Raw genomic sequence first — 55999 nt, forward strand, 5'->3', positions numbered from 1 at the left:
GGGGTCGCCCCCCGCCCACCGGTTCCCGGTCCGGCCCGGGGGGGGGGGGGGGGTGGGGGGGGGGGGGGGGGCCGGGGGGCTCCCCCCCCCGGCCCCGCCCCCGTACGTCCCCGCTCTACCGCCGCTCGTACGAGTGGTGGTCGTCGTGCCCGGTCCCGACGCCCATGCCCCAGTTGTTGTCGGTGCTCAGCGTGGTCCGGAGGTCGCCGACGTCGATCCGCTGGACGGGTCGGCGGCCGGGCTCGTCCTCGCCCATGATCAGCAGCGGGTCGAGCATGACGACGGCCGCGGCGACCACGAGGAAGGCGAGCGGCCCGACGAGCAGGGGCAGCACGTCGAGGACCGAGGAACCGGTGCCCGCGTGGGCCGCGTGCCCGACCTTTACGTCGACGGCGGCCATGCCCGTGTAGTGCATCCCGGTCACCGCGACGCCCATGATCACGCTCGCGCCGAGGCTGGCGAGGAAGCCGCGGACGGAGACGGCGGCCCAGAGCGCGGCGGTCGCGGCGACGACCGCGATGAGGACGGAGAGGGCGACGACGGCGGGCGCGTAGGACACCGAGCCGTTCATGCGCATGGCGGCCATGCCGAGGTAGTGCATGGCCGCGACGCCGAGGCCGGTGAAGACGCCGGCGGTGAGCAGCGGGACGGGCCGGACGCCGAGGTAGCCCACGACGAAGATGCCGACGCCGACGACGAGGACCGCCACGAGGAGGCTGAGGAAGGTCAGCGGGGCGTCGTACGAGATCGTCGTCTCGCGCACCCGGAAGCCGAGCATGGCGATGAAGTGCATGGTCCAGATGCCGCAGCCGATGGACGCGGCCCCCAGCGCGAGCCACCCTGGCTTCCGCCCCTGGTCGGTGGTGAGTGACCGCACGGCGCAGCGCAGCCCGAGCGCACTGCCCAGACAGGCCATCACGTAGCCCACGAGAGGCGTGACCACGCCGTAGTTGAAACCGTCGATCGTGCCTTGCACCGCGCTGGAGTCCTTCGCGTCATGGAGGGGTGGAGGAAATGGTGGGTTCGATCCCTTACCGCCGAGTAACTTTAAACGGTGTTTTAAACGATCTTCGGGCGGATCGGTCCTATGCCCCCCAACCCTCGCGAACCATCCCGTACCGCCTCCCGCACTCCTGCCGCCGCCGACCCGTCCGCCGCCGCCCACCCCCTCCAGCCGGTACGCTGTAGCCGCTCCGGCCAAGCGGTCCGGAGCGGAGGTGGGTTGCCCGAGCGGCCTAAGGGAACGGTCTTGAAAACCGTCGTGGCGCGAGTCACCGTGGGTTCAAATCCCACACCCACCGCAGCAGGTCAGGCAACACGCTGATCAGAAGGGGCGCCCCCGGTCGGGGGCGCCCCTTCGTCATGGAACCCCGTCCCACCCCGATCTGCCCGTGTGCCTCTTTGAATCATGGTGTGTGGACCAGGCGTGGGCCACGATCAGTCCCCCTTGCCCCTGCTGGGCCAGCGGTGACGTGCTGTCTGTTTTCGCAGCTGCTGTCGGTCGCCGCCCTTGTCGTGAAGGGTGCTGATCGATGACGGAGGGGGATGGCGATGGCCAGGGTACTGCCCACGGAGAAGACTGAGCGTGCGGGAGTGAATGAATTTCGCGCGCTTATGGAATCTGCTGGCTATATCGTCCAAGAGATTGTTGGTGGAAACGACTGCGGGGGGATTGTTGTCTGAAGCTTTACATGCGAAGGAGAGAGGACTGGTGACATCGTCGCGGTTCGGATGAAGAGCGGCACGACGCATCTCCGGTCAAGTGGCTACGGAATTTCATGTAGAGAGCACGTGCAGGACTGGATTAGGAGTCGTACCCCCGTAATTGGTGTTGTGTACGACCCGGAACTGAAGGAGCTATATTCTGAGTCAACTTTACCGAGTCCTGCAAAGTGCCAGTCACAAAATGCATCGACTGAAGAATCGCAACTTGAACGATATTGATCGAACGCCTGTCAGTGGCATTCCGTACGAGATGGCTACCGACTCGGTCGATTTTCGCGAGCGGCATCCTGGTTCCCACCCTGCCCTGGCTGAGTAGCTGTCCGTAGGTGCAATCGTGGGTCTCTTGACCATGGTGGCGCCCGGTCTGTTCGAGGTCGTAGAAAGTTACAGTATTTGAATGGATCTTCGCACATCGGATTCCCGTGGTTGCGAAAGTTGTACTGCTGTATTTGACCGGCTTCTATGTGAGGCTGGAGATGGATAGAAGGTGGAGACTTAAGCTGGCTTATCCTCAAGGCGTTCCTGGGGGAGAGTGACGTGCTGCTGCTTGGTGTTAAAGGAGGTGCCTAGCAGCTTCACTGTGCGAGATACGCCGGATTGGTTCTTTCAGGAAAACATCTTCAAGGTGGCCCGCTGGCGCGGTCCGAGTGGCACGGTGGCCCCTTCCCACTCGCGCCGCAGAATCCCGAAGAGCGGGCAGTCGGTCCGTGGAAAACCCCGATTGTCGCCCCACGGTGGGCTCGGCCAGCAAAAGCGGGGCGCGTGCCAAGTCCGCGCCAGTCACTGTGGATTGTTGTTCAACCATCTGTGACCGGGGCGGTTCTCCTCCACGGCTTTACCCACTTGTTCAGGACGGGCCCGCATACGGCCCCCTGAACAGGACGTCGGACCAAGCCGCTCCTGCCAGCCGTGTGGAAGCCCGCGCCTTCATGAGCGAACGGCCAGAGTGTGGGCGGCGGTTGGCACGTGAAGGCCAGGGTGGGCACCGGGGGGAGAGAGCCCGGAACTATCCGTGGGAACCGGCGGAGCCATGCTGCCTTCCGGACGCTTCCGCAACCCATGTTCGCCAGACGTGGCGCGTGTTCGGTACCTCGGGGCGATCGAGAAGCCAGAGGACGTAGCTGGCGTGAAGGCGTGCCCATGGGTTGTCCGAGGCAGCGGCCGTACCGAGCCTGTGGCGGAGATCCTCACCGTCGACCGCTCGTGCGACGCGAACGTACTCGCGGTCCTTGCAGCGGTAGGCCCGCTGGACGACGATCTCGACGAGGTCGATGAGCTTCGACCTGGTCAGCTGATTGTGGTCGGTGACGGCCATCCGGCGGATGAGCGACTGTTTCGCGCCCCATGCCTTTGCATACTCTGTCCACTCGTGAGGGAACCGCGCTTCCCACTCCAGGAAGAGAAGCGCATAAGGCAAACGCGGCCCGTCGCCGCCCTCGCCCACCCACAGCCCTTCGGGCAGGGTACGGCTGCACATGTCTGCGTATACCTCGTACGCCCGCTTGAAGGCCGGCTCCTGATACTGCTCCTCCGCCCCCAGCGGCCTCGTGAGATGCCACAGCTCGTTCCACCGGTCGAGAGCCGCCCAGGCATTCCTCCGGGCCCCATCCAGGTGAGCGAGTGCCGCTTCTCGCTCAGTGGGATCGTCGGCTATGAGGCTGAAGGCCCAGCCCAATCGTGCGCGCCAGGCGTCGGCCTCGTCGCCACCCGACTTTGCATCCGCCGCCCCGTTCGTCATGCCTGAGATCATCTCTCAGGCCGTGACGACGGACATCATGCCCGTTTGCAACACACGCATCGATGGTGACGAGGCGCGGTGATGCGATGGATCTCACCTGAGAGGCACTGGGCAGGTTGTGACCTCGCGACGTCCCAGATCCGGCGGTTACGCCGCTGTGGTGTGGGTGAGACCAAGGGAGGTAAGTCCTTCGTCTGGCGCAGACGGTCAGAGGGGCCGTCGACCTCGGTCTGGAGGAGTTGACAGGTGGCGTCGTGGGACTGGCCAAATGCATAGAGGACCGCCACAGGAAGCGTCCGAGGCTCTGTCCTCAGGTCTCGGGTGGAACAGCGAAGCACGGGGGCATGAGTTGGGGCCCGATCACATCGTGGAGCACCTCCATGGGACCTGTCGCGCCCACGAGGTGGTCTTCGACGGCGGTGGCGGACGGGACCACCCGGGTCGGTGCAGGGGCCGACGGTGAAGTTCTTCGTCATGATGTCGGCCTCATCCCGGGCCGCTTGTGTACCGCTTTGGAGCATGGTGTGGACCAGGCGTCCGACTTCCCGCTCGTGGAGCAGGTCCCGTCCCCGTCCTCGGCTCTTGGACCGGGTTCTGTCAGTGGCCGCTGTTAGCGTCCGGTCGTTCTGGAAGAGCTGTGGGGGAGGGGCCGGCTTATGGGTGCGTCGGGGTGGGACTACTCGGTGCCGTATCAGGAGGATCTCGTCGGGGCGTTCGACGCGCTGCGGCGGAAGGTCTTCGAGGAGCGGGACTACTACTGGGGGCCGGGTGGTGACTGGCGGCCCGAGGAAGAGCGGCTGCCGTGGCCCGGGACCGAGGAGGAGCTGTGGGAGCACGAGCTCGTGCAGCAGGACGGGACGCACTCGATCCTCGACATCTTCCGGATCATCGGGCCGGACGAGGAGCCGGAGTACTCCACGATGAAGCAGGTGACCGAGGAGGAGGCGCTGCGCGTCCTGGGCACGCGGAAGCCCACCCGGGCGGATGTGCCGAGGTTCGAGGAGTTCGACCACTGGCGTTGGTACGGGCGGTGTGCCGTGCTCCACGACGACCGGGGGGAGCCGCGGGAGATCTACTTCTGGGGTTTCTCCGGCGACTGAGCCGGCCCGGTGGACCAGGTGTGGGCCGACCGGGGGCCGTCGCGCACACCTGGAGTCGGGGGCGGGGCGTGGTCAGGAGTGGTTGCGGGCCGGGGGGTTGTTGAGGCAGAGCGCGATGTTGCGTACGGCCGCCGTGAGTTCCTCGATGACGCGGGCCGCCTGCTCCGCGTTGTGGAAGGCCGGGCGGTCGGTCAGGGTCCGGCTCAGCTCCTCCGCGGCCCGGACCGCGTGCCCGGCGGGACCCGGGTCCGCGGCGGGGACCGGGTAGGGGTCGGACACCGGGTACGGGTCGGGTGCCGCGTAATGGTCGGGCGTCGGGTACGGGTCGGAGTAGGGCTCCGGGTCCGGGCGGTAGCCCTCGAAGGAGGGCGAGAAGGTGCCGGAGCCCGTCGTCCCCGCCGTGAGGGCGCCGTGCGCCTCCTCCCCGGTGCGGGGGGCCGTGGCCAGCAGGAGGGCGTGCGAGGCCGGCAGCGGGGCCTGGGGGGCCTGCGGAACCTGACCCTGGGGCGTCTGCGGGGCCTGCGCGTGCGGGACTTGGGCTTGCGCCGCCTGTGCCGCCTGTACGGAATGCGGGGGCTGCGGGGCCTCCGGGGGCTGCGGCGGGGACTGGCGGGCCCGGGGGAGGACGAAGTGGTCGAAGCCCGGGAAGGCCGTCGTGCCCGGGCGTACGGTCGGCGGCTCGTACTCCTGCTGCCACTGCGCGCGGTAGCACTCCACCTGGTCCTCGCAGGAGGAACGCGCGTGGAAGACCGCCGTGTCCTCGCCCAGGTCCGGGTACCAGAGGTTGGGGCCGGGGAAACGGACCGTCCTCATACGGGGCTTGATCTGCTCGGCGCACCCCATGCAGCAGCCCTTCGGCACCAGGAACGGGATGCCGCCGCTCTGCTCCGGCCTGCGCGGGCCCTCCTCGCGCGGGTACTCCCCGTGGTGGCAGGGCGGCAGTTCGCCGCAGGCGCGGCAGACCGCGTAGTGCTCGGGGAGCACCTGCCAGTCCTGGCTGGCGGGGGCGCACCAGTGCTTCGGCGCGGACCGGGGCAGGTTGTCGTTGCGCAGCACGAGGACCACCGGGCGCTTGTAGAACTCCGCGCGCTCCGGGGCCGGTTTGACCGCCTGGTTGTTGGCCCGCCGCAGTTCGTTGGCGTGCCACCACAGCTCCACGTGGTCGCGCCAGGCCTTCTCGTACGCCTCCGGCCAGTGGTCGCCGGGGTACCCGGTGATCTCCAGGACGCGCCAGGCCTGCCGGTCGAGTACGACGATGGAGCCGGCCCGCAGTCGCAGATGAGTTCCCTCGCCGCCCTCGTCCGGCCAGTCATGGCGGCCGATGCTGGTGGGCTGGTCAGGGAGCCACCTGCGAACCTGCATGACACGCTCCTCGGCAACGAAACTTCGTAGTTTCAACTGGGGCAGTAAGTGACATTCTGAACAATTTAGGCGTCTGCTTGGGGTTAGACACGCGCACGCCGTGGATACGTGAGGGCCGGAAACACCTTTCCCACCGGCTATTTCACCCGCCGTGACCGACCTCGCCCGGATTCGCGGCCTTCGTCGTCACGGCCGCCCCGTACCCGCTCCGAGGGGTCCCGACGCCCACCCGTACGTGTGACGTCGCTTCGGCCCGTGTCATCCCGTACGTATGCATCGCTCCGCATATCGGGCCGTTCGCCTACTTTCGGAGGCGGGCCGGGCGCGGAGGGGTGGTAATGGCGGTGCCGTTCCGTGAGGGGCGGCGTAGGGTCCGGAGGTCTTCGGGGCCCCTTCGGAGGTCTCCTGGAGACCTCCTGGAGTCCTCCGGGAGACGAGAGACAGGAGCGTGGGATGCGGATCGTGCTCGTCCGGGGCGACATCACCGCCGAGGCGGTGGACGCGGTGGTCAACGCCGCGAACTCCTCGCTGCTCGGGGGCGGCGGCGTCGACGGGGCGATCCACCGGAAGGGCGGACCGGAGATCCTCGCCGCCTGCCGGGAACTGCGCCGCTCGCGCTACGGCAAGGGGCTGGCGACCGGGCGGGCCGTGGCGACCACGGCGGGGCGGCTGCCCGCCCGGCACGTGATCCACACGGTGGGGCCGGTCTGGTCGCGGGACGAGGACCGCTCGGAACTGCTGGCCTCCTGCTACCGGGAATCCCTGCGGGTGGCCGACGAGTTGGGGGCCCGCACGGTCGCCTTCCCGGCCGTCTCCACCGGGGTCTACGGCTGGCCGATGGCGGACGGCGCCCGGATCGCCGTCGCGACGGTGCGGGCGACCCGCACCGAGGTCGAGGAGGTGCGCTTCGTGCTCTTCGACGAGACGGCGTACCAGGCCTTCGCGGAGGCCGTGGGGGACGTTTCCTAGTTCCCGGGGGCGCCGGAACCGTGCGCCCGGGGCGAAAGGCGAATTCCGCCGTCCCCGCGAGCCGCCTCTTTTCTCGTGCTGACCGGGTTTATCCGGCTGTCCTCACGCTTGAGGGGGAACGTCCGCTCCGAGACGGTTCGCCGGGGATTCCGTGGGCAACTCTGCATTCGCGACGTCGAGCACAACGACCGGGGCGGAAGGCCAACTGCCCCGGAAACACACACATTTCGGTCCCGCCCCGCGCTTCACGTATTCGGCGGAGCTCACAGGAGCTCCCGGTTCCCGGTTCCCGACTCTCGGTTCTCGGCTCTCGTTCCCGACTCTCGTTCTCGGAGGAAACAGTCATGGCAAGCAGTCCCCCCGCCCGCGTCGCCCGCACCACCGCCGTCCCCCGACCGAACGGCACGGTCGGTGCGAGCGGTACCGGCTTCGCCCGCATCGCCCCGTCCGGCCCGGTGCTGGCCTTCCCGCCGTGGGAGTGACCGGGGACAGCGGAGACCGGCCCGAGGGGGGCGACACGGTCGTGCGAACGACGGGCCGCACGGCGGTACTTCGATGCCGGCGTGCGGGCCGTCCCGGCGGAGGGAGCAGCGTCGGAGGTGTCACTGGAGGCGTCACGGGAGGTGTCACCGGACGCGGGGCCGGGCGTAGGGCGGGCCCGGGGGCGCGGTTCCCACGTACGGGTCGTTCCCCGGTGCGTACGGCCGAGGAGGCGGCCCCAGCGGTGGCCGGGCACGGCGGGCGGCCCTTCACTCGCGTCATGAGCACAAGCACTCCGCCCCGGTCCCGGACCACCACGACTTCCGCACCGGCACGTTCGCGGACCGCGTCCCCCTTCACCGGGGTGCGGGCCGTGGCCGCCGCCCTGATGGCCGCGGTGGCCGGGACGGCCCTCCTCGACGCCCCGGCGCCGACCGCCGTCCCGCCCCCGCCCCGGGCCGCCACGAGAGCGGCGGCGGCAGCGGAGGCCGTGAGGACCGTCGCCGCCCCCGGAGCCCCCGCCTCGGCCGCCTCCACCTCCGCCGTCTCCACCTCCGCCGCCTCCACTCCCGTCCACTTCACCGGCAAGGCCTTCGACACCTGCGAGGCGCCCTCCGTCGAGACGATGAGGGCCTGGCGCGGTTCGCCGTACGGGGCCGTCGGGATCTACTTCGCCGGGCGGGGCCGGGGCTGCCCCGGTCAGCGGGAGCTCGGTCCCGGCTGGGTCGCCTCGGTGCAGGCCATGGGCTGGCGGCTGCTCCCGGTCTTCGTCGGCTCCCAGGCGCCGTGCGTCGAGGCCCCCGCCAAGAAGCCCTTCGCCATCGGCTCCGACCCCTGGGGGCAGGGCACCCGGGAGGCGGGCGACGCGGTGCGGGCGGCGCGGGCCCTGGGCCTGGACACGAGCAGTCCGCTCTACCTCGACATCGAGTCCTACCGGCGCGGTGACGCGCCGTGCGCCGCGACCACCCTCTCCTTCGTCCGCGCCTGGAACCGCGAGGTGCGCCGCCTCGGCTACCTCCCCGGCTTCTACAGCAGCGCGGACACGGGCGTACGGGACATCGAGGCGCAGCGGAAGGCGGGCACGGCGGACCTGCCGGCCGTGATGTGGTTCGCGCGCTGGCTGGGGAAGCCCGCCCTGGCCACCGAGCCCGCGCTGGCCCCGGCGGCCTGGACGCCGCGCGCCCGGATCCACCAGTACGCGGGCAACGTCGCGGAGTCGTACGGCGGCCACCGCCTCGTGATCGACCGCAACGCCGTGGACGCCCCGGTCGCCCGCCTCACCACGGCACGCGCGGGCTCCGCCCCCGCCTCCCGCACCTCCGCCCCCGCCTCCTCCAACGATTCCCGCGCCTCCGTCCCCGCCTCCTCTCCCGTGGTGGCACGGGACCCGGCCCGACCCTGAGCCGGGTCTCGGGGGCCTCCACCCAGAGGAGGTCGGGCCGTCCCCACCCCTACAACCTGAGGCGGACGGCGGTTCGGGACCTGGGGCCGATCCGCCGGACCGCCGCCGCTCCTAGCGTGGAGTCATGACTCCGCCACCCTCTGGCCCCGTCTGCGCCGGTGCCTCGCAGTACGCGTCGTACACGACCTTCTCCTCGTACGTACGGGCGCGTGGGCCCGTACTCCTGCGCACCGCCCGCTCCCTGACCGCCAACCCCTCGGACGCGGAGGACCTCCTCCAGACCGCGCTCGCCAAGACGTTCGTGGCCTGGGAGCGCATCGAGGACCACCGCGCCCTGGACGGCTACGTCCGGCGGGCGCTGCTGAACACCCGTACGTCGCAGTGGCGCAAGCGCAAGGTCGACGAGTTCGTGTGCGAGGAGCTGCCCGAGCCGGTCGGCCTCCCGTCGCCCGACCCGGCCGAGCGGCAGGCGCTGCACGACGCCATGTGGCGCGCGGTGCTCAAGCTGCCCGAGCGGCAGCGCCAGATGGTGGTCCTGCGGTACTACGAGGACCTCAGCGAGGCCCAGACCGCCGAGGTGCTCGGGGTGTCGATCGGCACGGTCAAGAGCGCGGTGTCCAGGGCGCTCGGCAAGCTCCGCGAGGACCCGGAGCTGACCCCGGTGAGGTGAGAAACCCCCTCGTACCCGGCCCGCCCTCCTCCCGTCGCCAGTAATCACTGGCAATTTCCGTACTCCCAGGTAGTGACATACCGCGCGGTACGTGCGCAGAATCTCCACACCCTTACTGCCACGTAGCGCCCACCGGGAGGACGCCCCGTGTACAGCACCATGCAGGACGTACAGCTGACCGTGAGCCGCATCCTCGAACACGGGATGAGGATCCACGGGAAGTCCACCATCACCACCTGGACGGGTGAGCCCGAGCCGCAGCGCCGCACGTTCGCCGAGACCGGGGCCCGCGCGCACCAGCTGGCCGGCGCCCTGCGCGACGAACTCGGCGTCACCGGCGACCAGCGGGTCGCCACCCTGATGTGGAACAACGCGGAGCACGTCGAGGCGTACTTCGCGATCCCCTCCATGGGCGCCGTCCTCCACACCCTCAACCTCCGCCTTCCCCCCGAGCAGCTGGCGTGGATCGTCAACCACGCCGCCGACCGGGTCGTGATCGTCAACGGCTCGCTGCTCCCCCTCCTCGCCCCGCTGCTCCCGCACCTGCCGACGATCGAGCACGTCGTCGTCTCGGGCCCCGGCGACCGCTCGGTCCTGGCCGGCGCGGCCCCGCGCGTGCACGACTACGAGGAGCTGATCGCCGGCCGCCCGACCACGTACGACTGGCCGGAACTGGACGAGCGCTCGGCCGCGGCCATGTGCTACACCTCCGGCACCACCGGCGACCCGAAGGGCGTCGTCTACTCCCACCGGTCGATCTACCTGCACTCGATGCAGGTGAACATGGCCGAGTCGATGGGCCTCACCGCCAAGGACACGACCCTGGTCGTGGTCCCGCAATTTCATGTGAACGCGTGGGGGCTGCCGCACGCCACCTTCATGACCGGCATCAACATGCTCATGCCGGACCGCTTCCTCCAGCCGGCCCCGCTCGCCGACATGATCGAGCGCGAGAAGCCGACCCACGCGGCCGCCGTCCCCACCATCTGGCAGGGCCTGCTCGCCGAGGTCACCGCCAACCCGCGCGACCTCTCCTCCATGGCCCAGGTCACCATCGGCGGCGCGGCCTGTCCGCCCTCCCTCATGGAGGCGTACGACAAGCTCGGCGTCCGCCTCTGCCACGCCTGGGGCATGACCGAGACCTCCCCGCTCGGCACGATGGCCCACCCGCCGGCCGGCCTCACCGCCGACGAGGAGTGGCCCTACCGCGTCACGCAGGGACGTTTCCCCGCCGGCGTCGAGGCGCGGCTCGTCGGCCCCGGCGGCGAGCACCTGCCGTGGGATGGCGAGTCGGCCGGCGAGCTGGAGGTGCGCGGCACCTGGATCGCGGGCGCGTACTACAACGGCGTCGACGGCGAACCGCTCCGCCCCGAGGACAAGTTCAGCGAGGACGGCTGGCTCAAGACCGGCGACGTCGGCGTGATCAGCGCCGACGGCTTCCTCACCCTCACCGACCGCGCCAAGGACGTCATCAAGTCCGGCGGCGAGTGGATCTCCAGCGTCGAGCTGGAGAACGCCCTCATGGCGCACCCGGAGGTCGCCGAGGCCGCCGTCGTCGCCGTGCCCGACGAGAAGTGGGGCGAGCGCCCGCTGGCGACCGTCGTCCTCAAGGAGGGCTCGACGGCGGACTACGAGACGCTGAAGGCCTTCCTCGCCACGGAGGGCGGCATCGCCAAGTGGCAGCTGCCGGAGCGCTGGGCGGTCGTGCCGACGGTGCCGAAGACGAGCGTCGGCAAGTTCGACAAGAAGGTCATCCGCAAGCAGTACGCGGAGGGCGAGCTGGACGTGACCCAGCTGTAGGCACCGGGACGTGAGGAAGGGGGAGGGCCGCCGGCCCTCCCCCTTTCCCGTGACCCGTTTCCCGTGTCCTGGTTTCGGTTTCCCGTGCCCTAGTTGGTGCCGATCTTCGCGAGCAGGTCGACGATCCGGGCCTGGACCTCGGCGCTGTTCGCCCGCTCGGCGAGGAAGAGGACCGTCTCGCCGGAGGACAGCTTCGGCAGCTCCTCCTCGACCAGGTCGGCCGAGGTGTAGACGACGAGCGGGGTGCGGTTGAGCTGCCCGTTCGCGCGCAGCCAGTCGATGATCCCGGCCCGGCGGCGGCGCACCTGCATCAGGTCCATCACCACCAGGTTCGGCTGCGTCTGCGTGGCGAGCGTGACCGCCTCGGAGTCCGTGGCCGCCCGCGCCACCTGCATCCCGCGCCGCTCCAGGGTGGCCGCGAGCGCCTCCGCGATGTCCTCGTTCTCCTCGATCAGCAGGACCCGGGACGGGTGCTGCTCGCTGTCGCGCGGCGCGAGCGCCTTGAGCAGCACGGCGGGATCGGCGCCGTACGCCGCCTCGCGGGTCGCCTGCCCGAGCCCGGCCGCGAGCAGCACCGGCACCTCGGCGGCGACGGCCGCCTGGCGCAGCGACTGGAGCGCGGTCCGGGTGATGGGGCCGGTCAGCGGGTCGACGAAGAGCGCGGCCGGGAAGGCGGCGATCTGCGCGTCGACCTCCTCGCGGGAGTGCACGATCACCGGCCGGTAGCCGCGGTCGCTCAGCGCCTGCTGCGTGGAGACGTCGGGCGCGGGCCAGACGAGCAGCCGGCGCGGGTTGTCCAGGGGCTCCGGGGGCAGCTCGTCGTCGACGGGGCGCGGGGCGGGCCGGTTGGCGACCTCGACCGCGCCGCCGGGACCGTCGAGCGGCTCGGGACCCTCGGCGGAGCCCTCGGCGGGCGCTCCTATGGCGTACGCCCGGCCCTCGGACGCGGGGGAGGCGGGGACGACGGGGGGAGCGAGCGGGGCGGGCCCCGGCACGGCCTCCGGCTGGGCCGGGGCCTGCGGCTGCGGATGCGGCCTGGCCTCGGTCCCGGCCGCCGTGGGGAGCGCCGCCGGGGCCGGCGGGTCGACCTCGGGCGGGGTGGCGAGCTTGCGCCGCCGCCCGGAGCCGTTGGAGGGGGCGGTGGGCGCGGTGGCCGCACCGGGCGCGGCCGGGGCCTGAGTCGGTACCGGAGCCGGGGCCTGGATCGGAGCCGGGCCCGGGGGAACGAAGGGGACGCCCTGCCCGAGGGTCCGGACGCTGAACGCCCGCCCCTGGGTCGACTCCCTCGACATGGGCAGCTCGGGCGGCAGCGGTACGGATCCGGTGCCGGTCCCGGGCCCCGTGCCGTTGCCGGACGGCGACGGGGGCTGCGGCTGCGGGTGAGTCTGGGTCTGCGTCTGCGTCTGCGGCTGCTCCGGACGCGGAGGCGCGACGGCCCGCCGCCGCCCGGTCGGCTCGACGGACGGGGGTACGGACACGGGCCCGGAGGCGTCGGGCGCCCGGTCCGGCAGCGGTGTCTGCGCGGAGACGTGCGGATGGGGCTGCGGCGGCGTGTGGTCCGCGCCCGGGACACCCCGTACGGCCTCGTGCTGTCCCTCGTCGGAGACCGGCAGCGGACCGGCCACGGGAGCGGCGGGCAGCGGCACTTCGCGGTCCGCGTCGGCGGGCGGCAGCGCGAACGGGGTCCGGGGACCGGCCTCGGCCGCGGCCGCCCGCTCCTGCGCGGCGGCCAGCGCGCGCCGACGGCGTCCGCTGGGCCGCGCCGGAGCCTCCTCGGAGGCGACGGCCGGCAGGGCCAGGGCGGAGGCGGGGGAGGCAACGGGTCCGGACCCGGGTCCGATTCCGTTTCCGGGTCCGGGGATGCCCGAGGGGTCGACGGCGACGCCCTGCGGCGGCACGGCCGCGCCGAGCGCGGCACGCCCCTGCGCCCCTTCGGCGGCGGTCACGACGGAACCCTCGGCGGGCCGCCCCCGACGGCGCCCGGTGGGCTCGACGGGCGAGGCGTCCGGAGCGTCCGGAGCGATCGGGGAGACGGTCGCGTTCTGCTGAGCCGGGATCAGGTCGGCCGCGGCGGACCCCTCCGTACGGGCACGGCGTCGTCCGCCGGGGCCGGTGCCGGCCGGGGTGTCGCCCGCGTCCGCGACCGCGCTGTCCAGGAAGGCGTCCGTCGAGCCGCGCCGGGCCCGCCGCCGCCCCCCGCCGGGAGCCTCCGCGTCCGGCCCCGCCTCCGCGGCGACCGGGGACCCGGCGCTCGGGGACGCGGCGACCGGCGTCTCGGTGAGCGGCGCCGAGGCCTGCGCGGGCAGGGCGAGGGCTTCCCGGCCGTCCGCCCGGTCGGCGGTCCGGGGCGCCGGGGCGGGAACCGTGCCCCGGCCCGCGCCGACCGGCACTTCGAGGACGTACGCGCCGCCGCTCGTGCCCGGCACCTCGTGGGTCTGCACGACGCCGCCGTGCGCCGCCACGATCCCGCGCACGACGGGCCCGTGGACCGGGTCGCCGCCCGCGTACGGGCCGCGGACCTCGATCCGTACGACGTCGCCGCGCTGGGCGGCCGCCACGACGATCGTGGAGTCCGCGGGCCCGGCGCCCGGGACGGCGGCCCGGTTCCGGCCGGTCGCGTCGACGCCCGCGACGTCCGCGACGAGGTGCGCGAGGGCGGTCGCGAGCCGGACCGGGTCCACCTCGGCCTCGATGGGCGGGGTGTGCACGGCGAACTGCGCGCGGCCGGGCCCGATCAGCTCGACGGCCCCGTCGATGCCGGCCGACACGACCCCGTCGAGGAGCGTGACGTGCTTGTCGAGCTCCTCCGCGCCCGCGTCGAGGCGCTGGTAGCCCAGGACGTTGTCCACGAGCGCCGTCATCCGGGCGTACCCGGCGGCGAGGTGGTGGAGGACCTGGTTGGCCTCGGGCCACAGCTGCCCGGCGTCGTCGGCGGCGAGCGCGCCCAGCTGGGTGCGCAGCTCCTCCAGGGGGCCGCGCAGCGACTCGGCGAGGACGGCCGTGAGCTGCTCGTGGCGGGCGGCGAGCGAGGCGTACCGCTCCTGCTGCTCCTCGCGCTCCGCCGCCGCCCGCTCGGCGCGGTCGGCGAGCTCGGCGGCGTGCTGCTCGGCGAGCTGCTCGTACGGCCTGCGGTCGGTGAAGGTCATCACCGCGCCGACGAGCTGGTCCCCGTCCCGCACCGGAGCGGTCGTCAGGTCGACCGGGACGCGGTCGCCCTTCTTCGTCCACAGGACCTGACCGCGGACGCGGTGCTTCCGCCCGGACTTGAGGGTGTCCGCGAGCGGCGACTCCTCGTACGGGAAGGGCTCGCCGTCGGCCCGCTTGGCGAGGATCAGGGGGTGCAGCTCCCGGCCGCCGAGCTCGCCGGCGCGGTGGCCGAGGATCTGCGCGGCGGCGGGGTTCACGAGGACGACCCGGCCGTCGGTGTCCGTGCCGACGACGCCCTCGGAGGCGGCGCGCAGGATCATCTCGGTCTGCCGCTGCGAGCGGGCGAGTTCGGCCTCGGTGTCGAGGGTGCCGGTGAGGTCCCGCACGACCAGCATGAGCAGCTCGTCGCCGGTGTAGCCGCCGTACGAGTCGTAGGCCTCGCGGCCGTCCTCCAGGCTGGCGCTGGTCACCTCGACGGGGAACTCGCCGCCGTCGGTGCGGCGGGCGATCATCCGGGTCGGCTTGGTGCGGCCCTGCTCGTCGGTGTTGTCCGGGCGCCGCATGGAGCCGGGGATGAGCCGCGAGTCGAAGTCGGGCAGCAGGTCGAGGAGGCCGCGCCCGACGAGGGCGGTGCCGGGCGTCTCGAACATGCCGAGGGCGATGGTGTTGGCGTTGACGACCGTGCCGTTGCAGTTGACGAGCACGAGGCCGTCGGGAAGGGCGTCGAGTATGGCTGCGAGGCGAGCAGCGCCTCGGGATGGCCTGCTGCTCACGACGACGCTTCCTCCCTGACGCACTGCACGCGCTTGGCCTGTCGACCGGCCGGCTCCATCTTGCCCCTCGGACCGTGGCCTGTCACTGAAGGGAGTCTAAGGGAGCCTCCGGCCGGCCCTCCCGGACGTCGCCCCCGCTCGCCGTCCCCACACGGCATCTCCGCACGTCATCCCCGGACGGCGGTCCCGAAGGTCACCCGGAGGTCACCTCCGGACAAGGGGAAGGACGGGCTCCAGATTCTCCCAGCGGTCGATCTCGCAGCCGTTCGCCCGGGAGAAGCGGGCGTCGACCTCGCGGCCCCGCCAGGTGCCGGTCACCCGGGCGAGGACGGGCCCGCCGTACACCTGCGCGCACGACCGGCTCTCGGGGACCGGCAGGAACGGGTCCTCGTCCGCCGCCGCGAGCCGCTCCAGGCGCTCGCAGGCGCGCGCGGCGGCCGGGTGGTCGCCGCCGGGCCGGTCGCCGCACGTCAGCTCGAAGGTGCCGTCGGCCTCGGGATGACCGCTCCGGGAGATCGCCACGGTCAGGGCGTCGGGCGCGGGCGCCGGCGCGGGGAACAGCGACAGCGGCGGCAGGGGGCCGAGACCGGCGGTCCCGGCGGCGGTGGCGAGGGTCGCGAGGGCGATACGGCGCAGCATGTGGATCTCCAGGAGCGCGGGTGCGCGGCGGACGCGGTGGACGCGCCGGGCACGGGCGCACGACGCGCCCGCCCGGTCTAACGCTCCGGACCCGGCGGCGTTGCGCGGCGGGGCGCGGCGGGGGGAGTGCGCCGGGCGGGCGCGCGGGCCCGTACGCGCGCCGGTGGGCTTTGCCCTGACCCCCGGAGGGCTAGTACGGTGAGAATCGATTGGTGACACCCGGTTCGTCTGTGTCATCATCTGCACGCACCACCCGCGTATGCGCGAGGTGCATGGAGGCGTCGCCTAGTCCGGTCTATGGCGCCGCACTGCTAATGCGGTTTGGGTCTTAAAGCCCATCGAGGGTTCAAATCCCTCCGCCTCCGCCCCACACCGAAGCCCCGGCCCCAAGGCCGGGGCTTCGGCCGTTCCCGGGGTCTGCCCCGCACTCCCCCGACATGGCGTTTCCGCAGGTCACAAGGGGTGGGGCAATCGGATTTCACATGACGGCGGCAGTCATGTAATGTTCTTCCTGTCGCCGCGAGCGGGTCGAAAGACCGGGGAGCGAAGGCAAGAACTGAAAACAAGCACTCGTAGCTTAACGGATAGAGCATCTGACTACGGATCAGAAGGTTGCAGGTTCGAATCCTGCCGAGTGCACACAGATGAGAGGCCCGGACGAGAGTCCGGGCCTCTTGCGTTGGGTCGGGTGTTCGCCCGTGCTGCCCGGCTGAGGGGAGCGGTTGAGCCCTTTTCCGGTGGCGGTGGGGGGTTAGGGTCGAGTGGTCGTTCTTTCGTCGTACAGGGGGTGGGGCCATGGCGCTCTTCGGGAACGCGCACGCGATCGATCCGGCGCAGGCGCAGCAGGACTTCGCGCGGCTGCTCGGGCCGGGGGAGCAGGTGCACGCGGCGTACCTGCTGATACGGGACACGATCTTCTTCACCGACCGGCGGCTCGTGCTGGTCGACAAGCAGGGGATCACCGGCAAGAAGGTCGAGTACCACTCGATCCCGTACCGGAGCATCACCCACTTCGCCGTCGAGACCGCCGGCACCTTCGACCTCGACGCCGAGCTGAAGATCTGGATCTCGGGCAGCCAGCTGCCCGTGCAGAAGACCTTCACCAAGGGGGTCGACATCTACGAGGTGCAGGCGATCCTCACGCAGTTCGTCGCCAAGTAGGCGGTGGGGAAGGGGAGGGTTCTCGGGGAAATCCCCGAGAACCCTCCCCTTTCGGGTGAACCCGTCTTATTTGCATGTCAGTTGAATATGCCTTCGGACTAGCTTGCGAGACGGAGGTGATGATCGATGGACGCGATCGACATCGATGACGTGGTGTACGCCGCCACCGGGGAGCGCCTGCGGAGGCTGACCGCGTCGGACGGGGCCCACTGGTTCCCCGTGGTGGACGTGGCGAAGCGGCTGGGGTACGCGGGGACGAGGGAGGCCCTGCGGACGGTGGCGCTGCCGGAGGAGTGCCTGGCGTCCGCGCGGGAGATCGCCGGCGACGAGGAGTTCCTCCGCCGGTGCGGGATCCGCGCGTCGACGCGGATGGTGAGCCTCCAGGGGCTCGTCCGGCTCGTCGGGGCGTGCCGGAGGCCGGAGGCCGGGCCGTTCCTGGCGTGGGTGTCCGAGGTCGTGGCCTCGGTCCAGCGGTACGGCGGGTACGGGCTCGAACCCTCGCCGGTGCACGGCGGGTTCCTCCTGCCGCCGGAGCTCGTCGATGTCCTGGTGCGCCTGGAGGGACGGTTCGACGAGGGGGCCCTCGCGTCGGCCGGGCAGGTCGAGTACGCGGAGCTGCTCCGCGAGACCCGCAAGAGCCTCTCAAGGGTCGCCGAATCCCTTGAGCGGCTCGCCGTGCCCCGCCAGCGCACCGGCTCCGCCGTCGCGCTCAGCCCGCAGGAGCTCGTCGAGTCCTGGGCCATCACCGGGGACGTGCGGACGGTCGCCAGCTGCCTCGCCCCCGGGCTCGTCCGGGGCGGGGTGCGCTACCGGCCCCAGGACGTCACCCGCCGCACCGGCCTCTCCGGCGAGCGCGTCCGCGACTGCGTACGGCTCCTCCTCGAACGCGGCTGCATGAGGCAGGTCGGAGAGCCCGACCCGGACGGGACCCGGATCTACGTGCTGCCCTGAGCGGGGTGCGGGCCGGGTTTCCGGTGCGGGCGTGGCGGAGACTGGAAGTCCGAGGAGTACGGGGAGGCGTGGGCGTGGAGTGGCGGTGCCGGGGGATCACCTGGAACGGCGGAGTGCCGGGGCTGCGGTGGCAGGGCGGGAAGGTCAGCGCGCTCGCGTACGGGCAGCCGCTCGCCTTCCGCGCCGCCGGGGTACGGCGCTGTCCCGGGGCCCGGGGCAACCCCTGCCCCCTGGCGGCCGCCGTCCCCGGCCGGGCCACCGGAGGGCGGTGCGCGGAGTGCGCCCGGCTCGACCGGGCCCACTCGGTCGCGGCCGACACCGTCGCGGACGACCCCCAGCCGTACCGCGTCTACCTGGCCTGGTTCGGGCCCGGCATGACCAAGGTGGGCATCACCGCCGAGGCCCGGGGCGAGGCCCGGCTCCTGGAGCAGGGGGCCGTCGCGTTCAGCTGGCTCGGCCGGGGGCCGCTGATGGCCGCCCGGCGCACCGAGGAGGTCCTGCGCCAGGCCCTCGGCGTGCCCGACCGGGTGCCGTACGAGCGCAAGCGGGCCGCCCGGCACGCCCTGCCGCCCGCCGCCGACCGGGCCCGGGAGGTCGAGGAGCTGTACCGGCGGGCCCGGGAGGTCGGCGGCTGGACCGAGACCCTGGAGCCGCTGGAGTTCGCCCCGCGCGACCACGCCGGGGCCTTCCGCCTCGACGGACTGCCGCCGCTCGCCGGCACGGTCACCGAGCTGACCGACGGCGGCACCGTCACCGGGCGGCTGCTCGCCGCCGCCGGGCCCGACCTGCACCTCCTCGCCCCCGACGGGCGCTGTCTCGCCCTCGACACCCGGCTCATGGGCGGGTGGGCCCTGCACAAGGCGGAAGCGGAGGAGGGGTTCTCCGTGCCGGTGACGGCGGCGGCTCCCGCGAGCGACCCGAACGAGCAGGGGGAACTCTTCTGAAACGGCTTTCGCGGCGGGCTTCTCTGGCGGGGCCTTCTGGAAGGACTCCTCAGTAGGCCGCCCTCGAAAGGCCTCCCCGGCAGGCCTCCGGGAGGCGACCCGGGTGGCCCTCGCGGCCGTCCGGCCCGCTTCGTAAAGTCTTGGATCCCTTTGGCCGGGGGCCGTGGACATCCCCGCCCGGCCCCCGCGAGGGTGATCGCATGACCCCGAAACTGGTGGCGGGCATCGAACCGCCCTACTACACCGCTGTCTTCACCTCGGTCCGGCCCGACGAACCCGAGGGATACGCCGAGACCGCCGCCCGGATGCGCGAGATCGTCGAGGGGATTCCCGGCTACCTCGGATACGAGTTCGCCCGCACCCCCGGCGGCATCGGCATCACCGTCGCCTACTTCCGCGACCTGGAGTCCCTCGACGCCTGGCGCGACCACGCCGCGCACCAGGAGGCCAAGGCGCACGGGCGGGAGCACTGGTACGACAGGTACAGCGTCCACATCGGCAGGGTCGAGCGGAGTTACGACTATGAGCGCGCATGACCGGGCGAACGGGGAGGCCGGCGTCGTCGACGTTCCCGCGCTCCTCGCACGGCTCGGGATCCCCGGACTCGTCGACGTGCACACGCACTTCATGCCGCAGAACGTCCTCGACAAGGTCTGGGCCTACTTCGACGCCGTCGGCCCTCTGACCGGTCTGGAGTGGCCCATCACCTACCGCGAGGAGGAGGACCGCCGGATCGCCCTCCTGCGCGGATTCGGGGCGGTCGCCTTCACCGCGATGCTCTACCCGCACAAGCCCGGCATGGCCCCCTGGCTGAACTCCTGGGCCGCCGACTTCGCCGCCCGCACCCCCGACTGTCTGCACACCGCGACCTTCTTCCCCGAGCCGGGCGTCGACGGTCACGTCCGCGAGGCGCTCGCCGCCGGGGCCCGCGTCTTCAAGGTGCACCTCCAGGTCGGAGGGTTCGACCCGAACGACGAGCGGATCGACGGCGCGTGGGGAAGCCTCGCGGACAGCGGCACCCCCGTCGTCGTCCACTGCGGCTCCGGGCCCACCCCGGGGAACTTCACCGGTCCCGGCCCCATGGGACGGCTGCTCGCCCGCCACCCCCGGCTGCAGGTGATCGTCGCGCACATGGGGATGCCCGAGTATGGGGACTTCCTCTCCCTGGCCGAGCGGTACGAGGGCGTCCACCTCGACACCACCATGGCGTTCACCGACTTCAGCGAGCGGCTCGCGCCCTTCCCCGTGCGGGAGCACAAGCGGCTGCTCGACCTCGGCGACCGGATCCTCCTCGGCTCGGACTTCCCCAACATCCCGTATCCGTACGCCCATCAGCTCCACGCCCTCGAACGCCTCGGGCTCGGGGACGACTGGCTCCGGAAGGTGCTGTACGAGAACGGTGCCGCGATGTTTCACGTGAAACCGGCCCGTTGACCCCCAGAGCGCTCTGTTTCACGTGAAACCGCCCCTTGCGGGCATCCCCACGGCGACGGCCGTTTCTCAGCGAATTCACAGGAAAGGAAAAGGGGCCTTTCAGCGGCGACGGTCAGCGTGGGACCCATGACCGTCACCCCACACCGCACGAGCAACCGCCCCGGCACCCGCGCCGACATGCTCCGCGCCGACGGAACCGCCGTCCGGGTCCTCGTCGTGGACGACGAGGCCTCGCTCACCGAACTGCTCTCCATGGCCCTGCGCTACGAGGGCTGGCAGGTCATGAGCGCCGGGGACGGGGCCGCCGCCCTGCGTTCCGCGCGCGAGTTCCGGCCCGATGCCGTGATCCTCGACATGATGCTGCCCGACGTCGACGGACTGAGCCTGCTCGGCTCGATCCGGCGCGAGCTGCCGGACGTGCCGGTGCTCTTCCTGACGGCGAAGGACGCCGTGGAGGACCGGATCGCCGGGCTCACGGCGGGCGGCGACGACTACGTGACCAAGCCCTTCAGCCTGGAGGAGGTGGTGGCCCGGCTGCGCGGCCTCATCCGCAGGTCCGGGGCCGCGCAGGCGCGCAGCGAGTCGCTGCTCACCGTCGGGGACCTGACCCTGGACGAGGACAGCCACGAGGTCACCCGGGGCGGCGACTCGATCCACCTCACGGCGACCGAGTTCGAGCTGCTGCGCTACCTCATGCGCAATCCGCGCCGGGTGCTCAGCAAAGCGCAGATCCTCGACCGGGTCTGGTCGTACGACTTCGGTGGCCAGGCCAATGTGGTCGAGCTCTACATCTCCTATCTGCGCCGGAAGATCGACGCGGGGCGCTCCCCGATGATCCACACCCGGCGCGGGGCCGGCTATCTGATCAAGCCCGGGGAGTAACGACCCGTGTCCCTGGCTCCACGGTCGCCCCAAGGCCCAAGGTCGTCCCGAGACGCACGGTTGCCCCGAGACGTGCGGTCGTCCCGGGGCACGCGGCCGTTTCGAGGCGTACGGCTCTTCCCGGGCGCGAGGCTGTTCCGGCGTGCGCGGCGGCCCTGGTCGCTGCGGACCCGGCTCGTCGTGGCGGCGGTCGCGCTGATCGCGGTCGTCGCGGCCGTCATCGGCACGGTCACGACGATCGCGTTCCGCTCGTACCTGTACGACCAGGCCGACGAACAGGTCCGGGGGCTCTCCCAGCGGGCCGCCGGGCCGCCGGTCGTCCTGCCCGCGCCCGATCCCGGCCGGGGCCGCGAGCCGTTCGCCTTCCTCGGCGGCCCGGGCGCCCCGATAGGGACCCTCGGCGCGGTCCTGACCGACGGCGAGGTCACCTCCGCCGGGTACTCGACGGAGGTGCCCGGCAACAGCGGTACGGACGGGCCGAGGTTCCCGGTCGAGGAGCTGGACGCGGAGCAGCGGGCCGCCCTCGCCGCCGTCCCGCGCGACGGCGAGCCGCACACCGTCGAGCTGCCCGGCGGCCTCGGCTCCTACCGGGTCGCGTACGCGGAGGGCAGCCGGGGCGCCTTCCTCACCGGCATCCCGCTCACCGAGGTCGACGACGCCCTCTCCACCCTCGTCCTGGTCGAGCTGAGCGTCACCGGCGCCGGACTCGTCGCGGCCTCGCTCGCCGGGACCGTCCTCGTCGGGGTGGCCCTGCGCCCGCTGCGCCGGGTCGCCGCCACCGCCCGCCAGGTCGCCCGGCTCCCGCTGCACAGCGGCGAGGTCGCGCTCCACCAGCGGGTCCCGGAGCCGGAGGCCGATCCGCGCACGGAGGTCGGCCAGGTCGGCGCGGCCCTCAACCGGATGCTCGACCACGTCCACTCGGCCCTCGACGCGCGCCAGCGGAGCGAGACCCGGGTCCGGCAGTTCGTCGCGGACGCCAGCCACGAGCTGCGCACCCCGCTCGCCTCGATCCGGGGATACGCGGAGCTGACCCGGCGCGGCCGCGAGGAGTGCGGGCCCGACACCCGGCACGCGCTCGGCCGGATCGAGTCCGAGGCGACCCGGATGACGGGCCTGGTGGAGGACCTGCTGCTGCTCGCCCGGCTCGACGCCGGACGCCCCCTCTCGTACGAACCCGTCGACCTCGTCGCCCTCGTCGTGGACTCCGTGAGCGACGCCCGCGCCGCCGGGCCCGGCCACCACTGGAGCCTCGAACTCCCCGGGGAGGCGGCGGAGGTGCGGGGGGACGGCGCCCGGCTCCGGCAGGTGCTCCTCAACCTCCTCGCCAACGCCCGCACCCACACCCCGCCCGGCACGAAGGTCACCGCCCGCGTCCGCGCGGAGGGGCCGGACGTGCTCGTGGAGGTCGAGGACGACGGGCCCGGCATCCCGGACGCCCTCCTGCCCTCCGTCTTCGAACGGTTCGCGCGCGGCGACGCCTCCCGCTCCCGTGCCGCCGGCTCCACCGGCCTCGGGCTCGCGATCGTCCGCGCGGTCGTCCTCGCCCACGGCGGCGGGGTGACGGTGGCGAGCGCCCCCGGCAGGACCGTCTTCACGGTCCGCCTGCCCGGAGACGCACAGCCCCCGGACGCACACCCCCCGGACGAGGACTCACAGGCGGGGCACAGGCTCGGCACACGGCCGTGACAGCCGCACCGGCGAGTGTCCGGGTATGCGAACCCCAACGATCGCGCGGCCCGTGCCCGGCGCCCTGCCCGCCCGGGAACACCTGCCCGTGGACGTCGCCGGACGGCCCGTCCTGGACGTGGTGATCCCCGTCTACAACGAGGAGAAGGACCTGGAGCCGTGCGTCCGCCGGCTCCACGAGCACCTCTCCCGGACCTTCCCGTACGGCTTCCGCATCACCGTCGCCGACAACGCCTCCACCGACACGACGCCCGCCGTCGCCGCGGCCCTCGCCCGCGAAGTGCCCGGGGTGCGCTCCGTACGCCTCGAACAGAAGGGGCGCGGGCGGGCGCTGCGCACGGTGTGGTCGGCGTCGGACGCGCCCGTCCTCGCCTACATGGACGTCGACCTGTCCACCGACCTGAACGCGCTGCTCCCGCTGGTCGCGCCGCTCATCTCGGGCCACTCGGACCTGGCGATCGGCTCCCGGCTCTCCCGCTCCTCGCGGGTGGTGCGCGGCCCGAAGCGGGAGTTCGTCTCCCGCGCGTACAACCTGATCCTGCGCTCCTCGCTCGCGGCCCGGTTCTCGGACGCGCAGTGCGGGTTCAAGGCCATACGGCGCGAGGTCGCCGAGCGGCTGCTCCCGATGGTCGAGGACACCGGCTGGTTCTTCGACACCGAGATGCTGGTCCTCGCCGAGCGGGCCGGGCTCCGGATCCACGAGGTGCCGGTCGACTGGGTCGACGACCCCGACTCGACCGTGCACATCGTGAAGACGGCGACGGACGACCTGAAGGGCGTCTGGCGGGTGGGGCGGGCCCTCGCGACCGGTTCGCTGCCGCTCGACCGGCTCGCCCGGCCGTTCGGGGACGACCCCCGGGACCGCGAACTCAGCGGCGTGCCGGGCGGTCTCGCCCGCCAGCTGGTCGGCTTCTGCGTGGTCGGGGTCCTGTCCACGCTCTTCTACCTGGCGCTGTACTCGGCCTTCCGGCTCGGCCTCGGCCCGCAGCTCGCCAACGCCGCCGCCCTCCTCGTCTCGGCCGTCGCCAACACGGCGGCCAACCGGCGCCTCACCTTCGGGGTGCGGGGCCGGGACCGGGCCGTCCGCCACCAGGCGCAGGGGCTGGTGGTCTTCGCCATCGGCCTGGCCCTGACCAGCGGTTCGCTCGCCGCCCTCGGTGCGGCGACCGGCGACCCGTCGCACTCCACCGAGCTGGCCGTCCTGATCGTCGCCAACCTCGCCGCGACCGTCCTGCGCTTCCTCCTCTTCCGGCTCTGGGTCTTCCCCGAGCGGGCCACCGCAAGGAACGAACGATGACCACCCTGAACCCCGCGGCACCCGCCGCCCGGGGGAGCGACCGGCTCGCCCGCCTCCTGCGCGGGCGCGCCGAGGACGCCCCCTGGGTCCGGCCCGCCTTCCTCGGCCTGCTCGTCGTGACCGGCGTGCTCTACCTGTGGAACCTGAGCGCCTCCGGCTACGCCAACTCCTTCTACTCCGCCGCCGTCCAGGCGGGCGGGGAGAGCTGGAAGGCCTTCTTCTTCGGCTCCCTCGACGCGGCCAACGCCATCACCGTCGACAAGCCGCCGGCCGCGCTCTGGCCGATGGCGCTCTCCGTGCGCCTCTTCGGCCTCGGCTCCTGGCAGATCCTCGTGCCCGAGGTGCTCATGGGCGTGGCCACGGTCGGCGTCCTGTACGCGGCCGTCCGGCGCCGGTTCGGCGCGGGCGCCGGCCTGATCGCGGGCGTGGTCCTCGCGCTGACGCCGGTCGCCGCCCTGATGTTCCGCTTCAACAACCCGGACGCGCTGCTCGCCCTGCTCATGACGGTCGCCGTGTACGGGGTGCTGCGCGCCCTGGAGGACGGGCCGGGCGCGGCGAAGTGGCTCGTGTGGGCGGGCGTGGCCTTCGGCTTCGCGTTCCTGGCGAAGACCCTCCAGGCCTTCCTGATCCTGCCGCCGCTCGCCCTCGTGTACGCGGTGTGCGCGCCGGGCGGAATCGGGCGCCGCGTCGGCCGCCTGGCCCTGGCCGGGCTCGCGATGCTGGTCTCGGCGGGCTGGTGGGTGGCCCTGGTCGAGCTGTGGCCGGCGTCCTCCCGTCCGTACGTCGGGGGCTCGCAGAACAACAGCTTCCTGGAGCTGACCTTCGGTTACAACGGCCTCGGCCGGATCAACGGCAACGAGACCGGCAGCGTGGGCGGCGGCGGAGGCCCCGGCGGGGGCGCGGGCGGTGGACGCTGGGGCGAGACCGGCCTCGGCCGGATGTTCAACGACTCGGTCGGCGGTCAGATCTCCTGGCTGCTCCCGGCCGCGCTGCTCCTGCTCGTCGCGGGGCTCGTCGTCACCCGGCGGGCGCCCCGGACGGACACCGCGCGCTCGGCGTTCCTGGTGTGGGGCGGCGCGCTGCTGACGACCCTCGCGGTGTTCAGCTTCATGGCCGGCATCTTCCACGAGTACTACACGGTGGCCTTGGCCCCGTACGTCGCGGCGCTCGTCGGCACGGGCGCGGCCGTGCTGTGGGAGGAGCGCACCCGGTTCGCCGCGTCGGCGGCGCTCGCGGTGACGGCGGCGGTGACGGCCTGGTGGGCCTGGACGCTGCTCGGCCGTACGCCGGACTGGCTGCCGTGGCTGCGCTGGACGGTCCTGGTGGCGGGCGGCGCGGCGGCCCTCGGGCTCCTTGTCGCGGGCCGGGTCGACCGGCGCCTCGGGCTCGCGGCGGCGGGCCTCGGCCTGGCGGCGGGCCTCGCGGGCCCCTTCGCGTACACCCTGGAGACGGTGAACACCGGCCACCAGGGCTCCATCGTGACGGCGGGCCCGGCGGGAGGCCGGGGCCCGGGCGGCTTCGGCGGCCGTATGCCGGGAGGCTTCGGGGGCCGGACGCCCGAGGGCGGAACGGCGTTCCCGGGCGGCCAGGGAGGTCAGAACGGTCAGGGCGGCCAGATGCCCGGCGGCCCCGGCGGCCAGGGACAAGGCCAGGGACAAGGCCAGGGCCAGCGGCAGGGACAAGGCCAGATGCCCGGCGGCACCCCGCCCCAGGGGATGCCTCAGGGAATGCCGCAAGGGATGCCCCAGGGCGGTGCGGCCCGCGGCGAGCGCCCCGGCTTCGGCGGCGGCGGTGGCGGCATGGGCGGTCTCCTCAACGGCGCGAACGTCGGTACGGAGGCCGAGGCGGCGCTCCTCAAGGATGCCGGTTCGTACACCTGGGTCGCGGCCACGGTCGGCGCCCAGAACGCCGCCAGCTACCAGCTCGCCACGGAGAAGCCGGTCATGGCGATCGGCGGCTTCAACGGCAGCGACCCGTCCCCGACCCTCGCGCAGTTCCAGCGGTACGTCGCCGAGGGGAAGATCCACTACTTCATCGGAAGCGGCGAGACCGGCGGCGGATCCGGCGGAGAAGGCAACGGCCGCATGGGTGGAGGCATGGGCGGCAACTCAGAGATTTCCACCTGGGTCTCGGAGACCTTCGAGAAGGTCACGGTCGGCAGCGCCACTTTCTACGACCTGACCAAGGAGAAGTGACCAGCCACCGTAAGGCCGAAAGTAACCGCTATACAGCGTAAGAGAGCCCTTGTACGGTGTACGAGACCTGATCTCGTACACCGTACAAGGAGCCCTGCCCATGACGGCGACGACCGCCGCGAACGAACCGTCCGCCGCCCCCGGCGGCCACCCGCAGCGCTGGCTGATCCTCGGCGTCATCTGCCTGGCCCAGCTCACCGTGCTGCTCGACAACACCGTGCTCGGCGTCGCCATCCCCTCGCTGACATCGGAACTCCACGCCTCCACCGCCGACATCCAGTGGATGATCAACGCGTACTCGCTCGTCCAGTCCGGCCTGCTCCTGACCGCGGGGAACGCCGCCGACCGCTACGGCCGCAAGAAGCTCCTCGCCGCCGGGCTCGCGCTCTTCGGCCTCGGCTCGCTCGCCGCCGGACTCGCGGACTCCACCGCCCAGCTGATCGCCGCCCGCGCGGGCATGGGCGTCGGCGGCGCGCTGCTCATGACCACCACCCTCGCCGTCGTCATGCAGATCTTCGACGACTCCGAGCGGGTCAAGGCCATCGCGCTCTGGGCCACCGTCAGCTCGCTCGGCTTCGCCGCCGGACCGCTGATCGGCGGCGCCATCCTCAACCACTTCTGGTGGGGCATGATCTTCCTGATCAACATCCCGGTCGCGCTCGTCGGCCTGATCGCCGTGGTCAAGCTGGTCCCGGAGTCCAAGAACCCCCAGGGCGAGCGGCCCGACCTGGTCGGCGCGCTGCTCTCCACCGTCGGCATGACCGCCGCCGTGTACGCCATCATCACCGGCCCCGAGCACGGCTGGGCCTCCGCCGAGGTGCTGGTCCCGGCGGGGATCGGCGTCGCCGTCCTCGCCGCCTTCGCCCGGTGGGAGCTGCACGTCCCGCACCCGATGCTCGACATGCACTTCTTCCGGAACCAGAAGTTCGTCGGTGCCGTCGCGGGCGCGATCCTGGTCATGTTCGGCCTGGGCGGCTCGCTCTTCCTGCTCACCCAGCACCTGCAGTTCGTCCTCGGGTACGAGCCGCTGGAGGCCGGTCTGCGGATGGCGCCGCTCGCCCTGACCGTGGTCGCGCTCAACCTCACCGGCGTCGGCCCCCGGATCGTGGTCAAGCTCGGCACCGCGTCCGCCGTGGCCGTCGGCATGACCCTCGTCGCGGCCGGTCTCGCCTCGATCGCCCTGGTCGGCGGCGGGACGCACAGCGGTTACGGGGGGATGCTCCTGGGCCTGGTCCTGATGGGCGTCGGCCTCGCGGTCTCCAACCCGGCCATGGCCAACGCCATCATGAGCGCCATCCCGCCGGAGAAGGCCGGCGTGGGCGCGGGCGTCAACGGCACCCTCGCCGAGTTCGGCAACGGCCTGGGCGTCGCCGTCCTCGGCGCCGTGCTCAACGCGCGCTTCGCCGCCCTCGTCACCGTCACCGCGAGCTCGCTGCCCGCGGCCCTCGCGGCGGCCGGGAGCGACGCCGAACGGGCCCGGGTCTCCGACGCGTTCGCCTCCGGCCTCCAGACCAGTCAGCTCGTCGGCGCGATCGCCGTCCTCGCGGGCGGCCTGCTCGCCGCGGCCCTGCTCAAGAGGGCCGAGCGGGCCGAGCGGGCCGAGAAGGCCACGGTCCCGGATCCGGCGACGGCTGCCTAGCATGGGCACGAAGCGCTGACAGACGGAGGAACGCGATGGTCAAGGCAGCCGATCGGGCCGAGAACCCGGCGCGTTCCAGCGTCTGGCTGGAGACGCGGACCCCGCGCTCCGGGGGCGGTCCGGCCGGGCTCGACCGGGACCGGATCGTGGCCGCCGCGATCCGGATGCTCGACGAGGAGGGCCTGGCCGGGCTGTCGATGCGCAAGCTCGCGACCGGGCTCGGCGTCACGGCCATGTCGCTCTACTGGTACGTGGACACCAAGGACGACATCGTCGAGTTCGCGCTGGACGCCGTCTACCGGGAGGTCGACCTCGACGCGGTGGACGCGGCGGAGACCTGGCAGGACCGCATTCGCGTGCTCGCGCTCGTCTACCGCAGGATGCTGGTCCGGCACCCGTGGCTCTCGCCGTGCGTCGGCTCGTACCTCAACATCGGGCCGAACGCGCTCGCCGTCGGATACCGGATCCAGCGGACCGTCCGGGAGTCCGGGCTGCCCCTGCACGGGGTGCCGGGCGCGATGGCGGCGGTCTTCCAGTTCGTGTACGGGTACGGCACGATCGAGGGCCAGTTCGGCGCGCGCGCGGCGGCCGCGGGCATGTCGCAGGACGACTTCTACCGCGAGGGGCTCACGGCCTTCCGGGACGACCCGGAGTTCTCCCCGAAGATCGAGGACATGAAGGACATCCTCGACGAACGGGTCTCGCACGGCAGCGTCAGCGCCATCTGGGAGCGGGACTTCTCCTTCGCCCTGGACATCCTCGTCTCCGGCATCGAGGCGATGGTGACCCGCGAACGGGAACGCGAACGGAAACAGGAATGAGAACGGGAACGGAAACGGGAACGACGGAGCGGCGGGCCGTCCCCTGCCCGCCGCTCCGTACCGACCCGGCCGCGCCTCCGCTCGAAGCGCGCCCGGGAGCTTCTCGCCCGGCTTACCTGGCGTCCGCCGGGACCTTCTCGTCCACGACCGCCTTCTCCGCCGCCTTCACCGTGCCGCTCTTGAGGGCGACCTCCTTGATGAACAGCGTCACCACGAAGGCGAGCAGCGCGAAGGGCGCCGAGTAGAGGAAGACGTCCGCGACGCCGTGGCCGTACGCGTCCTCCATGACCGTGCGGATCGGGGCCGGCAGCTTGTCCATGTCGGGGATGCCGCCGCCCGTGCCGCCCTGGCCCATGGCGCCCGCGGCCTTCGGGCCGAGCTCAGTCAGGCCCTCCTTGACGTAGTCCGTGACCCGGTGGGCCATGACCGCGCCGAGCGCCGAGACGCCGATCGCACCGCCCAGGGAGCGGAAGAAGGTGACCACGGAGGAGGCCGCGCCGAGGTCGGCGGGGGCCACCTGGTTCTGGGTGCAGAGCACCAGGTTCTGCATCATCATGCCGAGGCCGAGGCCGAGGAGCGCCATGAAGAGCGCGATGTGCCAGTACTCCGTGTCGTAGCGGATCGTGCCGAGCAGGCCGAGGCCGCCGGCGGCCAGGGCGCCGCCGCTGACCAGCCACGCCTTCCAGCGGCCGGTCTTGGTGATGACCAGGCCGGAGACCGTCGAGGAGACGAAGAGGCCCGCGATCATCGGGATGGTGAGGACGCCGGACATCGTCGGCGACTCGTTGCGCGCCAGCTGGAAGTACTGGCTGAAGAAGACCGTGCCGGCGAACATCGCGACGCCCACGAAGAGCGAGGCGAGCGAGGCGAGGGTGATCGTGCGGTTGCGGAAGAGGCGGAGCGGGATGATCGGCTCGCTCGCCCTCGACTCGACCAGGACGAAGACCGCGCCGAGGGCGACGGAGCCGAGGACCATGACGGCCGTCTGCCAGGACATCCAGTCGTACTTGTCGCCCGCGAAGGTGACCCAGATGAGGAGCAGGGAGACGGCGGCGCTGATGAAGAGGGCGCCGGCCCAGTCGACCTTGACCTCGCGCTTCACGACGGGGAGCTTCAGGGTCTTCTGCAGGACGAGCAGCGCGATGATCGCGAAGGGCACGCCGACGTAGAAGCACCAGCGCCAGCCGAGCCAGTCGGTGTCGGTGATGACGCCGCCGAGCAGCGGGCCGCCGACGGTGGCGACGGCGAAGGTCGCGCCCAGGTAGCCGCTGTACCGGCCGCGCTCGCGCGGGGCGATCATGGCGGCCAGGATGATCTGGGAGAGGGCGGTCAGACCGCCGACGCCGATGCCCTGGACGACGCGGCAGGCGATGAGCATCCCGGTGCTCTGCGAGAGGCCGGCGACGATCGAGCCCGCGACGTAGATGACCAGGGCTATCTGGACGAGCAGCTTCTTGGAGAAGAGGTCCGCGAGCTTGCCCCAGAGCGGGGTGGTCGCGGTCATCGCCAGGAGGGCCGCGGTCACGACCCAGGTGTAGGCGGACTGGTTGCCGCCCAGGTCGGTGATGATCTGCGGCAGGGCGTTGGAGACGATCGTCGAGGACAGGATGGCGACGAACATGCCGAGCAGCAGCCCGGAGAGCGCCTCCATGATCTGCTTGTGCGTCATCGGGGCGCCGCCGGAGGCGAGGTCCCCCTCCTTGGCGCTCCCGCCGCGCACACCGGTCTCTGGTGTGGTGCTAGCCATGGACTTCCTTCGTTCTCAAGCGTGGTGGGCCCGGCAGTCCCCGAAGGAATCGCGGAGGCGGGCGAGCAGGGTGGTGAGCAGTTCGACGTCTTCGTCGGACCACTCCGCGAGGGTGCGGGCGAGCATGTCGGTCAGCCGTCGGTCGAGGACGGCGAGCATGGACTCGCCCGCCGGGGTCAGATGGAGGATCCGGGAGCGCCGGTCGGCGGGGTCGGGCAGGCGCTCGACCCATCCGCGGTCCACCGTGTGGGCCACGTGACGGCTGCTGACCGACACGTCGACGGCCATCAGCTCGGACACGCGGCCCATCCGCATGTCCCCGTGGTGGTTGAGGAGCGCGAGGACGATCGCGGATCCGCCGGGGCACTCGGCGGGCAGGGTCCGCGCGAGTCCGCGCTTCACCGCCCCGATGGCGCTCACCTGGCGGGCGAGGTTCTCGTACCGATTTCCTGTGTCCATCGCGTACTCCACCGCGTGCTCCACATATCTTGTTGCTTAGGGCAACCATAGAGATGGATGGTTGCTCCAGGCAAACTAAATCGGTCAAACGGCGCTAAAGAATCGGCAAAGCGGGACCCGGGGCGCCGGGCCGGGGGCCTCCTCGCGCCGGGCCGGGGGCCTCCTCGCGCCGGGCCGGGGGGCCGGGGCTTGGGACCCCCGGCCGACTTCGCTAGGGTCCTGGCCCATGGCACACAACCCCCAAGCACCGTACGGCCAGGGCCAGGGCCCCGAGGGCTCCTACGACCCCGCCGGAAGCACCCAGATGTTCCGCGCCTTCGTCGACGAGGGCGCCCCGCAGCGGCAGCAGCCGCAGGCCGTCGCCGCCTCCTCGGGCCCCCGGGTCGGCCTGATCGCGGGCGTGGTCGCGGCCGTCGTCGTCCTGGCGGCCGTCGCCTGGCTCGCGTTCTTCTGACCGCTCCGCACACCCAGGGTGGGCCGGCTCCGCACCGCGGGGACCGGCCCGCTTCTCTTTTTACGGGGGTACGGGCCCGGCTTTACGGGGGTACGGGCCCGGCGGGCTTTTATGGATAGCCGCGGGCTCTACGGGTTCACCCGGTCGCGGAATCCAGCGACGGGGCGAGCACCGCGAAGGCCTCCCCGATCAGCGCGTCCGGTTCCTCGGCGCCCCCGCCCTCGCTCCACCGGCGCAGGACGGCGTCGAAGGCGGTCAGCGCCATGCCCGCGGCGAGCCGGGGGTAGAGGTCGGTCCCGGGATCGCGCCCCAGGCGTACGGCCAGCTCCTCCGTCAGCTCCTCGCGCCACCGTGCCTGGTGCTCCAGGAAGCGGGCGAGCAGCGCGGGCGTCCGCAGGATCAGCCGGACCACCGGCAGCGCGCGCTCGGCGTGGTCCCCGCAGGTGGTCAGGGGTACGGAGACGGCGTGCCGCAGCGCCTCGGAGGGCCGCTCGGCGGCGGGCCGGGCGGCGAGTGCCGTGCGGATGTCGGCGCCCATTCCCGCCAGGAACTGGACGACCACGTCCTCCTTGGACGCGAAGTACCGGAAGAAGGTCCGCTTGGAGACCCCGGAGGCGGCCGCGATCTCGTCCACCGTGACCGCGTCGAAGCCCTTGAGCGCGAACAGCTGGAGGGACGCCTCGGTGAGCTCGGTCGCGACGAGCTGACGCTTGCGCTGGGCGAGGGTGAAGGGGCCGGCGGCGGGGCCGGTCTCAGTACTGCCGGGGCGGGTGCTCACTCCGGAATGGTAACGCGGTGCCTCGCATGACATCGAGGCGCATCCTTGACACTCAGTGACACGAGCGGCAACGTGTGTCGCATGACCAAGAAGCAGCGCTGGACCGCCGACCGCATTCCGGACCAGACCGGGCGGGTCGCCGTCGTCACCGGGGCCAACAGCGGCCTGGGCCTCGCCACCACCCGGGAGCTGGCCCGCCGGGGCGGGCGCGTGATCCTCGCCGTACGGGACGAGGGGAGGGGACACCGGGCCGCCGAGGGTCTGGTGGCCGAGGGGATCGCGCCGGACCTGCTCGACGTGCGCCCGCTCGACCTCGCCGACCTCGACTCGGTGCGGGACTTCGCCGGACGGGTGCGGGAGGAGCACTCCCGCCTGGACGTCCTCGTCAACAACGCGGGCGTGATGGCCCCGCCCCGCACGCTCAGCCCCCAGGGCCACGAGCTCCAGTTCGCCGTCAACCACCTCGGCCACTTCGCCCTCACGGGGCTGCTCCTGGACCTGCTGGCCGCCGGGCGGGATCCCCGGGTGGTCACCGTCAGCTCGGTCAACCACCGCCGGAAGGGCCTGGGCTTCGACGACCTGGACGGTGACCTGGACGGCGGGCGCGGCTACGCGCCCATGGCCTTCTACGACCGGTCGAAGTTCGCCAACGCCGTCTTCGGGCAGGAGCTGCACCGGCGCCTGACCGGGAGCGGCAGCCCGGTCCTGGGCGTCCTCGCCCACCCCGGCTACACCGCCACGGGCCTCCAGACCAAGGCGTCCGGCCCGGCCAAGGTGCTCTTCGGGTACCTCGGCAACCCGCTGCTCGCCCAGCGCCCGGAGCGCGGCGCGCTGCCCCAGCTCTACGCGGCGGCCGACCCGGAGGTGAAGGGCGGCGAGTTCATCGGCCCCGACGGCCCGGCCGAACTGCGCGGTGCCCCGACCCGGGTGCGGATCTCCGACGCGGCGGCCGACCCGGAGACGGGCCGCCGGCTGTGGGAGCTCTCGGAGCGCCTGACCGGGGTGCGCTTCCCGGTCGCCGCCGGATAGCGCGACAGGACGGCGAACGGCCCCCTCGTCGGCGTACCGCCGTCCGAAGGGGCCGGTTGAAGGGACCGTCAGGCGGCGCGGTCAGTCGGAGATGAGTCCGTCCCGCAGCTGGGCCAGGGTGCGGGTGAGCAGGCGCGAGACGTGCATCTGGGAGATGCCGACCTCCTCGCCGATCTGCGACTGCGTCATGTTCGCGAAGAAGCGCAGCATGATGATCTGCCGCTCGCGGGGCGGGAGTTTGGCGAGCAGCGGCTTGAGCGACTCGCGGTACTCGACGCCCTCCAGGGCGGTGTCCTCGTAGCCGAGGCGGTCCGCGAGGGAGCCCTCGCCGCCGTCGTCCTCGGGGGAGGGCGAGTCGAGCGAGGAGGCGGTGTACGCGTTGCCGACGGCGAGGCCGTCGACCACGTCCTCCTCCGACACCCCGAGCACGGCGGCGAGTTCGGGGACGGTGGGGGAGCGGTCGAGCTTCTGGGCGAGCTCGTCGCTGGCCTTGGTGAGGGCGAGGCGCAGTTCCTGGAGCCGGCGCGGGACCCGCACCGACCACGAGGTGTCGCGGAAGAAGCGCTTGATCTCGCCGACGACCGTCGGCATCGCGAACGTCGGGAACTCCACGCCCCGTTCGCAGTCGAAGCGGTCGATCGCCTTGATCAGGCCGATGGTGCCGACCTGGACGATGTCCTCCATGGGCTCGTTGCGGGAGCGGAAGCGGGCGGCCGCGTACCGGACGAGGGGGAGGTTGAGCTCGATGAGGGTGTCGCGGACGTAGGTCCGCTCCGGGCTGTCGGCGGCGGCGCCCTCCGCGTCCAGGGCGCGCAGCCGCAGGAAGAGGGAGCGGGAGAGGGTGCGGGTGTCGAGGGCGCCGGTCGTCACGACCATCGGCGGCGGGGCGGGCTCCGCGCTCTCGGGCGCCGTCGGCGCCGTCGTCTGCGTGGGCACGGGAACGACGGGAACGGGCGTGAGCGTGAGCACCTTGGAGCTGTCCAGTTCTGTGGACATGCCACCCCCTTGAGGTCGCGGACGGTCGCGGTGCCGCGACCATCTGAGGAACGCAGCCACCACCTGAATACCGGCGGCGGGGCTGCGGCAAACGCGGTTCCAGCAGAATGTCACATGTCGGCAACACGCTGTAGTGACTTGTCGACACAATGCCCGCGCATATCCGCAGGAAACAAGGGGTGTTAGGCATCTGGTGCGGTGCGGAACTACTCCGAACCGGTCTACCCGTTCCGGTTACGCTTCGATCCTGTTTGCGGATCTCAATCGTGCGAAGCTGCGTGCGAGGAGCCTTGACACGTGCATCTGGGAGACGCCGAGTTCCTGGCTGATCTGAGACTGGGTCAAGTTGCTGTAGTACCGCAGCATCAGGATCCGCTGCTCCCTTTCGGGCAGTTGTACGAGGAGGTGCCGGACCAGGTCCCGGTGCTCGACCCCGGCGAGGGCGGGGTCCTCGTAACCGAGCCGGTCGAGCAGTCCCGGCAGCCCGTCGCCCTCCTGCGCGGCCTCCAGGGAGGTGGCGTGGTACGAGCGTCCGGCCTCGATGCAGGCGAGCACCTCGTCCTCCCCGATCCGCAGCCGCTCGGCGATCTCGGCGGTGGTGGGGGAGCGCCCGTGAGCGGTCGTCAGGTCCTCGGTGGCGCCGTTGACCTGGACCCACAGCTCGTGCAGCCGACGGGGCACGTGCACGGTCCGCACGTTGTCCCGGAAGTAGCGTTTGATCTCGCCGACGACCGTCGGCATCGCGAACGTCGGGAACTGCACGCCCCGGTCGGGGTCGAAGCGGTCGATGGCGTTGATCAGGCCGATGGTGCCGACCTGGACGACGTCCTCCATGGGCTCGTTGCGGGAGCGGAAGCGGGCCGCCGCGTAGCGGACCAGCGGCAGGTTGGCTTCGATGAGGGCCCCGCGCACCCGGTCGTGCTCGGGGGTGCCCGGCTCCAGGCCCTTGAGCTGCCCGAAGAGGACCTGGGTGAGGGCGCGGGTGTCGGCGCCGCGCGTGCTCTGGGGACGCGGACGCGGGGTCTCCGGGCCGCCTGCCTCGTGCTGGGGCGGGACTTGAGGTGCTGCACTGGCCGGCACGTTCACGCCACCCCTTCGGCTGGTCCTGCTGGTCGACTGGTGTCAACTACGGTCAACTCATCCGTCAAAAGCGGTCATAGCATCACAAGACATGTCCACTGTGTGCAAGCACCCCATAACCACGTGTTGAGGGCGCGGAGGGTGGGAAAAGGGGGCCGGAAAGCCGCGAGGCCCCCCGCCTTCCCGGCGGGGGGCCTCGGTCGTGACCGGAGGTCAGAAGGCGTAATCGGCGATCACCCAGGTGGCGAACTCCCGCCACTGGGCGACACCCGCCTGGTGGGCCGGGTGCTCCAGATAGCGCTGGAGGGCGTCGGTGTCCTCGACGGCCGAATTGATGGCGAAGTCGTACGCGATCGGCCGGTCGGTGATGTTCCAGTCGCACTCCCAGAACCGCAGCTCCGGAATCTGCTCGCCGAGGGCCCGGAAGGCCTCGACGCCCTCGACGACGCGCGGCTCGTCACGGGCGACGCCGTCGTTGAGCTTGAACAGGACCAGATGGCGGATCACGGAGGGCTCCTAATTGATGAGTTCGGTCATGAACTCGCCGACACCCTGGGCGGCGCTGGAAATGCCCTCGAACCCTACCTGGACCAGATCCGCCGCCCTCGCCGGGGACGTGACGATCGTGTACAGCACAAAGACCACGACCGCGTACAGCGCGACCTTCTTCGCCTGCGCCATTTCCAGCCCTCCCCTGTTCCCCCGCCGTACGACCGCGCCACTCTAACCGAGCCCTTACGGACCAAGGGCCCGGAGAACGAGGACTTTTGCCGTCCGCCGGAAGGGTGCCGGGCGCGCAGTATGGATGTCGAGCCCCGGAGGATCTGGCAGGAATCCGAGGGGCTCCGGAACCGGCCCGCACTGCGGGGTCCGCGCCGCGAGGCTTCCCCCGACGGCGGCACGGACCTGGAGGACCGGTTCTCACCGGGGGGAGCGGCTTGTCCCCCCGATGCCGCTCCCCCCGACCAACGCCTTTCCCGTACGGAACGCCCCAGGGGTTCCGTACGGGTGCCGTACAACGCCGAAGGGCCCGACGCTGATGCGTCGGGCCCTTCGATCGAAGCGGTAGCGGAGGGATTTGAACCCTCGGTGAGTTTCCCCACACTCGCTTTCGAGGCGAGCTCCTTCGGCCGCTCGGACACGCTACCGAGAGAGAGCTTAGCCGAAACTGCCGCTGCGATGAAATCCGTATCCCGCCGCAGGTCGGAGAGGGGTCGGGGCGGGACCGCAGGGCACGTCGGCGGACGCGTCAGCGGGTGCGGAAGAAGGCCGTCAGCTGCCGGGCGCACTCCTCGCCGAGCACGCCGTGGATGACCTCGGGGCGGTGGTTGAGCCGCCGGTCCCGCACGAGGTCCCAGAGGGAGCCCGCCGCGCCCGCCTTCTCGTCCGGGGCCCCGAACACCACCCGCTCCACCCGCGACTGGACCAGGGCGCCCGCGCACATCACGCACGGCTCCAGGGTCACGACCAGCGTGCAGCCCGTCAGGCGCCACTCGCCGGTCACCGCGGCCGCCCGGCGCAGGGCGAGCACCTCGGCGTGCGCGGTGGGGTCGCCGGCCGCCTCCCGCTCGTTGTGCGCCCGCGCCAGGACCTTCCCGTCCGGGCCGAGGACGACCGCGCCGACCGGTACGTCACCGGCCGGCCCGGCCGCGTCCGCCTCGTCGAGGGCGAGCCGCATGGCGTCCCGCCAGGGATCCCGCAGGGGGTCCGGTACGGGATCCGGCAGGGGATCCCGTACGGGTCCGGTCGCCGGTTCCGTCGCGGGCCCGGTCGCGGGGTCCCGTACGGAGTCGATCGCGGGCCCGGTCGCGGAGTCCCCTACGGGATCGGTCGCAGGGTCGGGAAGAGGTGCCGCGGGGACCACTAGCGGACGGCCTCCAGGACCTCGCCCGCGCCCAGCGCGTCCGCGATCTCCGCGAGCGCGTCGGTCTCCAGGGCGAGCAGCTCGGCCGGCGGCAGACCGAGGTCCGCCAGGATCAGCCGGTCGCCCACCGGGGCGGCCGGGACGGCCTCGGCGGCCACGGAGCCCGCCTCGTCGTCCTCGTCCCCGTCGGCGCCGAGCGGCTCCCCGTCCTCGGTGCCGTCCAGGTCCAGCGACTCCAGCTCGTCGTCCAGGTCGTCCAGATCGTCACCGAGGATCTCCCGGGTGAGGATCTCCCCGTACGAGGAACGGGCGGCGGCCGCCCCGTCCGAGACGTAGATCCGGGGGTCCTCCTCCCCTTCGATCCGTACGATCCCGAACCACGCGTCCTCCTGCTCGACGAAGACGATCACCGTGTCGTCGTCCGAGGCGTCGCGGGCCAGATCGACCAGATCCGACAGGGTCTCCACGTCGTCGAGCTCCGTGTCGCTCGCTTCCCACCCGTCTTCGGTGCGCGCGAGCAGTGCGGCGAAGTACACCTGACTCTCTCCCACTGATCAGAGGTGTGACGTTCCGAGGGCGCGGTCCTGAGCCCCGCCCCTCGGCATCGTGACAGAAACGGCGCCCGCAGGAGAGGTCTTCGGCTCTTGCGTCGTGCATCAGTCTGAACGTCCCCGCTATCGGGCGGGCGCGCGACCCCGGCGCACTCGGGGGGCGCGCGGTCGGCCATGGCCGGTCTCCGCTGGTCCGGACCCGTTTCCGCCGGTCACACGGGTCCGGCGGGACACACGCACCCCACTGGCCTCACCGGCGCGGCCCCCGAGCCCCCACCGGCAGAGGACCCGTGTCCCACCGGCGGACGACCCGTGTCCCGTCGGCCGAGGCCCCGTGCCTCACCACCGGAAGGTCCGCATCCGCATCGCCTGCCGCATCCGGGCCGCCCGGGCCCGCCGGGGCTGCACGCGCTCGCGCAGCGCCTTCGCCTCGTGCAGCTCGCGGAGGAACTGGGCGCGGCGCCTGCGGCGCTCCGCGTCGGTCTCCGTCGCCGGCCGCCGGGCCGCCCTCTCGGCGCGCCCCTCGACCGGTCCTTCCAGGTCGGACATCTGCCACACCACCCCATCGCCGGGTCCGTGTGCCCCCACCTTCCCCCAGTGGCGCGGATCGACGCCAGTGCGGGGCGGGCTACTGTTGAGTCATGCGTCTCCACGTCGTCGACCACCCCCTGGTCGCCCACAAGCTCACCACCCTGCGCGACAAGCGCACGGACTCCGCGACCTTCCGCCGTCTCGCCGACGAGCTGGTCACCCTGCTCGCCTACGAGGCCACCCGGGACGTGCGGACCGAGCAGGTCGACATCGAGACCCCGGTCACGAAGACGACCGGCGTGAAGCTGTCGTACCCGCGTCCGCTGGTGGTCCCGATCCTGCGCGCCGGCCTCGGAATGCTCGACGGCATGGTCCGGCTGCTCCCGACCGCCGAGGTCGGCTTCCTGGGCATGATCCGCAACGAGGAGACGCTGGAGGCGTCGACCTACGCCACGCGGATGCCGGAGGACCTCTCGGGCCGCCAGGTGTACGTCCTGGACCCGATGCTGGCGACCGGCGGCACGCTGGTCGCGGCGATCCAGGAGCTGATCAAGCGCGGCGCGGACGACGTGACCGCGGTCGTGCTCCTCGCCGCCCCGGAGGGCGTCGAGGTCATGGAGCGCGAGCTCGCGGGCACCCCCGTCACCGTCGTGACGGCCTCGGTCGACGAGCGGCTCAACGAGAACGGCTACATCGTCCCGGGCCTGGGCGACGCGGGCGACCGCATGTACGGCTCGGCCGAGTAGGCCGTCAGCACTTCCCGGTCGGAGCGGGCGCGGGCTTGGTCAGGGCGACCAGGGCCGCGTCCGCCGTCGTTTTCGGGGACAGGTTCTTGAAGGCGGTCCCGATGATCAGGTCCACGTCCGCCGTGGCCCGGGTGTCCGTCTTGGTCGTGGCGCCCGCGAGCTGGGTGCCGAGGACCGGGAAGGCGCCCTTGGTGGCGGCGGGCGCGCCGAGGAACAGTCCGGCGCCCGGGACCTTCTTGTCGTAGGCGGCGGGCGCGTTCCCGACCTTGCCGACCTTGAAGCCGCGCTTCTTGAGCTCGTCGGCCGTCGTCTTGGCGAGCCCGCTGCGCGGGGTCGCGTTGTAGACGTTGACCGTGATCTGCGCGGGCTTGGGCAGGGCGGCAGCGGCTGCGGCGGTCGGGGTGGGGGCGGGCTTGCAGTCGGCCTGCTTCCCGGCCGCCGCCTTCGTGCCCGTGTCGCCGGAGAACACGTCGACGAGCTGTAGCGTGCCCCAGCCGGCCGCGCCGAGCACGACCACGGCGGCGGTGGCCGCGAGGACGATCCTGCGCCTGCGGTGGGGGCGGCGCATACGCGGGTAGACATCCCCCGTGATGCGGTACTTTCCACCCATGCCGGGGGGAGTGAGCATGCTCATGAACGCAGCGTAATGCCGCCCGTCGGCGATGCCTACTTGATGATCATGTGATCGCGTCCGGATGGGGTGGAACTGACCCCGAAAGGGTCAGCGGCCGTGCCCTCCGGGCCGGTCGTCAGTCCAGTTCGAGGACGCGGGCGTGCAGCACCTGCCGCTGCTGGAGCGCCGCGCGGACGGCCCGGTGGAGTCCGTCCTCGAGGTAGAGGTCGCCCTGCCACTTCACGACGTGCGCGAAGAGGTCGCCGTAGAAGGTGGAGTCCTCCGCGAGCAGGGTCTCCAGGTCCAGCTGGCCCTTGGTGGTGACCAGCTGGTCGAGGCGGACCGGGCGCGGGGCGACGTCCGCCCACTGCCGGGTGCTTTCCCGGCCGTGGTCGGGATACGGCTTTCCGTTTCCGATGCGCTTGAAGATCACACGGAAAGCCTACCGGGCGAGCGGCCACCGGCGCAGCCACGCGCACCCGACGGGATGCCGGGACGAACCCGGACGAACCGGGACCGGGGCGCCGTCCGGCGTCCGGGCGGGCCGCCGGGGGCCGGGCGCACGGGGCCCGGAGCGGCCCGGGACGGCCCCGTACGACCCCGCACCCGGTCCGGAGCCCCGCTCCGGGACGGACACCTTCACCCGTACGCGCCGATCCGCCCCACCGACCGCCGACCGCCGACCGCCGCGCGACGCCCGCACCGCCGGTCCGCCGGAAACGGAGCGAGGGCTCCCCGCCGGAAGCGGGGAGCCCTCGCCTGCTGTCCGTCCGTGGGGATTACTCGGTGACCTCGTGGTGGTCGTCGTGCAGGCCGCCGCCGCTGCCCGCGTCGCCGGTGGTCGGGACGGAGACGACCGGCTTGCGGAGCGAGGAGATGTCGTGGGCGTAGGTGCCCACGGCGTTGGCGATGACGTCGATGTTGACGTCGAACGCCTTCAAGTTGATGTTGCTGAGGTTGTCGCCCTTGGCGTGGTAGTTCACGTCGTACGCGACGCCCGCCTGGCCGCCGAACTTGGCCGCCTGGGCGGCGGTCTTGATGCCCTCGGCGCCGGTGAAGGTGCCGCCGGAGGGGATGCCGACCTCGATGAACGGGCCGTAGTCGGAGCGGCCGGTGAAGTCGGTGCCCTCGTGCGGGTGGCCGTTCTTGTCGAGGAACTCGTTGATGTCGCGCTCCAGCTGCGCCGAGCCCTCGGGGCCCGCGCCGGCGCCGACGCCGTCCGAGTCGTCGCCGTCGTAGACGAACAGGCCGTAGTTCGGCGAGGCGATCATGTCGAAGTTCAGGTAGAGCTTGATCTCCTTCTTGTCGAGCGCCGTGAGGTTCTGCACGTAGTGCTCGGAGCCGAGGAGGCCGTTCTCCTCCGCCGACCACCAGGCGAAGCGGACCTTGTTGCGGACCTTGTCCTTCGACTCGGCCAGCTTCAGGGCGGCCTGGAGGAGGCCGGCCGAGCCGGAGCCGTTGTCGTTGATGCCGGGGCCGGCGGTGACGGAGTCGAGGTGGGAGCCGAGCACCACGGTGTTGGCGGCGTTGCCGGCCTTGGTCTCCGCGATGACGTTGTTGGTGGAACGTATCTGCTGGAGCTGGCGGATCTCCAGGGAGAGGGTGACCGGGCCCTTGGCGAGGTCGGCGGCGAGCGCCGTGCCCTCGGCCAGGGTGATGCCGCCGGTGGGGATCTTGCCGGAGGCCGCGTCCCCGAGGGTGCCGGAGAGGACGCCCTCGGCGTTGTTGTAGATGACGGCGGCGACGGCACCGGCCGCGGCGGCGTTCTGCTGCTTCACCGCGAAGGCGCAGCCGCCGCGCTTGATGAGCGCGATCTTGCCGGTGAAGGCGCCGGCGGCGAAGTCGCCCGGCTCGCAGCCGCTGGTGGCGTCGGCGTCGACGGGCGCGGCCACCAGCTCGGCCTTCACACCGCCGACCGGGGTGGACTTGGTGTACGTCATGGCCTTGATGTCGAACGCGCGGGGCGCGGGGGTGACGACGGAGGCCTTCTCGGCGAGCGTCTCCGTGTACTCGAAGTCGAACTTCTGGTACCAGACGTTGTATCCGGCCTTCTTGAGCTGCGTGTACACGTACGCGGCCGAGGCGTCGTGCCCGAGCGAACCGGCCGCGCGGTGGCCGCCGGCCGAGTCGGCTATCGCCTGGAACTTCTGCAGGTGCTTGTAGGCGTCCTTGGCAGTGGTGTCGCGGACCAGCTTCTTCGCCAGCTTGGCGGCATCACGGGCGGGTGCGGCCGTGGGGTCCTGTCCCGCGGTGGCGGGGGATGAGAGGACCAGCGGGGCGGCGAGAGCGGCGGCGGCGAGGATGGCCGCGGCCCGGCGCTGGGATGCGTTCACAGAAGTCCTTCCCGGTACGGACGAGGTTGAGGGGAAGTTAGCGATCTCGGGGGCGTTCTGTGAACAGATTCGCCACAATTCCTGCCGGGTCGAACAGGATTGAAATCTGGAATTCTCAATTCCCTTACCGATGGGCAGGTTTCGCGGCTTTTGCGGAGTCAGGTCCGCGCGAAGCGGTCGAGGGCCTCGAGGACCAGCCGGCCGGTCTCCTCGCCGCCCAGGTGCCCGGCGCGTTCGACCACGTGCAGCTCGGCATCCGGCCGGGCGCGGGCCGGCTCCCAGGCGGTGGCGAGCGGCCCGCCCAGGTCGAGCCGGCCGTGGACCAGGACGCCGGGGATGCCCGCGAGCCGGTGCGCGTCGCGGATCAGGGCGCCCTCCTCCAGCCAGGCGCCGTGCGCGAAGTAGTGCGAGCAGATCCGGACGAAGCCGAGCCGGGCGTCGTCGACGCGGTCGGTGTACGGGGTGCCCATGCCCTCCGCCGAGAGGACGGCGTCCTCCCAGGCGCACCAGTCGGCCGCGGCCTTCTCCCGTACGGTCCGTTCGGGGTGGTCCAGCAGGGCGGCGTACGCCTTGACCAGCCCTTCCGCCCCGGTCTCCGGGCCGGCCCCGGCGCCCTCCCGGAAGCGCTCGTGGGCCTCGGGGAAGAAGCGTCCGGCGCCCTCGTACAGCCAGGCGGTCTCGGAGCGGCGGGTGGTGGTGACGGCGGCGATCACGATCTCCGTGACGCGCTCGGGGTGGGCCTCCGCGTACGCCAGGATCAGCGTGGAGCCCCAGGAGCCGCCGTGGAGAAGCCACTTGTCGATTCCGAGGTGCTCGCGCAGCCGCGCTGGTCGAAGAGGACGACCCGGTACGCCTCCGGGTCGAAGAGGCGCCGGGAGCGCGGGGAGGAGCCGGAGCCCGGCCCGCCGTGGACGACGAGCGCGGGCTTGCCCTCCGGGTTGCCGGAGACCTCCCAGTGGACGCGGTTGCCGTCGCCCACGTCGAGCAGGCCCTGGTCGTACGGTGCGGTCTCCGGGTGCATCCGGCCGACCCTACCGACCCCTCACCCGCACCGACGGGTCCTCGCACCACTCCAGGACCGAGGGCCAGTCCCCGTACCCGCTGTCGGGGTTGAGGTGCGCGCCGCCCGGCACGTGGTCGAGGTCGAGGCCGAGCGGGCGGCCGTAGTGGAGGTCGGCGCCCTCGGGGCAGTACGGGTCGCCGTCCCCGTACACGAGCCGTGCCTGCGGGCCGGTCTCCGTGAGGTCGAGGCCGTCGGCGAAGGCGGCGATCTCGGGGATCGAGGCGGTCACCGGCGGCGAGGGCGGGGCGACGAGCAGCACCCGGTCGGCGTCCGGCCCGCGGGCCCCGGCCCGCAGCCACAGCAGGACGGACAGGCTGTGCGCGAGGACCACGAACTCGCCCCGGGCGGGCCGCCGGCCGTGCTCCTCCAGGGCATCGAGCCACTCTGCGAGCACGGGCGCGTCCGGCGAGGGCAGCTGCGGGTAGCGGACCTCGTGCCCGCGCTCCCGCAGCCGCCCGGCGAGCCAGTGCTGCCAGTGGCCGGGCGGCCGGTGGTTCTGGAAGCCGTGCAGGATCAGGAAGGTCTTGGGCCCGGGGCCCGCCCCCGCTTCGGTCTCGGTCTCGATCTCGGTCGTCATGGCGGGATCGTGCGGCCCCGGGGGTCCGCCGGTCCAGCCGGGTTCCAGGGTGTGGACGGGGCGGGCCGTCGGCCGTCCTGTCGCGGGCGGGCCGTCAGGAGCCCTGCCGCAGGGTGAGGAGTTCCCGTACGCCCGCCTTGAGGCGCTCGCCCGAGAGCTCCTGCTCGACGGCCAGGTGGTGCATGACGTCGGGGGAGAAGGGCGCGAGCAGCAGGTGTGCGAGGAGCGCGCCGTCCGACCCCGGCCTGAGCTGCCCGATCAGCAGGGCGACGTGGGTGTGCATCACCCGGTACGCGCCGCTGTGGTAGCGGGCGCGGGGCGCGGCGGAGTGCGCGGCGAGCAGGATCTCGCGCTGCTCGGCGACCCGGTCGACGAGGGCGTCGAGGAAGGCGTCGAGCCGCTCGGCGGTCGGGGCGCCGGGCCCGAGCGGCGGCGGGCCGCTCATGTACGCCTCCTGGAACTGGCGCTCGCGGTCGTCGAGGAGCGCCCACAGGAGCTGGGAGACGTCGCCGAAGCGGCGGTAGACGGTGCCGACGCCGATGCCGCTGGCGTGGGCGACCTGGTTCATGGTGACGGCGTCGGGGCCCTGCTCGGCGACGATCCGGGCGGCGGCGTCGAGGATCCTGCGCCGGTTGCGGGCCGCGTCGGCGCGCTCGGGGGCGGGGGCGTCGAGGGTGGGGAGCAGGCCGAACGCGGGCGCCGCCGCCCGCTCCCCGGCCCGCGGGTTCTCGGTGCTCATCTCTGCGGCTCCTGCCCTCGGTCCCTGTCCCCCGGATCGAGCATACCTGCCCCCTCTTGCGAAGCGGATAGTGATCCGTTTAACTTCGACGCAAGGAACCGGATAGGAATCCATTTCTATGGGTCGATCCGGTCCCGATCGAGCAGACGTCGAGAAGACACCGAGGAGAGTCCGTCATGTCCGTCAAGGTCGCCGTCATCCACTACTCCGCCACCGGCACCGTCCACCGCCTCGCCCAAGCCCTCGCCGAGGGCGCGGAGAAGGCGGGCGCCGAGGTGCGCCTGCGCCGGGTGCCCGAGCTCGCCCCGGACGCCGCGATCGACGCGAACCCGGCCTGGCGCGCCCACGTGGACGCCACCCGCGACGTGGAGGTCGCCACCCTGGACGACCTGGAGTGGGCGGACGCGTACGCCCTCGGCACCCCGACCCGCTTCGGGAACGTGGCCGCGCAGCTCAAGCAGTACGTCGACACGACGGGCGGCCTGTGGCAGCGGGGCGTCATGGCGGACAAGCCCGCGACCGCCTTCACCAGCGCCCACAACGTCCACGGCGGCAACGAGTCGACGCTGCTCGCGCTCTACAACACCTTCCACCACTGGGGCTCGGTGATCGTCTCGCCCGGCTTCACGGACCCGTCCGTGTACGCGGCGGGCGGCAACCCCTACGGGACGGCCCACCCCGGCGCCCACGGGGCCCCCGACGAGAACGTCCTCGCCGCCGCCCGCTACCAGGGCGAACGCCTCACGAGGATCGCGAAGCGCCTGAAGGGCCTCGCGGACGCCTGAGACCCCTCAGGGATCAGGCCAGGGACAGGAAGAGCTTCTCCAGCCGGGCCCGCATGGCGTCGCGGTCCTCGCCGTCCTTGCGACCGCCCTCGATGTCGGTCAGGCACTGCTGGAGACCGGTCGCGATGATCGCGAAGCCGGCCCGGTCGAGGGCGCGCGAGGCGGCGGCGAGCTGGGTCACGACCTCCTCGCAGTCCCGGCCCTCCTCGATCATCCGGATCACCCCGGAGATCTGCCCCTGCGCCCGGCGCAGCCGGTTCAGCACGGCCTTGAGCTCCGCGCCCGCGAGATCGAGTTCCACGACGTCTCCTCCACAGATACCCCGGGGGGTGGTTCGCTCCCCGGCACGGGGCTCCGTCCTCGTCCAAGGATGACACCTGGAGCAACACGCCGACGGCCGCCGCCCACGGGCCCGGCCGCCCTCAGCCGGTCCGGGGGCCACCGCCCTCAGCCGGTCCCGGAGCCGGTGGTCAGTCCTGGCCCGGCCCGGTCTCGTCCACCGGTCGGATGACCACCGGGTGGACCGGGGAACCGGCCGGGACCGGGCAGCGGGCCACCCGGGCGGCGATCTCGGTCACGCGCTCCAGGGAGGCGCACTCCAGGAGCCAGTAGCCGGCGACGACCTCCTCGGTCGCCGTGTACGGATCGTCGGTGACGACCGGGTTCCCGGCGTCGTCCACCGTCACGAAGCGGGTCGTGGACGGGGCGGCGAGGCCCTGGGCGTCGAGGAGTTCGCCGTTCGCGGCGAGTTCCTCGTTGACCGCGTTCATGTGGGCGAACATCGCCCGGATCCCCGCCTCGTCCCAGGCGGGGCTGCCGGCGGAGCCGCGGCCCGTCATCGCCTCGTAGTCGGCCTGCGACCCCTGGACCGTCACCAGGTACTTCACGACGCCCTCCTCGTTCGGCACGCGTTGTCCCCCGCAGCACAGCCGGAGCCGGGCCGCCGGTCCCGACACCGCGCGGGAACGGAGCCGAAAAACGGGAGAAATCACCCGGCCGCTTCATGATGCAGACGTGAACGCATTCACCTTCTCCGCCGCCTTCATCACCTTCTTCTCCGTCGTCGGCCCGCCGAAGGTGCTCCTCTCCTTCGCCGGCCTCGCCCAGATCCACCCCGCCCGCCAGCTGAGGACCATCGCCCTCATCTCCTCGGCCGCGGCCGTCCTCGTCGGCGTCCTCACCGGCATCACGGCCCCCTGGTTGCTCGACCTCTTCCACATCAGCACCCCCGCCCTCCAGCTCGCGGGCGGCCTCATCTTCTTCCTCTACGCCGTCGGCCTCGTCCTCGGGATGCACCTCGGCTCCGACGGCCCCCACCAGGACGCCCCGGACCTGGTCAGCGGGGTGCGCGAGCTGCTGATGCCGTACGTGGTGAGTCCGCTCGCCCTGACGGCGGTGCTCATCGAGGCGGCCGCCCGCTCCGGCTTCAGCTGGCGCTCGACGGTCGTCGGGGCGTACGTGGCGGTCATCGCCCTCGACCTGGTCTGCGTCCTGCTCCTCACCCGGGTCCTGCTCCACACCCACCACGCCACGATCGAGCTCCTCGGCCGCCTCCTGGGCCTCCTGCTCGCCGCCGTCGGCGTCGACCTGGTCCTCGACGGCCTCTCCGACCTGGGCGTACCGGGCCTGGACGCCCGGCACTAGGGCCCGTCCTACGAATCACGGCCGGCCGGGCCCGCCTAGGGGTCGAGGAGTTGGTCGGCGACGGAGGTGCGGGCGTAGAGGACGGAGCGTCCGCTGCGGTGGGCGGTGACGAGCCCGGCGTTCCGCAGGGCGATGAGGTGCTGGGAGACCCCGGCGGCGGAGAGCCCGGAGTGCGTGGCGAGCTGGGTGGTGGAGGCCGGGGTGTCGAGCGCGGCGAGGAGCAGGGTCCGGGACCGGCCGAGGACGGCGGCGACCGCGTCCGTGGCGGCGGTGGTACGGGACTCCCACACGGTCCCGAAGCCGCGCGCCGGATAGGCGAGTTGGGGCGGGTCGGGGTGGACGGAGCGGGTGAGGATCCGGGGCCAGGCGAAGACGGAGGGCACGAGCAGCAGCCCGGAGCCGACCTGGTCGCGGGCGAGCGCGCAGTGCCGCCGTACGAGGCGCAGGGTGCCGTCGTCCCACCGTACGGTCTCGTGGAGTTCGCTCAGGACCCGGGCCGAACCGTGCTCGGCGACCTGCCGGGCCCGGTGGAAGACGTCGGCCTCCAGGACCTTCTGGATGCGGGCCCAGTAGGGGGCGAGGGCGAGTTCCCAGTAGGTCTCGATCTCGTCGGCGACCTTCGGCAGGACGGCCTCGGGATCGTCGTGCAGGGACTGGAGGATCCCTCCGCCCCCGCCCTCCACGGCCAGCTTCCGCAGGTCCTCGCGGACCTGCCCGGCGGGGGTGCGGCGGACGGCGTCGAGCTCGGCGCCGAGGGCGGGGAACGGCCCGGCGGGGGTGGGGTTGAGGAAGTCCGCGAGGAATCCCTGGGCGGGGACGAGCGCGGCGAGCCGTCCGCGGTCGAGCCCGGCGCGGACGATCCGGGGCCGGACCTGCGCGGCCCAGCGCTGGTGCGGCGCGGAGTCGGACCGCTGGGCGAGGACCCGGAAGCTGGTCACGACCTCCCACAGGGGGGAGACGGCGAAGCGGGTCTGGGCGAGGTCGGCGGCGGAGAAACTGAGCTCGGCTTCCATGCGTACCGCACCCCCGGAACGTTGAGGCGGCGACCGGACGGCCACCGATGGATTCGGTCCCACCTTAATCAATGGAGCGCGCACGGGCGGAGGGAGCAACCTCCCTCCATGCCCTCCTCCTTCCGGGACCTCCCGCCCGTCGTCTGGACCCTCTTCGCCGGCACGATCGTCAACCGGCTCGGCTACCTCGTCACCCCGTTCCTGGTCTTCTTCCTCGCCTCGCGGGGAGTGACCGGCCCCGACACCTCGTACGTCCTCGGCGCCCTGGGCGCGGGCCACCTCCTCGGCCCCGCGGTCGGCGGCGTCCTCGCCGACCGCGTCGGCCGCCGGCCCACCATGCTCATCGGCCTGACCGGCACGGCGGCGGCGCAGGGGGCGCTCTTCCTCGCGCCCGGCGTCTGGACGATGGCGGCGGCCGCGCTGCTGATCAGCGCGGCGGGCAGCACCGTCTCGCCGGCCGCGTACGCGCTCCTCGCGGACGCGGTCGACGGCGGACGGCGCCGGCGCGCGTACGCCCTCTTCGGCTGGGGAGTGAACATCGGGACGGCGGTCGGGGGAGTCCTGGGCGGCTACCTGGCGGTCCACGGCTACTGGCTCCTCTTCGTGGTGGACGCGGGCGCGATGCTCCTGTACGCCCTGGTGGTGACGGTCCGCGTGAAGGAGCCGGAGCGCCCGGCGGGGGGCGAACGGGCGGAGAAGGGAATCGGCTACGGCGTGGTCCTGAAGGACCGCCTGGCCCTCCTCACCCTCCCCCTCCTCGGCATCCAGCTCTTCGTGTACTCGCTGACCGAGGTGGCCCTGCCGCTCGCGATCCACGACAGCGGACTCTCCCCGGCGGTGTACGGGGCGATGGCGGCGGTGAACGCGGTCCTGGTGGTGGCGCTCCAGCCGTACGCGACCGCCCGGCTGGCGCGGCTGCCGCGGCTGGCGGTGCAGAGCGCGGGCGGCGCGCTGATCGCGGTGGGCGTGGCGCTCACCGGGCTCGCGGACGGGGTCGTCGGCTACACGGTGTCGGTCGTGGTCTGGTCGCTCGGCGAGGTGGTGGTGGCCGGCATCGCGGCGAGCGTCGTCGCCGACCTGGCACCGGCCCACGCCCGCGGCCGCTACCAGGGCGCCTTCGGCTGGACCTGGGGCGTGGCCCGCTTCGCGGCCCTGACCCTGGGCGTCGCCGCCTATACGACCCTGGGCCCGGCGGTGCTGTGGTGGACGGCCCTGGCGGCGGGCACGGCCGCCGCGGCGGCGACCCTGGCCCTGAGGACGAGGATCGAACGCCGCACGGCCCACACGCTGGCGGCCTGAACCCCCGTCTACTTCCCTCCACCCGCCCGGACATGGGCCACGAGCGCGTTCGCGTGCCCGTGGCCGAGCCCGTGCTCGGCCTTCAGCCAGGAGACCAGCTCCATGTGCTTGTCGAGCGGCGAGGAACGCACGATCTCCAGCCACTCACCGATCGGCCGCCCGTACTTCTTCTCGATGGAGGGGAAGTAACTGGCGGGACCCTTGACGACGTTCTCGGCCACGGCGATCTCCTGGGGTGAGGCGGACGGTCATTACTAGGACCCCCACCCCACCCCAAACTCATCGCTCCTCCCGGAACCAATCCCGATCAATCCCGCCGGATGTGCTCGGGATCGATGTGCCGCCGGACCATGGGCACGGAGGCGAGCGCGGCCGCGAGCACAACGCCCAGCGCACAGGCGAACAGCAGGGGCAGCCCCTCCCAGTCCCAGTGCACCGCCCCACCCCCGGTGATCAGATAACTGGACTCGGCAAGCCACCCGGCCACGATCGCCGCCCCCAGCCCCACCACCAACGGCAACACCACCTGCACCACCTGCACCACCCGCAACGTCCCGGCCCCCGCCCCCAGCAACGCCAACGCGGTCACCTGCCCCCGCCGCTCCATGGCCCGATCAGCCACGGACACGACGAACGCGGCCACCCCGATCACCAGCCCCAGCACCATCCCGACGACGAGCAGACTCCGAATCACGGTCAACTGCGCGAGCGAATCGATCACGATGCCCACGGGCTCCACGGAGGCGGTGGGGGCGATGGCGCCGATGCCGTCTAGGACGGAGCGGATGGTGGCGGGGTCGGCGTCACTGAGGAGGGTGAGGACACCGTCCGCGTCTGCCAGGTCGGAGGAAAGAAGCGAAGGGGGTACGAGCAGGGTGCCCGATTCGAAGACGGACAGGTCCCAAGGACGCACATCGATTCGCTCGTGGGGCACGGTGAACGTGATCTTCCGACCGTCCTTCAGTGCGAAGGGATACCGCTCTCCGGCCTTCGGGTCGTATTCGTATGTGGTGCGGTCGTCCCGCAGCTGCATGACCTTGCCGTCCACACAACCCGTTGCCCGCTCTGTATAAGCGGCAAGCTGCGCGCAGGTACCGACCACCAGGTCGGCGTGTCCCACATCGCTTCCGTCCAGTGGTTGCCAGGAGCTGTACGAAACGGTCGACGCCTGCACACCGGGTACCTCGGCCACCGCCTTCCGCTGCGCCGGCGAGATCTCGTTCAGGCGGATGTTGTACTCCTGAAGAGGAGCTGTACGCCGACTGACCTGATCCAGTTCGACGAGCACCCCCTGCGTGAGCGAAGCCCCGAAGACCAGCAGCACGAGACCGGTGACCACTCGCAGCGACGCTCCTGGGTCCACTTCCATCCGCCGCATCGCCAATGCCACCGGCAGTGACTTCGCCGCTCCCGCCAACCGCTGTGCCAGCCACGCCGTGATCGGTGCCAGTCCGAAGACGAGCCCGGCGCCGGTCACCAACACGGCGCTGGGAATCAACATGGTGGTGGACGAGCCCCCCGACGGATCTCGTCCCATCACACTGAGCACGCAGTACCCGCTGATCACGCCGAGCCCGGGAACCAACAGCAAAGCCCCGTACTTCCTCGGTGGCTTCCGCTCCGTGGTCTGCCGCACGCTGATCGGCGACATGGCGGCCTGCCGCGCACTGAACAGCCCTACGATCCAGGCAAGCGTCGGGCACCCCACCAGACACACGGCCACGGTCAACAAGTCCGGACGCCCATCTGCCGGATACCAATGCAGTCCGGGCAACCCGATCAGGGCCATCACCTCGTTGAGCCCGAGGTAGCCGACGAGCCCGACCACAGCCCCCAAGAAAGCGGCGGCCACACTCTCCCCGGCATTTACACGCAGCGTGTCTTTCACGCTGAGTCCGACAAGCCGGAGAGCGGCGAGACGACGTGCGCGGGATTCCCCGGAGAGCCGTGCGCAGACGGAGAGAAAGATGACCAGGGGCAATAGCACGATGCACCCGAGGACGAACCGGAGGATACCCAGAGTCGAGGGGTCGACGACCGGTTGCCATGTCCGTCCGGTGCCGAAGCTGCCGAGTGTCTCTGCTTCGGGCAGTTCGGCTGGGGTGGTGCCGATGTAGGCATACAGATCGTCGGAGCCGCCCAGTCCCTCTGGTGCGATAGTGCCGGTTACCCGCCCAGGGACAAGACCGGCTGCCTTTGGATTGGCCGCCAGAACCTCACCCAATTTCGGCGAAACGATCGCTTCACCGGGACCAGGAAGCTTGTTGATACCCGGTGGCACCGGTGCCAGGCCGGGGGCGGTGTGAGCGATGAAGACGCGGTGGAGCAGTTGTGGACCGTATGGGTCCCGAAACTCGCGGTAGACGACATTGCTTGCGCCTGGGCGCGGTTCTCGGGCGGCAGCGCGAGCATCATGAGCGGCGAGGATCGACGGGATGGTCAGCACAGCGGCAAGACAAGCCACCCCAAGCGCCGACCCCAACGACATCAACAGAAAACGAACCCGCCCCCTGCGCCCACTACCCCACAGCAGGCGCATCCCGAGGAGGAACGGGTTCACACCGCCACCCGCTGTGCCAGAACACCATCCGTCATCGTGTACTGCGTATCGGCCTTCGCGGCGACATCGGCATCATGAGTCACGATGACCACCGCGGTCTTCTGCCTCCGCGCCAGCTGAAGGAACTCATCGAGCACGGCCGCCGCATTGGCACTGTCGAGCGCCCCGGTCGGCTCATCCGCGAACACCACGTCCGGCCGGTGGACCAAGGCCCGGGCGACCGCCACCCGCTGACTCTGTCCACCCGACAGCTTCGAGGTCCTGCGCCGCGCCAGATCGCTCATCCCGAGCCGCTTCAGCACTTGGCCGGCCATGGCGTGGGCGTGGTCCTTGCTGATCCCGGCGAGCCGGAGAGGGAGCGCGGCGTTCTCCTCGACGGTCAGCTCCGGCAGTAACTCCCCGTACTGGAAGACGAAGCCCAACCGTGTACGCCGCAGCGCGCTGAGTTCCCCGTCGGGCAGGCAGGACAACCGCTCCCCGTCGAAGGTCACCGCCCCGTTGGTGGGCGGCAGGACGCCGGCGAGGCAGTACAGCAGGGACGACTTGCCCGACCCGCTGCTGCCCATGATGGCGGCCACTTCGCCGCGCTTGAGTGTGAAGTCGACACCGATGACAGCCTGCTCGGTGCCGTAGAAGAGGTCCACGCCTTCAGCGCGGAGGATGACGTCCATCTGGTGTGCTTTCTGAAGAGCGGGGGCCGCCCTTCGGCGGCGCCCCAAACGGTCGATTACCTCCGCGTGAACAGCCGCTCGGTCGAGCAGCTGTCCGGCCGGAAAGAGCCGCGATCAAGGCACACCTGCAGTCGGACTTCCTTGGTCTTCAAAACCGCGCCGTCGTAAAAGACCTTGTCGACCTTGATGCTCTTCCTCTGCACGCCTGTGATCTGGCGCCATGAGTAGCCCTCCACCTTGTAGCGGAGATAGCTGTTGTGGCCGTCCCGGGGGGCTTCATCACGCAGCGCTCCCTTGACGTGAAGTCCGCTCGGAGCCTTGCTTGTGGATTGCCACTGGTACGTACCGATGAGCGCAGCTCCTGGTGTCCTCAGGACCAACTTGCTCTCCGGTGCGGCCATCGCTGCTCCCATCCCTCCGAAGAACAACCCTGCGGTCACCACCGCTGCAGCCAACTTCCTCATTGATAACCCCTGTTGAGTCGCGTGCCGACTGGTCATCACAGAACGTATCTGCATCACTACGTTCCGAATGTCGCAGGAACGTCCCTCCCTGCCCACGACCCTCTGATCCAGTGAACGAAACGCCTCTGGCTGTTCCTACCTCGCGGGAGTGATTCGGTGGGGTGCTTGCGTGGAGGGGGTGGCCCGGTCCTCAGGCGCCCCTTCGGTGCGGCCTATCACCGCCGTCAATCGATCGCCCCAGCCGCAGCCCGCATACCCGTCAACCAAGAGCCCGAGACCGGCCTCGCACCCTGCCCCGCCCCCACTCGATGTGCTCGGGGTCGCCAACGCCGTCGGCGGTCCGGAAACGTCGAAGGGCCCCACCGCTAACGGTGGGGCCCTTCGACATCGTGCCCGGTGAGGCACTGGCGGAGGATACGAGATTCGAACTCGTGAGGGGTTGCCCCCAACACGCTTTCCAAGCGTGCGCCCTAGGCCTCTAGGCGAATCCTCCGCCGGGAACATTACATGACCGAGGGGGGTGCTCGCGAACTCGATCCCGGGTGGGGTCGGCGAGGGGTTCCGGGCGGGAGGTGTGGGGCCCGGGGCCCCCGGCATCGGGTAGTCTGGGCGGAGCCCCTCACGCGGCGCTATCTGACTGAACTCCCCCAGGGCCGGAAGGCAGCAAGGGTAGGTCGGCTCTGGCGGGTGCGTGGGGGGCGCTTGCGTTCCCGGGACCGGGCCCCGGGCCGGCACCGGGACCGAGGCCGCGGCCGGGCCGGAGCCGGACGGCGACCGGACGGCCGGGCGGCGAGGTGCCCCCAGCCGCCCCCGGCCGTTTTTCCCGGGTTGTCGGTGCGCGCCTATAACCTCGTACACGTGTCGTCTCTCGCGCTCTACCGCCGCTATCGCCCCGAGTCCTTCGCCGAGGTCATCGGGCAGGAGCATGTCACCGACCCGTTGCAGCAGGCCCTGCGGAACAACCGGGTCAATCACGCGTACCTGTTCAGCGGGCCCCGCGGCTGCGGCAAGACGACCAGCGCGCGGATCCTCGCGCGGTGCCTGAACTGCGAGCAGGGCCCCACCCCCACCCCCTGCGGGGAGTGCCAGTCCTGCCAGGACCTCGCGCGCAACGGCCCCGGGTCGATCGACGTCATCGAGATCGACGCCGCCTCGCACGGTGGTGTGGACGACGCCCGTGACCTGCGGGAGAAGGCCTTCTTCGGGCCCGCCTCCAGCCGGTACAAGATCTACATCATCGACGAGGCCCACATGGTCACCTCGGCGGGCTTCAACGCCCTCCTGAAGGTGGTCGAGGAGCCCCCGGAGCACCTGAAGTTCATCTTCGCCACCACCGAGCCCGAGAAGGTCATCGGGACCATCCGGTCGCGGACCCACCACTACCCCTTCCGGCTCGTGCCGCCCGGCACCCTCCGCGACTACCTCGGCGACGTCTGCGGACGCGAGGGCATCCCCGTCGAGGACGGCGTGCTGCCCCTCGTCGTGCGCGCCGGCGCCGGTTCCGTACGTGACTCGATGTCCGTCATGGACCAGCTCCTGGCCGGCGCCGCCGCCGACGGCGTGACCTACGCCATGGCCACCTCCCTCCTCGGCTACACCGACGGCACGCTGCTCGACTCCGTCGTCGACGCCTTCGCCGCCGGGGACGGCGCCGCCGCCTTCGAGGTCGTCGACCGGGTCGTCGAGGGCGGCAACGACCCCCGCCGCTTCGTCGCCGACCTCCTGGAGCGGCTGCGCGACCTGGTGATCCTGGCCGCCGTCCCGGACGCCGCCGAGAAGGGGCTCATCGACGCCCCGGTCGACGTGGTCGAGCGGATGCAGGCCCAGGCGTCCGTCTTCGGAGCCGCCGAGCTCAGCCGGGCCGCCGACCTCGTGAACGCCGGTCTCACCGAGATGCGGGGCGCCACCTCGCCCCGGCTCCAGCTGGAACTGATCTGCGCGCGCGTGCTGCTGCCCGCCGCCTTCGACGACGAGCGCTCCGTCCAGGCCCGCCTCGACCGGCTGGAGCGCGGCGCCCCGTCGTCCGCCGCCGCGCCCGCGGCTCCCGCGCCCGTCTTCACGCCCGGGCCCCCCGCGTCCGCCATGGGGTACGTCCCCGGGCCCGACGCCCACACCCCCATGGCCCCGCCCCCGCCCGTACAACCCCAGCCCCAGCCGCAGGCACCCGCGCCCGCCCCGGCGTCCGCCGGTTCCCGGCCCGGGGCCTGGCCCGGCGCGGCCGCGCCCGGCGGCGGCGCCCCCGGCGCCTGGCCCGGTGCCTCCACGCCCGCCCCCGCCCCCGTACAGGCTCCGCAGGCCCCCGTGCCCGCGCCCGCATCCCCCGCGCCCTCCGGCGGCGACACCGCCCAGGTGCGGAACCTGTGGCCGCAGATCCTCGACGCCGTCAAGAACCGCCGCCGGTTCACCTGGATCCTGCTCAGTCAGAACGCGCAGGTCGCCGGATTCGACGGCACCACCCTCCAGCTCGGCTTCCTCAACGCCGGCGCCCGGGACAACTTCGCGAGCAGCGGCAGCGAGGACGTCCTGAAGCAGGCCCTCGCCGAGCAGTTCAACGTCAACTGGAAGATCGAGGCGATCATCGATCCCTCGGGCGGTGCCGCGCCGCCGCCCGCCGCCGCCAACTTCGGCGGCCGCCCGGTCGCCCCCGCTCCGGCGGCGCCCCCGGCCTCCGCCCCGGCGCCCTCCTTCCAGCAGGCCCCGCCGCCCGTACGGGAGGCGCCCGCACCGGCCCGGCCCGCGCCCGAGAAGGCGCCGTCCACGCCCGCGTACACCCCGCCCGCGCCGCAGCCCGTGGCCCCGGAGGACGACGTGCCCGAGGAGGACGACCCCGACCTCGTCGACTCGGCCCTCTCCGGCCACGACCTGATCGTGCGCGAGCTCGGCGCCACCGTTGTGGAGGAATACACGAACGAGTAGGGCCGTCTCGCTCGGTGGCCCGTACGAGGGGCATCCCGTCCCGCGGGCTACCCTGGCTGGCGTGAAGGTCCTCGTCATCGGCGGCGGCGCCCGCGAACACGCCCTGTGCCGCTCTCTCTCCCTCGATCCCGACGTCACCGCTCTGCACTGCGCGCCCGGCAACGCCGGAATCGCGGAGGTCGCCGAGCTGCACGCCGTCGACCAGCTGGACGGCGACGCCGTCGCGCGCCTCGCCACCGAGCTGGACGCCGGCCTCGTCGTCGTCGGCCCGG

General features: G+C 72.0%; 52 protein-coding genes, 5 tRNA genes, 1 other RNA gene and 2 pseudogenes (1 of these 60 cut by a window edge). 30 read left to right on the forward strand and 30 right to left on the reverse strand.

Annotated features, from left to right (window positions below; genetic code table 11):
- Nucleotides 1-115 precede the first annotated feature (115 nt).
- Complete coding sequence (locus ACIQVI_RS31755; protein WP_403602262.1) at nucleotides 116-976, reverse strand: MHYT domain-containing protein; 861 nt, start codon at nucleotides 974-976, stop codon at nucleotides 116-118.
- Nucleotides 977-1216: 240 nt separating this feature from the next.
- On the opposite strand from ACIQVI_RS31755, the gene ACIQVI_RS31760 reads away from it, so the two are divergent.
- Both ACIQVI_RS31760 and ACIQVI_RS31765 read left to right on the forward strand, forming a co-directional pair.
- A tRNA-Ser gene (locus ACIQVI_RS31760) sits at nucleotides 1217-1301 on the forward strand.
- A 409-nt stretch (nucleotides 1302-1710) separates the two neighbouring features.
- Nucleotides 1711-1944: pseudogene (locus ACIQVI_RS31765) on the forward strand (hypothetical protein); the annotation flags it as partial.
- Nucleotides 1945-2731: 787 nt separating this feature from the next.
- Here ACIQVI_RS31765 and ACIQVI_RS31770 read toward each other — a convergent pair.
- A complete protein-coding gene (locus tag ACIQVI_RS31770) occupies nucleotides 2732-3463 on the reverse strand; it encodes a hypothetical protein (RefSeq protein WP_403602265.1) in 732 nt (243 codons plus the stop codon).
- A gap of 683 nt (nucleotides 3464-4146) precedes the next feature.
- Between ACIQVI_RS31770 and ACIQVI_RS31775 the strand changes: the two genes are divergently transcribed.
- Nucleotides 4147-4563, forward strand: coding sequence for a hypothetical protein (locus tag ACIQVI_RS31775; protein WP_403602268.1), 417 nt, complete (start codon nucleotides 4147-4149; stop codon nucleotides 4561-4563).
- 72 nt (nucleotides 4564-4635) lie between these two features.
- Here the strand turns inward: ACIQVI_RS31775 and ACIQVI_RS31780 are convergent, their stop codons facing one another.
- Nucleotides 4636-5925, reverse strand: coding sequence for a hypothetical protein (locus ACIQVI_RS31780; protein ID WP_403602271.1), 1290 nt, complete (start codon nucleotides 5923-5925; stop codon nucleotides 4636-4638).
- Nucleotides 5926-6378: 453 nt separating this feature from the next.
- Between ACIQVI_RS31780 and ACIQVI_RS31785 the strand changes: the two genes are divergently transcribed.
- The 5 genes from ACIQVI_RS31785 (at nucleotide 6379) to ACIQVI_RS31805 (ending at nucleotide 11246) form a co-directional block, all read left to right on the forward strand.
- The gene (locus ACIQVI_RS31785) at nucleotides 6379-6894 is read left to right on the forward strand and encodes an O-acetyl-ADP-ribose deacetylase (protein ID WP_403602274.1); all 516 of its coding nucleotides are present in this window, start codon (nucleotides 6379-6381) and stop codon (nucleotides 6892-6894) included.
- Nucleotides 6895-7238: 344 nt separating this feature from the next.
- Complete coding sequence (locus ACIQVI_RS31790) at nucleotides 7239-7376, forward strand: hypothetical protein (RefSeq protein WP_403602277.1); 138 nt, start codon at nucleotides 7239-7241, stop codon at nucleotides 7374-7376.
- 278 nt (nucleotides 7377-7654) lie between these two features.
- Nucleotides 7655-8776, forward strand: a complete 1122-nt coding sequence (locus ACIQVI_RS31795; RefSeq protein WP_403602280.1) for a DUF1906 domain-containing protein — start codon at nucleotides 7655-7657, stop codon at nucleotides 8774-8776.
- A gap of 124 nt (nucleotides 8777-8900) precedes the next feature.
- Entirely contained in the window at nucleotides 8901-9446 is a 546-nt protein-coding gene (locus tag ACIQVI_RS31800; RefSeq protein ID WP_351973516.1) for a SigE family RNA polymerase sigma factor, read from the forward strand.
- Nucleotides 9447-9593: 147 nt separating this feature from the next.
- On the forward strand, nucleotides 9594-11246 hold the full coding sequence (locus ACIQVI_RS31805; RefSeq protein ID WP_351973517.1) for a long-chain fatty acid--CoA ligase: 1653 nt from the start codon (nucleotides 9594-9596) through the stop codon (nucleotides 11244-11246).
- An 89-nt stretch (nucleotides 11247-11335) separates the two neighbouring features.
- Here ACIQVI_RS31805 and ACIQVI_RS31810 read toward each other — a convergent pair whose 3' ends face one another.
- A complete protein-coding gene (locus ACIQVI_RS31810; RefSeq protein ID WP_403602284.1) occupies nucleotides 11336-15166 on the reverse strand; it encodes a PAS domain-containing protein in 3831 nt (1276 codons plus the stop codon).
- A gap of 204 nt (nucleotides 15167-15370) precedes the next feature.
- Nucleotides 15371-15805 carry an SSI family serine proteinase inhibitor gene (locus tag ACIQVI_RS31815; RefSeq protein ID WP_403602286.1) on the reverse strand — a complete coding sequence of 145 codons (435 nt, stop codon included), beginning with the start codon at nucleotides 15803-15805 and terminating at the stop codon, nucleotides 15371-15373.
- Between the two features lie 274 nt (nucleotides 15806-16079).
- Between ACIQVI_RS31815 and ACIQVI_RS31820 the strand changes: the two genes are divergently transcribed.
- From ACIQVI_RS31820 to ACIQVI_RS31880, 13 genes are all read left to right on the forward strand, one after another.
- Nucleotides 16080-16170: transfer RNA gene (locus ACIQVI_RS31820), tRNA-Ser, on the forward strand.
- A 201-nt stretch (nucleotides 16171-16371) separates the two neighbouring features.
- Nucleotides 16372-16444, forward strand: a tRNA-Arg gene (locus ACIQVI_RS31825).
- Between the two features lie 156 nt (nucleotides 16445-16600).
- Complete coding sequence (locus tag ACIQVI_RS31830; RefSeq protein ID WP_030204774.1) at nucleotides 16601-16966, forward strand: PH domain-containing protein; 366 nt, start codon at nucleotides 16601-16603, stop codon at nucleotides 16964-16966.
- A 126-nt stretch (nucleotides 16967-17092) separates the two neighbouring features.
- Entirely contained in the window at nucleotides 17093-17917 is an 825-nt protein-coding gene (locus ACIQVI_RS31835; RefSeq protein ID WP_351971268.1) for a BRO family protein, read from the forward strand.
- 74 nt (nucleotides 17918-17991) lie between these two features.
- Nucleotides 17992-18861 (forward strand): DUF2797 domain-containing protein, encoded by an 870-nt coding sequence (locus tag ACIQVI_RS31840; RefSeq protein WP_403602450.1) that lies wholly within the window; start codon nucleotides 17992-17994, stop codon nucleotides 18859-18861.
- 200 nt (nucleotides 18862-19061) lie between these two features.
- Nucleotides 19062-19397: an antibiotic biosynthesis monooxygenase gene (locus ACIQVI_RS31845; protein WP_351971267.1), complete on the forward strand. Its 336-nt coding sequence runs from the start codon at nucleotides 19062-19064 to the stop codon at nucleotides 19395-19397.
- Entirely contained in the window at nucleotides 19384-20295 is a 912-nt protein-coding gene (locus ACIQVI_RS31850) for an amidohydrolase family protein (RefSeq protein ID WP_403602291.1), read from the forward strand. The genes ACIQVI_RS31845 and ACIQVI_RS31850 overlap by 14 nt, the downstream gene beginning before the upstream one ends.
- Before the next feature lie 126 nt (nucleotides 20296-20421).
- Nucleotides 20422-21177: a response regulator transcription factor gene (locus ACIQVI_RS31855; protein WP_121829717.1), complete on the forward strand. Its 756-nt coding sequence runs from the start codon at nucleotides 20422-20424 to the stop codon at nucleotides 21175-21177.
- 180 nt (nucleotides 21178-21357) lie between these two features.
- Nucleotides 21358-22863 (forward strand): sensor histidine kinase, encoded by a 1506-nt coding sequence (locus ACIQVI_RS31860; protein WP_403602294.1) that lies wholly within the window; start codon nucleotides 21358-21360, stop codon nucleotides 22861-22863.
- A gap of 25 nt (nucleotides 22864-22888) precedes the next feature.
- Entirely contained in the window at nucleotides 22889-24160 is a 1272-nt protein-coding gene (locus tag ACIQVI_RS31865; protein ID WP_403602297.1) for a glycosyltransferase, read from the forward strand.
- Nucleotides 24157-26355, forward strand: coding sequence for an ArnT family glycosyltransferase (locus ACIQVI_RS31870; RefSeq protein ID WP_403602300.1), 2199 nt, complete (start codon nucleotides 24157-24159; stop codon nucleotides 26353-26355). The genes ACIQVI_RS31865 and ACIQVI_RS31870 overlap by 4 nt, the downstream gene beginning before the upstream one ends.
- Nucleotides 26356-26455: 100 nt before the next feature.
- A complete protein-coding gene (locus tag ACIQVI_RS31875) occupies nucleotides 26456-27994 on the forward strand; it encodes an MFS transporter (protein WP_403602303.1) in 1539 nt (512 codons plus the stop codon).
- A gap of 35 nt (nucleotides 27995-28029) precedes the next feature.
- Nucleotides 28030-28815: a TetR/AcrR family transcriptional regulator C-terminal domain-containing protein gene (locus ACIQVI_RS31880; protein ID WP_351971261.1), complete on the forward strand. Its 786-nt coding sequence runs from the start codon at nucleotides 28030-28032 to the stop codon at nucleotides 28813-28815.
- 112 nt (nucleotides 28816-28927) lie between these two features.
- Here the strand turns inward: ACIQVI_RS31880 and ACIQVI_RS31885 are convergent, their stop codons facing one another.
- Both ACIQVI_RS31885 and ACIQVI_RS31890 read right to left on the reverse strand, forming a co-directional pair.
- A complete protein-coding gene (locus tag ACIQVI_RS31885) occupies nucleotides 28928-30562 on the reverse strand; it encodes an MDR family MFS transporter (protein WP_351971260.1) in 1635 nt (544 codons plus the stop codon).
- A 15-nt stretch (nucleotides 30563-30577) separates the two neighbouring features.
- Nucleotides 30578-31021, reverse strand: a complete 444-nt coding sequence (locus ACIQVI_RS31890; protein ID WP_351971259.1) for a MarR family transcriptional regulator — start codon at nucleotides 31019-31021, stop codon at nucleotides 30578-30580.
- A gap of 226 nt (nucleotides 31022-31247) precedes the next feature.
- Here ACIQVI_RS31890 and ACIQVI_RS31895 point away from each other — a divergent pair, with 226 nt between their 5' ends.
- Nucleotides 31248-31475: a hypothetical protein gene (locus ACIQVI_RS31895; protein WP_351971258.1), complete on the forward strand. Its 228-nt coding sequence runs from the start codon at nucleotides 31248-31250 to the stop codon at nucleotides 31473-31475.
- Between the two features lie 136 nt (nucleotides 31476-31611).
- Here the strand turns inward: ACIQVI_RS31895 and ACIQVI_RS31900 are convergent, their stop codons facing one another.
- A complete protein-coding gene (locus ACIQVI_RS31900) occupies nucleotides 31612-32286 on the reverse strand; it encodes a TetR family transcriptional regulator (RefSeq protein WP_403602308.1) in 675 nt (224 codons plus the stop codon).
- 48 nt (nucleotides 32287-32334) lie between these two features.
- Between ACIQVI_RS31900 and ACIQVI_RS31905 the strand changes: the two genes are divergently transcribed.
- A complete protein-coding gene (locus ACIQVI_RS31905; protein ID WP_403602311.1) occupies nucleotides 32335-33282 on the forward strand; it encodes an oxidoreductase in 948 nt (315 codons plus the stop codon).
- Nucleotides 33283-33363: 81 nt separating this feature from the next.
- Here ACIQVI_RS31905 and ACIQVI_RS31910 read toward each other — a convergent pair whose 3' ends face one another.
- The 8 genes from ACIQVI_RS31910 to ACIQVI_RS31945 all read right to left on the reverse strand — a co-directional run bounded on the left by ACIQVI_RS31910 (nucleotide 33364) and on the right by ACIQVI_RS31945 (nucleotide 38322).
- A complete protein-coding gene (locus ACIQVI_RS31910; protein ID WP_351971255.1) occupies nucleotides 33364-34278 on the reverse strand; it encodes an RNA polymerase sigma factor SigF in 915 nt (304 codons plus the stop codon).
- Between the two features lie 234 nt (nucleotides 34279-34512).
- Complete coding sequence (locus ACIQVI_RS31915; protein ID WP_351971254.1) at nucleotides 34513-35358, reverse strand: RNA polymerase sigma factor SigF; 846 nt, start codon at nucleotides 35356-35358, stop codon at nucleotides 34513-34515.
- Between the two features lie 213 nt (nucleotides 35359-35571).
- Entirely contained in the window at nucleotides 35572-35865 is a 294-nt protein-coding gene (locus tag ACIQVI_RS31920) for a Dabb family protein (RefSeq protein ID WP_351971253.1), read from the reverse strand.
- 9 nt (nucleotides 35866-35874) lie between these two features.
- Nucleotides 35875-36039, reverse strand: a complete 165-nt coding sequence (locus ACIQVI_RS31925) for a hypothetical protein (protein ID WP_163013800.1) — start codon at nucleotides 36037-36039, stop codon at nucleotides 35875-35877.
- Nucleotides 36040-36421: 382 nt separating this feature from the next.
- A tRNA-Ser gene (locus ACIQVI_RS31930) sits at nucleotides 36422-36506 on the reverse strand.
- A gap of 101 nt (nucleotides 36507-36607) precedes the next feature.
- Nucleotides 36608-37036, reverse strand: coding sequence for a tRNA adenosine(34) deaminase TadA (gene tadA / locus ACIQVI_RS31935; protein ID WP_351974134.1), 429 nt, complete (start codon nucleotides 37034-37036; stop codon nucleotides 36608-36610).
- Nucleotides 37037-37221: 185 nt separating this feature from the next.
- Nucleotides 37222-37758: a hypothetical protein gene (locus ACIQVI_RS31940; protein ID WP_351974133.1), complete on the reverse strand. Its 537-nt coding sequence runs from the start codon at nucleotides 37756-37758 to the stop codon at nucleotides 37222-37224.
- 354 nt (nucleotides 37759-38112) lie between these two features.
- Nucleotides 38113-38322 carry a hypothetical protein gene (locus ACIQVI_RS31945; protein ID WP_163013801.1) on the reverse strand — a complete coding sequence of 70 codons (210 nt, stop codon included), beginning with the start codon at nucleotides 38320-38322 and terminating at the stop codon, nucleotides 38113-38115.
- 92 nt (nucleotides 38323-38414) lie between these two features.
- On the opposite strand from ACIQVI_RS31945, the gene upp reads away from it, so the two are divergent.
- Nucleotides 38415-39050 carry a uracil phosphoribosyltransferase gene (upp, locus tag ACIQVI_RS31950; protein ID WP_053639912.1) on the forward strand — a complete coding sequence of 212 codons (636 nt, stop codon included), beginning with the start codon at nucleotides 38415-38417 and terminating at the stop codon, nucleotides 39048-39050.
- Between the two features lie 4 nt (nucleotides 39051-39054).
- Here the strand turns inward: upp and ACIQVI_RS31955 are convergent, their stop codons facing one another.
- The 6 genes and pseudogenes from ACIQVI_RS31955 to ACIQVI_RS31980 all read right to left on the reverse strand — a co-directional run bounded on the left by ACIQVI_RS31955 (nucleotide 39055) and on the right by ACIQVI_RS31980 (nucleotide 44375).
- Nucleotides 39055-39684: a LytR C-terminal domain-containing protein gene (locus ACIQVI_RS31955; RefSeq protein WP_403602320.1), complete on the reverse strand. Its 630-nt coding sequence runs from the start codon at nucleotides 39682-39684 to the stop codon at nucleotides 39055-39057.
- A gap of 115 nt (nucleotides 39685-39799) precedes the next feature.
- On the reverse strand, nucleotides 39800-40096 hold the full coding sequence (locus ACIQVI_RS31960) for a type II toxin-antitoxin system VapB family antitoxin (protein ID WP_030209440.1): 297 nt from the start codon (nucleotides 40094-40096) through the stop codon (nucleotides 39800-39802).
- Between the two features lie 346 nt (nucleotides 40097-40442).
- Nucleotides 40443-41996, reverse strand: a complete 1554-nt coding sequence (locus ACIQVI_RS31965) for a M28 family metallopeptidase (protein WP_403602323.1) — start codon at nucleotides 41994-41996, stop codon at nucleotides 40443-40445.
- 158 nt (nucleotides 41997-42154) lie between these two features.
- Nucleotides 42155-43017: pseudogene (locus ACIQVI_RS31970) on the reverse strand (alpha/beta fold hydrolase).
- A gap of 10 nt (nucleotides 43018-43027) precedes the next feature.
- Entirely contained in the window at nucleotides 43028-43636 is a 609-nt protein-coding gene (locus ACIQVI_RS31975; RefSeq protein ID WP_403602326.1) for an RBBP9/YdeN family alpha/beta hydrolase, read from the reverse strand.
- Nucleotides 43637-43730: 94 nt separating this feature from the next.
- On the reverse strand, nucleotides 43731-44375 hold the full coding sequence (locus tag ACIQVI_RS31980; protein ID WP_351972666.1) for a helix-turn-helix domain-containing protein: 645 nt from the start codon (nucleotides 44373-44375) through the stop codon (nucleotides 43731-43733).
- A gap of 176 nt (nucleotides 44376-44551) precedes the next feature.
- Here ACIQVI_RS31980 and wrbA point away from each other — a divergent pair, with 176 nt between their 5' ends.
- Entirely contained in the window at nucleotides 44552-45160 is a 609-nt protein-coding gene (gene wrbA, locus ACIQVI_RS31985) for an NAD(P)H:quinone oxidoreductase (RefSeq protein ID WP_403602329.1), read from the forward strand.
- Between the two features lie 13 nt (nucleotides 45161-45173).
- Here wrbA and ACIQVI_RS31990 read toward each other — a convergent pair whose 3' ends face one another.
- Together ACIQVI_RS31990 and ACIQVI_RS31995 are read right to left on the reverse strand one after the other, a co-directional pair.
- Entirely contained in the window at nucleotides 45174-45461 is a 288-nt protein-coding gene (locus tag ACIQVI_RS31990; protein ID WP_121829708.1) for a metal-sensitive transcriptional regulator, read from the reverse strand.
- Between the two features lie 169 nt (nucleotides 45462-45630).
- Nucleotides 45631-46047 carry a YciI family protein gene (locus tag ACIQVI_RS31995; protein WP_403602453.1) on the reverse strand — a complete coding sequence of 139 codons (417 nt, stop codon included), beginning with the start codon at nucleotides 46045-46047 and terminating at the stop codon, nucleotides 45631-45633.
- Between the two features lie 127 nt (nucleotides 46048-46174).
- Here ACIQVI_RS31995 and ACIQVI_RS32000 point away from each other — a divergent pair, with 127 nt between their 5' ends.
- The gene (locus ACIQVI_RS32000; protein WP_351972664.1) at nucleotides 46175-46804 is read left to right on the forward strand and encodes a MarC family protein; all 630 of its coding nucleotides are present in this window, start codon (nucleotides 46175-46177) and stop codon (nucleotides 46802-46804) included.
- Between the two features lie 35 nt (nucleotides 46805-46839).
- Here the strand turns inward: ACIQVI_RS32000 and ACIQVI_RS32005 are convergent, their stop codons facing one another.
- Nucleotides 46840-47817: a DUF5937 family protein gene (locus ACIQVI_RS32005; RefSeq protein WP_403602334.1), complete on the reverse strand. Its 978-nt coding sequence runs from the start codon at nucleotides 47815-47817 to the stop codon at nucleotides 46840-46842.
- A 108-nt stretch (nucleotides 47818-47925) separates the two neighbouring features.
- Here ACIQVI_RS32005 and ACIQVI_RS32010 point away from each other — a divergent pair, with 108 nt between their 5' ends.
- Complete coding sequence (locus tag ACIQVI_RS32010; protein WP_403602337.1) at nucleotides 47926-49116, forward strand: MFS transporter; 1191 nt, start codon at nucleotides 47926-47928, stop codon at nucleotides 49114-49116.
- Between the two features lie 8 nt (nucleotides 49117-49124).
- Here the strand turns inward: ACIQVI_RS32010 and ACIQVI_RS32015 are convergent, their stop codons facing one another.
- The 5 genes from ACIQVI_RS32015 to ACIQVI_RS32035 form a co-directional block, all read right to left on the reverse strand.
- The gene (locus ACIQVI_RS32015; RefSeq protein ID WP_403602340.1) at nucleotides 49125-49337 is read right to left on the reverse strand and encodes a DUF4287 domain-containing protein; all 213 of its coding nucleotides are present in this window, start codon (nucleotides 49335-49337) and stop codon (nucleotides 49125-49127) included.
- A gap of 86 nt (nucleotides 49338-49423) precedes the next feature.
- The gene (locus ACIQVI_RS32020; protein ID WP_403602343.1) at nucleotides 49424-51676 is read right to left on the reverse strand and encodes an FtsX-like permease family protein; all 2253 of its coding nucleotides are present in this window, start codon (nucleotides 51674-51676) and stop codon (nucleotides 49424-49426) included.
- Complete coding sequence (locus ACIQVI_RS32025) at nucleotides 51673-52347, reverse strand: ABC transporter ATP-binding protein (protein WP_403602346.1); 675 nt, start codon at nucleotides 52345-52347, stop codon at nucleotides 51673-51675. The genes ACIQVI_RS32020 and ACIQVI_RS32025 overlap by 4 nt, the downstream gene beginning before the upstream one ends.
- Before the next feature lie 56 nt (nucleotides 52348-52403).
- Nucleotides 52404-52802: a hypothetical protein gene (locus ACIQVI_RS32030; protein WP_403602349.1), complete on the reverse strand. Its 399-nt coding sequence runs from the start codon at nucleotides 52800-52802 to the stop codon at nucleotides 52404-52406.
- A gap of 414 nt (nucleotides 52803-53216) precedes the next feature.
- Nucleotides 53217-53304 (reverse strand) — tRNA-Ser (locus ACIQVI_RS32035).
- Nucleotides 53305-53421: 117 nt separating this feature from the next.
- Here ACIQVI_RS32035 and ffs point away from each other — a divergent pair.
- The 3 genes from ffs to purD all read left to right on the forward strand — a co-directional run.
- Nucleotides 53422-53520: signal recognition particle sRNA small type (ffs, locus tag ACIQVI_RS32040), an RNA gene on the forward strand.
- A gap of 149 nt (nucleotides 53521-53669) precedes the next feature.
- Entirely contained in the window at nucleotides 53670-55727 is a 2058-nt protein-coding gene (locus ACIQVI_RS32045; protein WP_403602352.1) for a DNA polymerase III subunit gamma and tau, read from the forward strand.
- Between the two features lie 61 nt (nucleotides 55728-55788).
- On the forward strand, nucleotides 55789-55999 hold the beginning of the coding sequence (purD, locus tag ACIQVI_RS32050; RefSeq protein WP_121831174.1) for a phosphoribosylamine--glycine ligase. Its footprint extends 1040 nt past the window's final position; only the first 211 of its 1251 coding nucleotides appear in the window; its start codon is at nucleotides 55789-55791; the stop codon falls past the right edge of the window.

Source organism: Streptomyces sp. NPDC098101 (assembly GCF_044760185.1).
In the GTDB taxonomy this organism is placed as follows: domain Bacteria; phylum Actinomycetota; class Actinomycetes; order Streptomycetales; family Streptomycetaceae; genus Streptomyces.

Coding starts and splice junctions, on each gene's coding strand:
- ACIQVI_RS31845 (WP_351971267.1), top strand. CDS start 19,062: ATGACCCCGAAACTGGTGGCGGGCATCGAACCGCCCTACTACACCGCT.
- ACIQVI_RS31830 (WP_030204774.1), top strand. CDS start 16,601: ATGGCGCTCTTCGGGAACGCGCACGCGATCGATCCGGCGCAGGCGCAG.
- ACIQVI_RS31890 (WP_351971259.1), bottom strand. CDS start 31,021: ATGGACACAGGAAATCGGTACGAGAACCTCGCCCGCCAGGTGAGCGCC.
- ACIQVI_RS31975 (WP_403602326.1), bottom strand. CDS start 43,636: ATGACGACCGAGATCGAGACCGAGACCGAAGCGGGGGCGGGCCCCGGG.
- ACIQVI_RS31955 (WP_403602320.1), bottom strand. CDS start 39,684: ATGAGCATGCTCACTCCCCCCGGCATGGGTGGAAAGTACCGCATCACG.
- ACIQVI_RS31795 (WP_403602280.1), top strand. CDS start 7,655: ATGAGCACAAGCACTCCGCCCCGGTCCCGGACCACCACGACTTCCGCA.
- ACIQVI_RS31925 (WP_163013800.1), bottom strand. CDS start 36,039: ATGGCGCAGGCGAAGAAGGTCGCGCTGTACGCGGTCGTGGTCTTTGTG.
- ACIQVI_RS31880 (WP_351971261.1), top strand. CDS start 28,030: ATGGTCAAGGCAGCCGATCGGGCCGAGAACCCGGCGCGTTCCAGCGTC.
- tadA (WP_351974134.1), bottom strand. CDS start 37,036: ATGCGGCTCGCCCTCGACGAGGCGGACGCGGCCGGGCCGGCCGGTGAC.
- ACIQVI_RS32025 (WP_403602346.1), bottom strand. CDS start 52,347: ATGGACGTCATCCTCCGCGCTGAAGGCGTGGACCTCTTCTACGGCACC.
- ACIQVI_RS31875 (WP_403602303.1), top strand. CDS start 26,456: ATGACGGCGACGACCGCCGCGAACGAACCGTCCGCCGCCCCCGGCGGC.
- ACIQVI_RS31855 (WP_121829717.1), top strand. CDS start 20,422: ATGACCGTCACCCCACACCGCACGAGCAACCGCCCCGGCACCCGCGCC.
- ACIQVI_RS31895 (WP_351971258.1), top strand. CDS start 31,248: ATGGCACACAACCCCCAAGCACCGTACGGCCAGGGCCAGGGCCCCGAG.
- ACIQVI_RS31850 (WP_403602291.1), top strand. CDS start 19,384: ATGAGCGCGCATGACCGGGCGAACGGGGAGGCCGGCGTCGTCGACGTT.
- upp (WP_053639912.1), top strand. CDS start 38,415: ATGCGTCTCCACGTCGTCGACCACCCCCTGGTCGCCCACAAGCTCACC.
- ACIQVI_RS31790 (WP_403602277.1), top strand. CDS start 7,239: ATGGCAAGCAGTCCCCCCGCCCGCGTCGCCCGCACCACCGCCGTCCCC.
- ACIQVI_RS31785 (WP_403602274.1), top strand. CDS start 6,379: ATGCGGATCGTGCTCGTCCGGGGCGACATCACCGCCGAGGCGGTGGAC.
- ACIQVI_RS31980 (WP_351972666.1), bottom strand. CDS start 44,375: ATGAGCACCGAGAACCCGCGGGCCGGGGAGCGGGCGGCGGCGCCCGCG.
- ACIQVI_RS31945 (WP_163013801.1), bottom strand. CDS start 38,322: ATGTCCGACCTGGAAGGACCGGTCGAGGGGCGCGCCGAGAGGGCGGCC.
- ACIQVI_RS31870 (WP_403602300.1), top strand. CDS start 24,157: ATGACCACCCTGAACCCCGCGGCACCCGCCGCCCGGGGGAGCGACCGG.
- ACIQVI_RS32010 (WP_403602337.1), top strand. CDS start 47,926: ATGCCCTCCTCCTTCCGGGACCTCCCGCCCGTCGTCTGGACCCTCTTC.
- ACIQVI_RS31865 (WP_403602297.1), top strand. CDS start 22,889: ATGCGAACCCCAACGATCGCGCGGCCCGTGCCCGGCGCCCTGCCCGCC.
- ACIQVI_RS31800 (WP_351973516.1), top strand. CDS start 8,901: ATGACTCCGCCACCCTCTGGCCCCGTCTGCGCCGGTGCCTCGCAGTAC.
- ACIQVI_RS31900 (WP_403602308.1), bottom strand. CDS start 32,286: ATGTCATGCGAGGCACCGCGTTACCATTCCGGAGTGAGCACCCGCCCC.
- ACIQVI_RS31910 (WP_351971255.1), bottom strand. CDS start 34,278: ATGTCCACAGAACTGGACAGCTCCAAGGTGCTCACGCTCACGCCCGTT.
- ACIQVI_RS31835 (WP_351971268.1), top strand. CDS start 17,093: ATGGACGCGATCGACATCGATGACGTGGTGTACGCCGCCACCGGGGAG.
- ACIQVI_RS31885 (WP_351971260.1), bottom strand. CDS start 30,562: ATGGCTAGCACCACACCAGAGACCGGTGTGCGCGGCGGGAGCGCCAAG.
- ACIQVI_RS31770 (WP_403602265.1), bottom strand. CDS start 3,463: ATGACGAACGGGGCGGCGGATGCAAAGTCGGGTGGCGACGAGGCCGAC.
- ACIQVI_RS32005 (WP_403602334.1), bottom strand. CDS start 47,817: ATGGAAGCCGAGCTCAGTTTCTCCGCCGCCGACCTCGCCCAGACCCGC.
- ACIQVI_RS31780 (WP_403602271.1), bottom strand. CDS start 5,925: ATGCAGGTTCGCAGGTGGCTCCCTGACCAGCCCACCAGCATCGGCCGC.
- ACIQVI_RS31905 (WP_403602311.1), top strand. CDS start 32,335: ATGACCAAGAAGCAGCGCTGGACCGCCGACCGCATTCCGGACCAGACC.
- wrbA (WP_403602329.1), top strand. CDS start 44,552: ATGTCCGTCAAGGTCGCCGTCATCCACTACTCCGCCACCGGCACCGTC.
- ACIQVI_RS31815 (WP_403602286.1), bottom strand. CDS start 15,805: ATGCTGCGCCGTATCGCCCTCGCGACCCTCGCCACCGCCGCCGGGACC.